A 57671-nucleotide genomic window follows, 5' to 3' on the forward strand; every position below is an offset into this window, starting at 1 on the left:
CGCTACGAGGGCAGCGAGTTCGGGTACGGCGGCGAGACCGCCAACTACCCGCGCCTCGTCCTGACCTTCGGCCGTCAGGGCGTCGACCTCTCCGCCCCGACCACCATCCACGACACCGGCGCCGAGCTGAACTGGTCCGCCTACCAGGACAAGGACACGGTCGGCACCGGCGACGACATCGTCGAGTACCAGGTCCACCGCTCCGTCAGCCAGACCTTCACCCCCTCCGCCGCCACGCTCGTGGCACCGGTCGCGCCCGGTACGACGTCGTTCACGGACACCTCCGCGACGCCGACGAAGGCCGACGACGCCGATCCGTTCGGCCGCGCGTACTACTACATGGTCGCGGTCAGGACGAAGGACGGGCAGGTCGTCGCCGCGCCCACCCAGCTCGTACGCCTGCCGAAGGCCGGCCGCACGACGAAGGTGTTCGCCGCGACGCAGGACACCACCCTCTCCTCGGCCCGTACGACGCTCACGCACGACACCATCGACGACAGCGGCCCGAAGAACTGGCTGTCCGTCGGCAACAACTCCGCGACGTACGGCGACACCCGCGCCCTGCTGAAGTTCCCGGCCCTCGGCATTCCCCCCACGGCCCGGGTCCTGGACGCGAACGTCCGCCTCTGGTCCACCCAGACCGCCCAGGACACCACGGGTGCCGTCTACGAGCTCCGGCCGCTGACGCGTGACTTCGACGAGTCCACCGCCACCTGGGTCAAGGCCGACGCGAGCACGAACTGGACGACGGCGGGCGGCGACTTCGGCGCCGTGACCGCCGACACCGGGGCGATGACCAACGACCCCGCGCGCCACGACTGGAACGTCACCTCTCTGGCGCAGTCCTGGGTGACCACCCCGGCCTCCCAGAAGGGCGTCGTCCTCAGGATGGCCGACGAGGCCGCTTCGCAGGAGCGCACCCTGTTCCTGTCGTCCGAAGGCACCGAGTCGAGGCTCGCGCCCAGGATCGTGGTCACGTACATCGACTCCACCACGGACTCGACGTACTACGCGCCGCAGACCCCCGCGCGCATGACCCCGAACTCCGACTACACGGTCGACTTCACCCTGACCAACACCACGGCGTCCACCTGGAACTCGGCGGACCACGTCCTCACGTACAAGTGGACCCTGCCCGACGGCACCGACGTCACCACGGGCGGCAACCAGGTCCAGACGGCGCTGCCGGCGGACGTCGCCCCGGGCGGCTCGGTCGGCCTGCAGGCGCAGGTGAAGACCCCGATCAACTCGGACAACGGCAACAAGCGCACCGACTACGTGCTCACCTGGGACGTCTACAACAAGACGGCCGGCACCTGGACCTCGGGCACTTCCGGCATCCCCGGTCTGCAGCAGAACGTGGCGGTGGAGGACCCCACGTCCAACACCCTGGGCCTGGAGAAGTTCTACGGCTACACCGGCAAGAACACCGGCGCCGGCGCCAGCCTGATGAACAACCTCGCCTCCGGCAACGCGGTGTGGTCGTACAACGCGTTCAACAACCCCGGCCGGGGTCTGAACACGTTCTTCCGGGTGGCCTACAACAGCCTGGACACCTCCGACACGGTCTCCGGCGCGGGCTGGTCCATGCAGGCGTCGGGGCCGGTCCGGCTCGGTGCGCCGCTGGCGTTCCACCCCAAGCCCAACCCCACGGAGGTGCGCCTGCCCGACGGCGACGGCACCACCCACGTGTTCCGCTGGGACTCGGCCACGAGCGCGTGGAAGGCGCCGGCCGGTGTGCACTACAAGCTGACCGCCAAGGCGGGTCTGGACTGCACCCCGCTGAAGGACCCGGTCCCGGACGCCTGGACGATGATCCGTCCCGACGGGAGTCGCTTCCTGTTCGGCTGTGACGGCTACCTGACCTCCACGGTGGACAAGAACGGCAACACGATGCTGTTCACCTACGAGGAGCGGAAGTCCAACAACAAGCCGACCAAGTTCCTGAAGTACATCACCGACCCCGCGTCGCGGCAGACGCTCACGGTGGACTACTTCACGAAGGGCGACAACTCCTACGAGTACGTCTCGGGCACCGGCACCATCGTCACGGGCTCGAACCTGACCAACTCCAAGATCTACGACCACATCAAGTCGGTCACCGACGTCTCCGGCCGTAAGATCAACTTCTGGTACACCGACAAGGGTCTGCTCGGCCAGTTCACCGACGGCGTGGGCTCCTCGCAGCCGAAGGTGTTCAAGTTCGCCTACGACGCCACGCAGGGCAACAAGAACGTCAAGCTGGTGACGGCCACCGACCCCCGGGGCAACGCCACCAAGCTCGACTACTACGCCCCGAAGACCGGCGACGACCCGAAGTACCACTGGTGGACCAAGACCATCTCGGACCGGCTGAACAACAACACGTCGTTCGCCTACCAGGCGGACACGGCGAACCCCAAGTTCACCGACACCAAGGTCACGGACGCCGAGTCGCACTCCACGGACTACGTCCTGGACGACTTCGGCCGCCAGGTGAAGTCCACCAACGCCAAGTCCGAGCCCATGGAGATGTCCTGGGACGCGGACAACAACGTCATCCTCATGAAGGAGGCGAACGGCTCCCAGACCACCTGAACGTACGACCAGAAGACCGGCAACCCGCTGACGATGAAGGACGCGGAGGCCAACAAGAACGGCACCGCGGCGACGGTCTACACGTACCAGACCCGTGCGGACGGCTTCTCGGCCGATCTGGCCACCAAGACCTCTCCGGAGGGCCGCAAGTGGCAGTTCGGCTATGACGCCTTCGGCAACCTGAAGACGGTCACCGACCCCCTGGGCGCCTCCACCACCTCGGTGCCGGACGACTACACCACCACGTACGCCTACGACGCCTACGGGCAGTTGACCAAGGCCACCGACGCCAACGGCAACGCCACCGTCAACTCCGACTTCGACGTCATGGGCTACCCCCGGACGATCACCGACGCGGAGAGCCACGCCACCTCGTTCGTCTACGACGAGCGCGGTCAGGTCACCTCGGTGACCGACGCACTGGGCACCACCACCACCCAGACCTACGACGCCTTCAAGCGTCCGCTGGTCAACAAGCTGCCCAAGCAGCAGGCGCAGGGGGTGTTCATCACCACTCCGGCCCCGGTGTACGACGCCAACGACAACGTCACCACCAGCACCGCCGCGGACGGCGTGGTGTCCACCGCGGTCTATGACTCCGCGGACCAGGTGACCCAGGCGACCGGCCCGGACAACAACCTGAGCGGTCGCACGACGCGCTACACGTACGACAAGGTCGGCAACCTCAAGACCACGACCGAGCCCAAGGGCGTGGCGACGACCTCCGTCCCGGACGACTACACCACCACCAACACCTACAACGAGATCTACCAGCTCATGGCGGTGGTGAACGCCCAGGGCGACAAGGTCTCCTACGAGTACGACAACGTCGGCAACGCGGTCACGGTCATCGACCCGAAGAAGAACGCCACCGCCGACACCACCGACTACACCAGCAAGAGCTCCTTCGACCTCAACCACCGCGTCACCAAGGTCACCGACGCGGCGGGCAAGTTCACCACGCGCGAGTACGACAAGGACTCGCTGGTGGTCCGGAGCACCGACAAGGAGGGCAACACCAGCGAGATCGTCTACGACCAGCGCGGCAAGACGATCGAGCAGCGGGTCCCCTACTCGGGCAGCACCCTTCGCACCACGAAGTACGAGTACGACCAGATGGGCAACCCCACCAAGGTGATCAGCCCGCGGGGCACCGCCACCGCGGCCGTGGACGACTTCACCAGCCGCACCGAGTACGACAAGCTCAACCGCCCGGTCAAGCAGTTCCAGCCCTACGACCCGGCGGACGCGCGCTACAACGACCCCAACGTCTACACCCAGACGACGTACGACGTGGTCGGCCGCGTCTCGCGGGTCTCCGCGCCGCCGTCGGCGGGTCAGACGGTCCGCAGCGACACCGACTACACGTACTTCGACAACGGTTGGACCAGGACGTCCACCGACCCGTGGGACATCGTCACCTCCTACGGCTACAACCAGACCGGCCAGCAGGTCTCGCGCACCCTCACCTCCGCCGGGGGCTCGACCTCGCGGACCCAGGGCTGGGCGTACTACCCCGACGGCAGCCTCCAGGCCCGCTCCGACGACGGCGTCCCGGTCGGCGCCCACGTGGTGGTGGCCGACAACTCCGACACCCAGACCACCGCCGCGACCGGTACCTGGGCCACGGCATCGGCCACCGGCCAGCAGGGCTACGACCACCGCACGCACGCGGCCGGGGTGTCGACGGACACGTTCACCTGGACTCTGAACGTCCCGCAGGACGGCAGCTACACCGCCTACGCGAAGTACCCGACGACCTCGGGCGCCTCCACGGCGGCGAAGTACACCGTCACCCACGACGCCGGCACCACCGTCAAGACGGTCAACCAGACCACCGGCGGCGGCACCTGGGTCTCCTTGGGCTCGTTCACCTTCAAGCAGGGGATCGCGTCCAAGATCACCCTGGGGACCGACGCCTCCGGCAAGGTCGTCGCCGACGCCGTGAAGATCGTCCGCACCGCCACCGAGACGGACAACGAGAAGAAGAACTTCACCTACGCGTACGACCTCAACGGCAACCTCACCTCGATCGCGGACACCTCCTCGGGTGCCAAGATCGACACGTACGCGATGACCTACACCGGGCTGAACCAGGTCCAGAAGGTCAGCGAGTCGCTGTCCGGCGTCGAGAAGAAGGCCACGTCGTTCACGTACGACGCCAACGGCCAGAAGCAGACGACGACGCACCCGGACCAGTACGCGCAGTACATCTACGACCTGCGTGAGCTGGTCAAGACGGTGAAGGTCGGCAAGTCCCCCTCGGACGCCTCGCCGAAGACCACCGACTACACGTACACCGACCGCGGCCTGCGGCTGAAGGAGACGAAGGCCAACGGCAACACGGTCGACTACACCTACTACCTGAACGCGGCGCTGAAGACCCAGAACGAGAAGAAGCCCAACGGCACCCTGGTCTCCTCGCACACCTACGCCTACGACGCCAACGGCAACCAGGCGCAGGACGTCGCGTCCAAGATGAACGCCGACAACCACGGCGCGTACCTGAACTCCACCACGGACTACACCTACGACCCGGTCAACCGGCTCGCCCAGTCCGTGAAGACGGGAACCGGCGCGGGCACCGAGACCTACGTCCACGACGCCAACGCCAACGTCGTCACCCAGACGATCAAGAACGTCACGACCACCTACACCTACGACCGCAACCGGCTCCTCAGCTCGAGCATCGGTGCCGCGAGCAACAGCTACAACTACGACCCGTACGGGCGACTGGACACGGTCGTCGCGGGCGGCAAGGTCGTCGAGGACCGGGACTACGACGGCTTCGACCACGTGGTCAAGAACGCCAAGCTGCAGACCGACGGGGTCACGACGAAGACCACCACCTACGTCTTCGACCCGCTGGACCGCACGGCATCCAAGACGGAGGCCGGCAAGACCACCGACTTCAACTACCTCGGTACCTCCAGCGAGGTTCTCAACGAGGCCGTCGCCGGCGAGGTCACCAAGTCGTACCAGTACAGCCCGTGGGGCGAACGCCTGACGCAGCTGAAGAAGAACACCGACGGCTCCGAGGAGCTCGGCGTCTACGGCTACAACGGCCACACCGACGTCGAGACCCTCACCGACACCAGCGGTGACACCAAGTCCACCTACGGCTACACCGCCTACGGCAGCAACAACGACGCCGAGTTCACCGGCATCGACAAGCCCGACACGGCCCAGCCGGACAAGGAGGCGTACAACCCCTACCGCTTCAACGCGAAGCGCTGGGACGCCGCGAGCGGCACCTACGACATGGGCTTCCGTGACTACAGCCCCGGCCTGAACCGCTTCACCAGCCGGGACATGTACAACGGCGCCCTGTCCGACATGCGGCTGGGATCGGATCCCTTCACGGGGAACCGTTACGCCTTCACCGGCGGCAACCCGATCAGCGGCGTCGAGATCGACGGTCACGATTGGTGCGAAGGAGGCTCCTTCTGCCCCTGGGACGACAACTTCGCCTCGGCTTGGGTCGGCACCGTCACGACGGTCGCGGACACGCTCGCCAGCCCCGTGATCGCCGCGGAGCCGATCCTTCGGGAGCACTGCCCCAGCTGCTTCGGGACGCCCGGCAACCCCAATGGCGTGGACCTGGGATTCGAGTGGGTCGCGGGCACCGGCCCCAAGAAGCGGGACTTCGGCGGAAACGACGCCTTCACGCAGTCGCTGATGGACCACTACCACGTCCAGCGCGTGCGGGAGATCGCGGCCGACAACATCAACGGCGGCAACTACAATCTGGGTGCGCCGGTCAAGCAGCGCTACAACAAAGACACGAAGATGACGGAGAACAATGGTCTGAATCACTCGCTGAACTCCAAGACCGTCTTCATGGACTTCACGTCGAACATGTCCGCGGCGTTCCTCGGTTCCTACACCATGGACTACACGGTCCAGTCGGTCGACAAGGAGGCGGGGACGGCGACCGTTCAGTTCCATGTGAAGAACAACAGCGACATGAACTCCGGAACGCATATCGCTCCCGAGCTCGGCGGGTACAGCCCGTGGTGGGACAAGAACATCGCCGGCCCCCTCAACACGTACTACCAGTCCGGGCGTTTCAGCGAGAAGGAGCAGAACATCACGTGGACGGAGACGTTGGACCTCGCCGACCCCAAGGCCCCGTCGCAGTCCTCGTCCTCCTCGTCGTCTGAGGGATCGAGCAGCCTGCTGGACACCGTGACAAGTTTCCTGGGCAGCCTCTTCTGACGGCAGGCCGAATCGCTCGTTCCCGCCGGCCGACCGGTCGGGACGTGCTGTGAGAAACGGCGGGGCTGCCTCCCCGGGGATCCCCGGGGAGGCAGCCCCGCCGCCCGGAGCGACAGGAAGTAGATGGAGTGAAGCACAACATACTTCGCATCGGTGCAGTCCTTGCGACTGCCACGTTGACGGCAATCGCCTCGACCGCCTGCAAGGCAGGCGAACCCGCCCCTGTCTTCCCGAAGGCCGTACAGCATTCCGAATTGGTCGGCCGCTGGGACGGGGACAAAGAATGCGGCTCTCCGGTCGTTCGACTACGTGACGATTACACCTTCACCGCCAAGGATTTTCCGGTCGCATGGGACGGCCCCGGGCCGGACTCGAAGGTGACGCGCCGTTCAGCCGACGGGAAATGGCATGCGGTCAACGACGATCCCGGCCTGGCACCCTATCTGATCCTTCGCTTCGAGAATCGGAAGGACCATGAGTTCCTGCCGTTCACACTGGAGCAGGGAAAGCTGCAGATGAACGGGAGTGTCGTGGCGGACGGCGGGGATCCCTATGCCTACCCGTGTCATTTCAGGCGCACTTCCGCCGACCCCGACTTCGGCCGATAGCGAGCCTGCCCGAAGGCACGCACTGGGGTGACGGCGGCCGTTGACGGGCGAGGTCGGGTCCCGGCACACGGGCTCAGGTCGTCGGGGCCCAGAGCCCCTCGGCCTCGCCGCGGGCGAGGTGCTCGGCGTACACGGCGACCTTCCAGGTGATGACGGAGCGGCACTCCTCCAGCGCCTGGATCTGGGCGTCGACGCGCTGCCGGTGGGCATCGAGGAGTCGCAGACGCTCCGCCTCGTTGCCCGGGCCGTGCCGCACGAGCTCCGCGAACCGCTTGAGGTCGGCCAACGGCATTCCGGACTCCCGTAGCTTGACGCAGATCAGGAGCCAGTCGACATCCGAGGTGGTGTACCGCCGCCGCCCGCCGGAGGTGCGTCGGACCGGTCCGACCAGCAGGCCTTCGCGCTCGTAGAAACGCAGCGCGTGCACGCTCAGTCCGGTCCGCTCGGCCACCTCGCCGATGCTCAGTGGTTCCGCAGGGGTCTCGGTGGTCGCCATGCGTGCCAGCTTAGGACTTGATCTAGACCTCACTCCAGCTCGTAGCGTCGTCGGCATGACCACCAATGAACAGCAGCCGCTCGGCTCGCCCTTCTCCGCCACCAGCCCCGTCCAGGACATCACCGCCGGCCTCGATCTCTCCGGCACGAGCGCCGTCGTCACCGGGGGCTACTCCGGACTCGGCCTGGAGACCACCCGTGCCCTGGCAGCCGCCGGAGCCCAGGTCCTCGTCCCCGCACGGCGCCCGGACATCGCCCGCGCCGCGCTCGCGGACGTGGAGGGATGCGAGGTCATCCCCATGGACCTGGCCGATCTCGACAGTGTGCGCGCCGGCGCGGCACGGATCAGCAGCTCCCTGACCAGGATCGACCTGCTCATGGCCGTCGCCGGAGTCATGGCCACCCCCGAACGGCATGTGGGGCCCGGCTGGGAGAGCCAGCTCGCCGCCAACCACTTCGGACACTTCACCCTCGCCTGTGAGCTCTACCCGCTCCTGGCCGCCGGCCGTGCCCGCGTCGTGGTCAACAGCTCCGCCGGCCACACCCTGACCGACATCCGCTGGCACGACCCGCACTTCCGTACCGGCTACGACAAGTGGCTGGCCTACGGTCAGGCCAAGACCGCCAACGCCCTCTTCGCCGTCCACCTCGACGCCCTCGGCCGCGGCGACGGCGTCCGCGCGTTCGCGCTCCACCCGGGCAAGATCATCACGGGGCTGCAGCGGGAGATGGCACTCCAGGAGCAGATCGACCGCGGGTGGGTGGACGAGCACGGCAACGTGATCGGCACCGGCTTCAAGACCCCGGCCCAGGGCGCCGCCACCGGCCTGTGGGCCGCCACGTCCCCCCTCCTCGACGGCCGCGGCGGCCTCTACCTGGAGGACTGCGACATCGCCGGCGTGTCCGCTCCCGACGCTCCCATGGACGACGGCGGCGTCCGCGCCTACGCCATCGACCCGGATGCGGCCGCGCGGCTGTGGGACCTGTCCCTGGCCGCGACCGGTGCCACGCCGATCGCCCGCTGACCCCCGGCGCACCACACTGCGGCCCTCACGGTCGAGAGCCGGCCTCGCTCGGTCCCGCTACGAGGTGGCGTCCTCGTCCTGCAGGATGCGGGTGATCTCGTCCAGCTTGTCGAGCCCGGCCTGGACGGCTTCGAGTTCGTCCCCCAGAGCCGTGAGATCGAGCGGACGGGTGCCCGCGTCGTCGGCGGCCCGGAGGGAAACGAGCATGGAGCCGCGCTCCGCGGCCGCTTCCAGACGCAGGGCCGTCGCTTCGATGGTGGCCGTCATGAGGTCCCTGAGGTCCGCGAGGCGTGTCAGGGAGGCCAGTCGTTCGGCGACCGCACGGACGGAGGCACGCTTGGCCTCGCGGACCGGACCGGGGGTGGCGGCCGCCGCCTCCTTCGCCAGTCGGCGCTCGTCTCGGCGCAGTGCCTCCCGGTCCGTACCCGCCGTGGTGGCGTCGATGACGCCCACCACGTCCGCGCGCGTGCGCAGTTGGTCCGCCGCGGCACGGATCCGGGTGGAGGCGTTGGCGAGTGCCTGGGTGAGGGTGGGATCGGTGCTGCCGCGGCGGTGGCGGTCCAGTTTGGCCGCGGCCTCGGACGCCCGGGTCAGCCAGTGGCGCGTGTCGGCGGGGATGGTCCGGTCCCGGGCGGACGACGGCTCGTCCGGGGCGGAGCGCGGTGCCGGTGTGCGGCCGAGACGGTCCGCCGCCGCGTGAGTAGCCCAGGTGAGGGCGCCGATCACGGCGCCGAACGCCGGAGCGGCCCAGGAGGCGGCCCCGGCCAGGGCTGCCACTCCGGCGCCGGCCATGCCGAGCGCGACGCCCGCGCCGGCGCCGACGGCCCGGGAACGCCGGCCGTGTCCGGCCATGGGGATCACTCCTCTCGGGTCAGAAGTTGCTGATGACGGAGAGCATCACCTTGTCGATGAGTGCGGGGTCACGTGCGTCGTAGGCATCGGCCTTGGACGCCTTGGCGATCTTCTCCAGGGTGGCGAAGTCCGCCTGCTCGCTGAAGGCGACGGTGAAGACGCGGACGGAGCGTTCCAGGTTCTTGGCGTCGATGTCGCGCAGGAGGGAGGCGAGGTCGTTGTCGGCCGGGTATTCGTTCCTGCCGTCGGTGAGGAGGACGACAGCGTTGATCCGGTCGGTGTCGAGGTCGGCGAGCACGGCGCGCTGCGCGGCGCGGACGGTCGAGTACAGCGCCGTGCCTCCCTCCGCGTGCAGCCCGTTGACGGCTCCGACGAGTTGCGCCTTGCCGTCGGCGATGCGGCGCGGCGGAAGGATCCGCAGATACGGTTCGGTCCGGCCGTCCCTCTCGGTGGAGAACGCCCACAGGCCGACCTCGTCGTCGGGGTGGTACAGGTCAAGTGCCCTCACCGCGGCGGCCTTCGCCGCTTCCAGGCGGCTGCGGCCGTATCCGGCGGGCTGGTTCATGGACCCGGAGACGTCCATGATCATGACCACCCGGGCCTTCCTGCGCAGGTCGTCCCAGCTGTCGAGGATCCGCCCGAGGACCGCGGGCGCGGGCGGGTCGATCAGGGACAGCTTCTCGGTGGAGGAGAGTCCGACCGACGCCGCCAGCTCCTTGCCCGCCACACCCTCGTGGTCGCGGAAGCCGAGCTGCTGGAAGCGGCGCTGCTGGTCCTTCTCCAGCAGGAAGCGCTGGAAGTCGGCGGCCGCGGCCTTCTGCTGCGCCGTGGCGGAGGGCAGGACGATGAACGGGTGGTCCATCATGAGCGTGCCGTCGGACGGATGCACGGCCACCAGCGGAACGCTCGGCTTCCTCCCCTTGCCGATCTGCCGTGTGTCACCCGTGGGACTGCCCTGGTTGTAGAGGTGGATCAGCTGCTCCTGGACCGGGACGGCGCTCGTGTACGACAGCGCTCGGCCGGCGGCGTCGGCTTCCGCGAGATTGGCCATGTAGACGGTCGCGTCCGACGCGTAGTGCAGGACACCGCCCTCGACGGCGGCCACGAACGCGCGCGCCTTCGGGTTCTGGACGTCCTTCTCGGTCAGGTCGCCGGAGCGGCCTGTCGCGGCGTAGAACGCGGCCACGGTGGAGGCCAGTCCGGAGGTGGAGGTGTGCGGGTTGTCCTTGCCCAGGTGGAAGGGGCCCCACTCGGGGTGACCGAACGCGCCCCAGCCCTTCTCGGTGAGGGTCAGCACGTCCTTCCAGCCGACCCGCTTCTCCGGCCAGCCGAGCGCCTCGGCCATCGGACGCGGCATGCCGATGGCCAACGGGCTGGTGGCCAGGGACTCGGGCTTGGCAACGGTCAGGGCGCGGTCGGCCGCTGTGGTCCTCCGTGTGAGCAGCGTCAGCCAGAGGGAGGAACTCGGGGTCCACACCTGCGGCTCGGCCATCCCGTCCCGCTTCTCGTCCCAGCCGGCCGCGAGCGCCTCCATCGCCGCACCGGACGCCAGCTCCCGGACCTTCACCTCGGCGCACTCGCCGTCGCCGAACTCGCGCCCCGCCGCTCCGTAGTCCTTGGCCAGGTCGGAGAGCAGCTCCGCCTTCTCCGTGGACGACGTCACCATGAGCCGTACGGAGCAGTCCCGGCCCCCTCCCCCTGTCACCGCCCGGACGACGAGGAAGGTGGCCAGGATCGACGTGAGGCCCACTCCGACCGTGACCCACAGGGTCCAGCGTCGCGATCTGTACGGGTACTGGCTCATGTCCGTTCCCCCATCTTCGGTACGCCGATCCCGCCGGCTTCCCTCGACGCGCCCTCGCGGCACCACGGGCTCGCCGAGCTTGAAGCTTCGCAACTCGCCTGCTGTGTAGGATTGTTGAACGATTCTCCTAGAGACGCAACCCCGTGGAGAGGCTTGTGCTTCTCCGTCGGCCAGGCCCGCGAAACCGCAGGGTCCTCGTTGCGGGAACCCGCAGGGCGAAGGCTGCGGAAAGCCGGGCCGCCCGGGTGGTTTACCTCGTGTCCCCTCCCTTTTCCCGTGACTAGCGTTCCACTCGCCGCAGAACGGCAGCCGCTCCGGCGGTCTCCGCAGCAGGGGAAGGGAACCAGGACGTGCGAAGGAAACCAGCAACTGTACGGATCGCGCGATGGAGCGCCACGCATCCGTGGTCCGCCATCGGTCTCTGGGTGGTCTTCGTCGTGCTCTGTCTCTTCCTGGGCGGAGCCGCCGGCACGAACCAGATCAGTGACGAGGAGTCGGGCGTCGGCGAGTCCGGCCGCGCCGGCCGGATCACCGCCTCGGGGCACTTCACCGAGAAGCCCGAGGAGAACGTCCTCATCACCGCGTCGAACGGCGGGAAGCTGGACCCCGCCACCGCACGGCAGGCGGCCGAGGAGCTCACCGGGAAGATGAGGGCCCTGCCCGAGGTGGAGGGCGTCGGCACCTCCTTACCCTCCCCCGACGGCAAGGCCCTGCTGCTCCCCGTGACCATGAAGGGCGACACGGAGAACGCCGACACCCGGGTCCAGCCGCTGCTCGACGCGAGCGCCGCGACCGAGAAGGCCCACGAGGGCATCAGGATCGACCAGATCGGCACCGGCTCCACCGCCAAGGGACTCGGCGAGACCCTCGGCGCGGACTTCGAGAAGGCCGAGCTGATCAGCCTTCCGCTGACCCTGCTGATCCTGCTCGTCGTGTTCGGCGCGATCATCGCCGCCGGTGTTCCGGTGCTGCTCGCCCTGTCCTGCGTCGGTGCCGCGATCGGCCTGTCGACCCTGGCCTCGCACGTCCTGCCCGAGACCAGCGCGGTCGGCAACGTCATCCTGCTCATGGGCATGGCCGTCGGCGTCGACTACTCGCTCTTCCACCTGAAGCGGGAGCGGGAGGAACGCCGGAAGGGCGCCTCGCACCTCGACGCCATCGAGATCGCCGCCGAGACCTCCGGGCACACCGTCGTCGTCTCCGGCACCACCGTCATCGTGTCGATGGCCGGTCTCTACCTGGCCCAGGAGGCCACCTTCGCCTCCCTGGCCACCGGGTCGATCATCGTCGTGGCCGTCGCCGTCCTGGCCTCGCTGACCGTGCTCCCCGCGCTCCTCGCCAAGCTCGGCCGCTGGGTCGACCGGCCGAAGGTGCCACTCCTGTGGCGGCTCACCATGCGCTCCCACGAGTCCCGCGTCTGGCCCGTACTCCTGCGCCCCGCCCTCGTACGGCCCGCTCTCACCCTCGCGGTCTCCGTCGGCGCGCTGCTCGTCCTCGCCCTGCCCGCCCTCGACATGAAGCTGAAGCAGCCCGGCTCCGACGACCTGTCACGCGACATCCCGGTCGTGCAGGCCATGGACCGGCTGACCTCCGCGTTTCCCAGCAAGGGCACCGTGCACCAGGTGGCCGTCAGGGCCCCCGCCGCCCGGGCCGGCGAGGTCGAGACCGCGCTCAAGATCCTGCTCCGCCGCACCGAGGGACAGGAGCTGTTCGCCCACGACCGGACGCCCGCCATCCGCGCGTCCGCCGACCAGCGCGTGCACACCGTCGCCGTCGGCACACCGCACTCACCGAAGAGCGACGGGGCACGCGAATCCCTCGCACTGCTGCGGGACTGGGTGCCCCAGGCGCTCGCACCCGTCCAGGACGCCGAGGCGGCGGTCGGCGGCAAGGTCGCCCAGGGGGTCGACTTCACCGGCCACCTGGAGGACCGGATGCCATGGGTGGTGGGCTTCGTCCTGCTCCTGACCTTCGCCACCATGGCCGTCATCTTCCGCTCCCTGGCCGTGGCGCTCTCCGCGATCCTCCTCAACCTGCTGTCGGCGGCGGCCTCCTTCGGTGTCCTGGTCGCGGTCTTCCAGCACACCTGGGCGGAGGGAGCGCTCGACTTCCACAGCTCCGGGGCGGTCGTCTCCTGGCTCCCGCTCTTCCTCTTCGTGGTGCTGTTCGGACTCTCGATGGACTACCACGTGTTCGTCGTCAGCCGGATCCGGGAGGCCGCCCTCGACGGGGCGGAGGTCCGCGACGCCGTCCGCGACGGCATCACCCGCTCCGCCGGCGTCGTGACCAGCGCGGCGATCGTCATGGTGGCCGTGTTCGCGATCTTCGGAACGCTCAGCATGGTGGAGTTCAAGCAACTGGGCGTAGGCCTGGCGGCGGCGATCCTGCTCGACGCCGTGGTGATCCGCGTCTACGTCCTGCCCGCCCTGATGACGGCCCTCGGCCGGTGGAACTGGTGGCCGGGCAGGATCGACCCCGCCCACCGGGGCAAGCACGCGGCCGGCTCCGACGACACCAGGCAGCCGCGCCTGCCGCAGCCGGTCCGGGCGGGTGCCCGCCCGCAGGGCTCGTACGGCCCGCCGCACGGCTGGACACAGCCCGGGCAGCCGGGCCACGACGGCCGGCCCGACCCCTACCAGCCGTAGGCGGGTCCCTCCGACGAGGAGGAGGGGAGGTACCCGCCATCCCCCTCGGGGATCTCCCCCTCCTTCTTCCTCTCTCCTCTCCGTCCGGGCCCTCAGGTCGCGTTGAGCGCCGTGGTCGGGTCGAGGCGGGAGGCGCGGACGGCTGGGTAGAGGCCCGCCAGGGCGCCGATGGCCAGGGTGGCCGCGAGACCGCCGCCCAGCGACCACGGCGGGACGACCGGTGTCCAGCCCTGCACCAGGGCGAAGCCGTGGGTCGCCGCCGCCCCCAGGACCGCGCCCGCCAGTCCGCCGAGGGCGGACAGCAGGAGCGACTCGGTGAGGAACTGCAGCCGGACGGCGCCCCGGGTGGCCCCGAGGGCGCGGCGCAGCCCGATCTCCTGACGCCGTTCCAGTACCGACACCACCATCGTGTTCGCGACACCGACACCGCCCACGAGCAGGGCCACGGCCCCGAGGCCCAGCATCAACGCGGTGAGGCCCTTGTCGGTGGCGGCCTTCGCGGCGAGGGCGTCGGAGGGCCGTGAGACCTTGACCCCGACCGGGTTGCCGGGGCTGACGGTCCGGGCGAGCACGGCGCGCACGTCCTCGACGGTGGAGTCCGGTGAGCGCTCGAAGACCGTCGACGGGTGCCCGTCGAAGGCGAAGTAGCGTTCGGCGGCCGGGAATCCGACGAGCGCCACCCGGTCCAGGTTCGGGACCAGCTCGATCGGTTCGAGGATTCCGACCACGACGACGTACTCGTCGTTCATCATGATCTTCTCGCCCGGCTCGGTCACACCGAGCCGCCGCGCCGCGACCGCTCCGAGGACGGTCACCGGGAGGCGTTCGTTCGCCCGGTTGAGCCACACCCCACGGCTCACCTTCGCGCCGAGCGCGGTCAGCAGGTCGGGACGGGCGGCCTGCGCGGTGACGCCCGCCGTCCGCTCCTCGGGCACGACGTCGCTGCGGCGGATCCGCGCGTCCACGTCGCCGGTGGCCGTCGCGTGCTGGACCGGGCCGATGCGCTGGACCATCGCGACCGCGTTCTTGGGCAGGGTGACCTCCTGGCCGTAGGGGTCCCGGCCGGCCTCGGCCGTCAGCAGGTTGGTGCCGAGGCGGTCGAGGCGGCTCATCAGGTCGGCGCGGCTGGAGGTCGACAGACCGACGACGGCGATCATGGTCGCGATGCCGATGGCGATGCCGAGCGCGGACAGGACCACCCGGGTACGGCGGGTCCGCAGGCCGATGGCTCCGGTGCGCAGGACGTCACGGGCGGACAGGCGCGCGGGCCGCAGGGGTACGGGGCTCTTCACGCTCCCACCTCCGGCAGACGCGAGCCGGCCCGTCCGGAGTCGTCCACGACCTCGCCGTCGCGGAAGCGCACCCGCCGGGGCAGCGAGTCGGCGATGTCGTGGTCATGGGTGATGACGCACACGGCCGTACCGGCGGCGTTCAGCTCGTGCAGGAGCTCCATCACGATCTTCCCGGACGCGGTGTCGAGGGCCCCCGTCGGTTCGTCGGCGAGCAGCAGGTCCGGCGCTCCCACGAGCGCCCGGGCGATGGCGACGCGTTGCTTCTCGCCGCCGGAGAGCTCGGTGGGCCTGTGACCGAGGCGGTGCCCGAGCCCGACCCTTTCCAGCGCGGTACGGGCCCGTGCGCGGCGTTCCCGCAGGCCGACGCCCGCGTAGAGCAGCCCGTCGCAGACGTTGTCGACGGCGTCGCGCCCGGCGGACAGGTGGAAGTGCTGGAACACGAAGCCGATGTGCCGGGCCCGCAGCGCGGACAACCGGGCGTCCGACAGCGCCCCGACGTCCCACCCGGCGACGTGGACCGTGCCGGTCGTGGGCCGGTCCAGGGTGCCCATGATGTTCAGCATGGTCGACTTGCCGGAGCCCGAGGGGCCGACGATGGCGAGGAGTTCGCCCGCCTCGACGGTCAGGTCCACCGCGCGCAGGGCGTGCACCGGTCCGGGGTGGGTCTTCGAGGCACCCCGGAGTTCGACGACCGGAGGCACGGAGGCGGCGCCGGCCACCGCGCCGCGAGGGGCGACCCCGCCGGCGGCGTGCGGGGCGGCGGACGGGACCCGGCCCGGGACCGCACCCGGAGTAACGGCCGGGATCGTGTCAGAGGCCGCGGCCGGGATCGCGTCAGCGGCTCCGTCCGGGACCGCGGAACGACGGCGTGCGATCACGGAGCCGCCACCCCCACCCGCATCCCTTCACGCAGCTGGGCGCCCTTGACCTCGATCTTCCCGTCGGCCGTCATGCCCGTCTCCACCCGCACCATGCGGGTGGCAGCGCCCTCGACGACCTCCAGCCCGTAGCCGCCGTTCGCGCCGCGCAGCGCCACCACCGCCTCGACGGGCACCACGAGCACGCCCTTCCTGCTCTCGCTCACGAACTTCACGCTCGCGGTGGCCCGGGTGTCCTCGCCCGGAGGCGTCCCGTCGTCGAGGGTCACCTCGACGGTGATCCCCTCGCGGCCGCCCCCGGCCGCCTCCCCGCCCCCGGACCCGTCGTCGCCGGGCCGTACGGTGCCGGTCACCTTCCCCCGTACCGTCGTCCCGCTGGGCAGCGTCACCTCGACGCGGGTGCCCGGCGCGGTCAGCGGCGCGTCCGACTGGTCGAGGGCGGCCCGTACGACGGGCCGGGGCGAGGCGACCGTGAGCACCGCCTTGTCGGGACCGACCTGGTCGGCCAGAGCGGCATCCGCCGAGACGACCCTGACGCCGCCCGGCTGGAAGACCACGTGTCCCTTGCCGACCCGCCCGGTCGGCTCCCGGTTCAAGGACTTCTGCCACCGCTTGACGGCGGCCTCCGTCGCCGCGTCGTACCGCGGGTCCACGTACATGCCGCGGCCGAACCCGAGGTCGCGCAGGTTGCGTTCGAGCTGGAGGACGTCGGTGCCCCGGTCGCCGGTCCGCATCTCGCGGAACATCGGCACCGGCCCGTACAGCAGGGTGACGGGCTTGTCGTCCAGCTCGTACAGCGCCTGCCCCTGGCGTACGGTCGTGCCCTCCTCGGCCGCGACGGTGACCGTGCCCGCGACCGCCGCCTTCACCGGCCGCCGGCCCGCGTAGTCGAGCCGTCCGTCGACGGTCTTGCTGCTCACCAGGTCGGTCCGTACGACGGTGGTGGTGGCGGGCGGCAGTCCCGCCCCGCCGCCCGCGGGCTCGGCCTCCGGCCCGGTGGCGAGGACGAAGGCCCCGGCACCGCCCGCGAGGGCCACGGTCAGCGCACCGCCGACGAGAAGTGTCCGGCGCCGCGTCACTGCATACCGTCCAGGCCGTCGAGAAGCTTGTCCTTGCAGGCCGCGACGGCCTGCTTGTACGCCGGGGAGTCACGGTCGAAGGACGGGCTCGCCGGGTTCGGATCGCCGCCCGGGATCACGTTGCCACCGGACATCGTCGGGTTCTGGAACCGCGACACGCCGTGTGAGCGCATGCACTGGGCGTGCGCGAGCATCGACTCGTACTCCGTCTGCGTGTCGCGCTCGGGCTCCTGCTGCGACGCCGCGGTCATCTCGGCCACGCAGACGCCGTTCTTGCCGCCCTTGGACACCTCGGGGTACGTGGGGCTCAGCTCGTCGATCTTCGTCCAGTCCAGGTAGCCGCTCAGCTTGGGGTCGGGGAACTCCTTGACGCCGCCCTTGCCGCGCATGCACCGCACGTACGTCATCTGCGCGTCGTAGAAGGCACCCTTGCCGCCGGCCGCCGACGAGCCGCCGTCGCCGGAGCCGCTCGGGGTGGCGGCAGAGGCCGTCGGCTCGTCGGGGACGGTGGCCACGCCGGCGTCCTTGACCCCGGCGTCGGTGCCGCAGGCGACAGCGAGCGAGAGAACCGGAAGGGCGAGCAACGAGGCGAGAACGGCACGGGACCGGCGGCGGGTACGGAGTCGCACGCGGGCGTCGCGGTCGGTGGCGCTCGAGGGGTTCGAGGCGTTCATGGTGTTCGAGGTCATGCGGACGACCCTCAGGCCCGCACATGATGGTCTCTCCCCCGCCGTTCCATGAACACGTAACACCACATGATGAGAACGTAACAATGCCGCTGGCCTGCGTATCCGAGCCTTGATCCGGGGCTTCGAAACGGAATCCTCGCCCATAATCGGACGCATGCCCCATGTGCTTCTCATCGAGGACGACGCCGCCGTGCGCGACGGCATGGAACTCGTCCTGCGCCGACACGGCTACGACGTCGACACCGCGGCCACCGGTGAGGAAGCCCTCGACCTGCTCGACAGCACCGCCGGGAAGGCGGTGGAGCTCGCCGTGCTCGACCTCATGCTGCCCGGCATCGACGGCTTCGAGGTCTGCCGCCGCCTCCGCGCCCGTTCCACCCTGCCCGTGATCATGCTCACGGCCCGCGGCGACGACTCCGACATCGTCCGCGGCCTGGAGGCCGGCGCCGACGACTACGTCGTCAAGCCCGTCACCGCCCCCGTCCTGGAAGCCCGCATCAAGGCCGCACTGCGCCGGGCCGAGCCGCAGCCCGCGCACCCCGAGCGATCCGAGTACACCGGACTCGTCCTCGACCGCGCCGGACTGACCGTCACCAAGAACGGCGACCCCGTCCCCCTGCCGCCCATCGAGCTGCGGCTGCTCCTGGAGCTCTCCGCGTCGCCCGGCCGGGTCCTCAGCCGGGAGCAGCTCCTCGAACGGGTCTGGGACCATGACTTCCTCGGGGACTCGCGCCTCGTCGACGCGGCCGTGGGGCGACTGCGCGCCAAGATCGAGGACGAGGCGGCGCGCCCGCGCTACATCCAGACCGTCCGCGGCTTCGGCTACCGCTTCGGCCCGATATGAACCCGCCCCGCCGCACGCCGCCCGGCCGCGAGTCCCGGGGCGGGCGCCGCCCCCGCGGACCGTGGCTGGGGAGCCTGCGCACCCGCCTGGTCGTCACGTTCGTCCTCGTCACCCTGACCGGCTCCGCCACCGCCACCGCGCTCGCCTACCGCGAGGCGCGCACCGCCATCCTCAAGCGCGCCCAGGACTCCTTCCAGCACAACCTCCACGACCGCGTCACCACCCTCGCGCCCGACATCGACCTGCCGCCGACCGAACGCGGCCTCACCGAACTCTCCGAGCGCGTCTCGCAGAGCCTCGACGGCGCCCCGCTCGTCATCAGCCGCTACCGCGAGCTCCAGGGCGTCTCCGACACGCTCGCCGACCAGAGCAGGATCACCCCGCAGCTGCGCGAGGCGGTCCGCACGCGCGGCACGATGAGCTTCCAGCGCGTCACCCGCCACGACATCCCGTATCTGGCCGTCGGCACACCCGTCACCTTCGCCGACGACGGCCGGGCCTCGGGCCTGGAGATCTACGCCGTCGCCTCGCTGCGGCCCGAGCAGGACGACACGGCGGCACTGCTCACGGCGGTACGGGACGGCGTCGCCCCCGTCGTCCTGCTCTCCGCCCTTCTCGCCCTGCTCTCCGCACGAGCCGTCCTGCGCCCGGTGCGCGACCTGGGGCGGGCGACCCGGAAGCTGGCCGAGGGGGACCTCTCGATCCGGGTGACCGTGAAGGGCCGCGACGAACTCGGCAATCTGGCCCAGGACTTCAACGAGACGGCCGACGAACTCCAGTCCTCGGTCACCCACCTGCGCGACCAGGAGGAGCGTGCCCGGCGCTTCGTCGCCGACGTCTCCCACGAACTGCGCACCCCGCTCGCGGCGATGACCATGGTGGCCACCGTCCTGGAGGAGGACGCCGACCAGCTCCCGCCCGACACGGCCCGTGCCGCCCGCACGGTCAGCGCCGAGACGGCGAAGCTCTCCCGCCTGGTCGACGACCTGATGGAGATGTCCCGCTTCGACTCCGGTGCGGCCCGCCTGACCCTCACCGACACCGACCTGGCCGAGGCGATCCGGGCGAGCCTGGCCCTGCGGGGCTGGACGGACGAGGCGCAGGTCGACCTCCCCGACGGCGTACGCGCCCCGCTGGACCGCCGCCGCCTCGACGTGATCATCGCCAACCTGGTGGGCAACGCGCTCCGGCACGGCGCACCCCCGGTGACCCTCGCGCTCACGACCACCGGGCACACGGCGGTCGTCACCGTCGCGGACCGGGGCCCCGGCCTCTCGGCCGACGCACTCACCCACGTCTTCGACCGCTTCTACAAGGCGGACGCGGCACGCACCCGCTCCGAAGGCAGCGGCCTCGGCACCGCCATATCCCTGGAGAACGCCCGCCTGCACGGCGGCACCATCGAGGCCGCGAACCGCCGGGACGGCGGCGCCGTCTTCACCCTCCGCCTGCCCCTGCCCGCGACCGAAGCGGAGGCCCGCACCCCATGACCCGCAGACCTGCCGCCCTGATGCTGCCGGCGGCCGCGCTGGCGGCCGTACTGACGTCCTGCGGAGTGCAGCCGAGCGGAGTGATCGGCGCGGGCGAACCGCCGACCGGCCTCACCAAGGGCCTCCGCCTCTACTTCGTCTCGCCGGCGGGTCACCTCGAAGGCGTCTCGCGCCCCGACGCGCAGATCACCGGCCTGGACGCGGCGCTCAAACTCCTGGTCTCGGGCCCCACCGAGCCCGAGCAGAAGCGGGGCCTGACGACCCTGGTCAGCAGGATCTCCTACGACACCACGGCGGAGGCCACCCGCGTGACCCTGCGCTCTCCGGGTACCACCTTCTCCGGCAACCGCCGGGACGACCTGATCAACGGCCAGCTCGTCTGCACCCTTGCTCGCGCCCAGTCCACCCTCCACCCCGCGATCCGCCCGGACGACGTCCAGGTCACCCTGATCGGCGACGGCCGGCCGGTGGGCCCGTACCGGTGCTCCCAGTTCATGGGCGGCTAGGGCGCTGCGGCATACGATCCGTCGATGAACGCTTCTGTCACGCTCCATGCCGCCGCGACGCCGACCGCTCCCGCTCTCACCCTTCGCCCCTGGTGCGCGCAGGACGTCGCCGCGCTGGTCGACGTGTACCGGGACCCCGATCTGCGGCGTTGGGCGAGTGCTCCGATCGAGAGTGCGGACGATGGGCTGCAGTGGGTGCGGGCCCAGGAGCGGGGCTGGGCGACGGGCGCCCGGTTCGGCTTCGCCGTCGTCGAGGAGCCCCTGGATGCGGCACCGCCGCGGTTGGTGGGCAACGTGGTGCTCAAGGGAGCCGGAACCGGCAAGCCTTCCGCCGAGGTCGGCTACTGGACGGCGGCACAGGCGCGGGGGCGGGGCGTGGCCCCTCGGGCCCTGGGGGCGCTCACCGACTGGGCCTTCGACGCCTTCCAGGCGGACGGTCTGGAAGGCCTTGAACTTCTCCACCAGGTCGACAACCTGGCATCCTGCCGCGTCGCCGAGAAGAGCGGCTTCGCGTGGGACAGGATCCTTCCGTCGGCTCCGCCCGCCTACCCGCTCGACGGACATCTGCACATACGGCGGCTGCCCCGGTGACGAGGTCTACCGCCACTCCTCTCTCGCGGCGAGGGGTGCGCCTGTGCTCGCCGCACGCGACTGCATCCTTCGGCCTACCGTGTTCTCGGCCCTGGGGAGGATGATCTTGCGGCACCGCCGCGAGAGGGTTGATCCGTGCGAACAACCATCGGATACACCGTCGAAAGCATCGGCTACGTCATAGGAGCCCAGGGGCTTGTCAGCTTCGCTTCGCAGACCTTCGTCGGCACGGAGTGGGGCTGGTTGCACAAGGTCGTCGACCTTCCGTCCGCGGCCTACCTGGGCATCCTCGCCGTGGGGCTCGCGCTCATCGCCGTGGGGGTGAGGACGCGGAAGCAGCCGCGTCGGCCTTCTCTGCAGGGATGAGCCCGGACACATGGGACCTGGCCCGGCACCCGGCTCAGGTTCCGGGGAGGATACGGCGCGTCTCGTAGGCCCACATCGCGATCTCGACCCGGTTGCGGGCGCCGAGTTTGGCCATCAGGCTGGCCAGATGCGTCTTCACCGTGCTGAGGCTGATGTGCAGTGCATCGGCGATCTCGGTGTTGGTCAGCCCGCGGGCGACGGCGAGGAGCACCTGCTCCTCGCGGGCGGTGACCGGGGAGACCGGCTGGGCCACGGGCCGGCCGGCGGGCAGGTCCGCGAATGTCTGGAGCAGACGGACGGTGACGCTGGGCGCGATGAGCGCCTCACCGTCGGACGCCGACCGTACGGCCTGGGCCAGAAGGTCCGGTCCCGTGTCCTTGAGGAGGAATCCGCGGGCGCCGGCACGCAGTGAGCCGTAGACGTACTCGTCGAGGTCGAACGTGGTGATGACGACCACGGCCAGCGGGTCGGCGACGCCCGGGCCGGCGACCATCCGGGTGGCCTCGAGACCGTCGATCACGGGCATGCGGATGTCGAACAGGCAGACGTCGGGGCGCAGCTCGCGGGCCAGACGTACCGCTTCCTGTCCGTCGGCGGCCTCGCCGACCACCTCGATGCCGGGCTGGGCGTTCAGCATGATCCGCAGCCCGGTGCGGATGATGGTCTGGTCGTCAGCGACGAGGACGCGGATGGGCACCGCTCTCGGTCCTCCCTCTCGGCAGTTCGGCTTCGACGTGCCAGCCCTGGTCGGCGCCGGGGCCGGCTTGTAGTGTGCCGCCGAGCAGCGTCGCGCGCTCGCGCAGTCCGGTGAGTCCGTATCCGGCACGGCCTCGGCCGGTGCGGTGGCCGTTGTCGCGCACGCTCACCCGTACCGTGTGCCGTTCCGCGGTGACCCGGACGACGACCTCGGTCGCGTTGACCGCATGGCGCATGGCGTTGGTCACCGACTCCTGCACGATGCGGTAGACGGCCGCGTCCACGGCCGGGGGCAGCGTGTCCAGGTCGCCGTCGAGACCCAGGTCGACCCTGAGGCGACCACCCGGGGTGCGCACCAGGCGCTCCAGATCCGCGACGCCGGCAGGCGGCGCCAGCTCGGCGCCGGCCCCGCGGTCGCGCAGCGCGGCGACCATGGCTCGCATCTCCTCCAGCGTGCGCGCCCCTTCCTCCTCGACCCCCTCCAGCGCCTCGACGGCGGCGGACGGGTCGGTGCCCGCGAGCACCCGGCCCGCCTGGGCGCTGATCACCATGGCCGACACGTGGTGGGCCACCGTGTCGTGCAGTTCCCGGGCGAGCTGCTCACGCTCGCGGGAGCGTACCTGCTCCAACTGCCGCTCGCGAGCGGTCCCCCAGAACCGCACGGCGGCCCCGATCAAGCCGGGCAGCGACAGGAAGACGAAGCCCCCGACCTGCTCGGCGGCCGGGGTGTCGTCCGCGACGACACCCAGCGCGAAGGCCGTGAGGATCACCGCGCTGCCCAGCACGATCTCCCGTCCCGATCCCCACCGGGGCAGCGCGTACACCAGTACGAGCACGACCATGCTGGTGTCCAGGCCGACGTGCTCGCGCGGTGCGCCGACCAGCGAGGCCAGCTGGAGCAGGATCACCGAGCCGAACCCCAGCGTGACCATGGCCAGTGGGCGGGTCCGGCGCCACAGGGGCAGCAGGCACAGCCATACGGCGAACACCACCGCCACCGGCCGCCACACGACGTTCTCGCGCAGGGTGGCCTCCAGCACCACAGCGCCCAGGCTCACGGCGAGCAGCGCCCAGTCCCGCCACACCCGGGCGGGCGCGTCGGGCGGCCGGGGTTCGGTCCACAGGGTTCGCAGGTCGTCTCGCAGCACGGTTCTCAGCTTAGGGGCCGCGCCGTGCCGCGCATCGGCCGAAAGGACGGGGTGCCACTCAGCCCCGGGGCCGACGGATCCGCGGCCCGCAAGCCGATGCCGCGGAGCGCCGCGGCGACGAACCTCGGCATCGGCGGCCGTACAAGGACGGCCGACGAGGTGGTTGGAGGACCCGATGCTCTCGAAAGCCCTGTTGCGCCTGGGCACAAGCGCCGCCCGCCATCCCTGGCGGGTGATCGCGGCATGGCTGATCGCCGCCACGCTTGCCGTCCTCGCCGCGATCGCCATCGGTGGGCGGACCGCGGACTCGATGACCGCTCCGGGACTGGACTCCCAACGGGCCGCGCAACTGATCGAGCGGGCCGGCACCGGCCAGGAGGGCATGACCGCCCAGGTGGTCGTCACGCCTCTCGACGACGGTGCGACGTTCTTCGACGACGACGGCGCGCGCACCGCTCTCACGCGGCTGCAGACCGAGGTGCAGCGGCTGCCGCACGTGCTCGGCACGAGCGACCCGGCGAGGGCGCTCGACGCGGGCCGGGACACCGCCGTGCGCGGCGGCCTCGTCTCGGCCGACGGGCGGATCGCGGTCGTCCGGGTGCAGTACCCCGACCAGAGCCGGCTGTCGGCCGACGACCTCGACGCCCTCGTCGAGCTCGGCGACCGGCTGCGCGCCGAGCTGCCCCTGCGTATCGAGATGGGCGGGAGCCTCTTCTACGCCTTCTCCGACCCCGACGGCGGCGTGAGCGAGCTGATCGGCCTCCTCGCCGCGGCCACGATCCTGTTCCTGGCGTTCGGTTCGCTCGTCGCCGCCGCGCTTCCGATCGGCATGGCGGTCTTCGGACTGACCGTCGGGGTCGCCACGATGACGGTACTGGCGGGGGTCACGGACGTCCCCGCCTTCGCACCGGTCCTGGGCAGCATGGTCGGGCTCGGAGTGGGCATCGACTACGCGCTGTTCGTGCTCGCCAGGCACCGGGAGTACCTCGCGCGCGGGCTCGACCCCCGCGAGGCGGCGGGGCGAGCGGTGGCCACGGCGGGGAGGCCCGTGGTCTTCGCCGGCGGCACCGTCGTCGTGTCGATCCTCGGCCTGGCGGTCGCGAACGTGCCCTTCATGACGGTGGGCGGGCTCGCCGTCTCGATCGTCGTCCTGATCATGGTGCTCGCCTCGGTGACGCTGCTGCCGGCCTTCCTCGGCGCGGCGGGCCCGCGCCTGGCCCGGGCCGGCCGGATCGGCCGGGCTCTGCAGAGCAGGAAGCCGGGCCGACTCGCACGGCGGCGGGACCCGGCGGCAGGCGCGGCCCACGCCGCCGGGTGGCGTCGCTGGATCGGGCACGTCAGCCGGCACCCGGTGCCGTACGCGGTCGGCGCGGCGGGGCTGCTGCTGACCGCGACGCTGCCCGTGCTCGGCCTGCGCGTCGGCCTGCCCGACGACGGCTCGCTGCCCCACAGCCGTACCGAGCGCCGGGCCTACGACCTCGTCGCCGAGGGGTTCGGCCCGGGCACCAACGGTCCCCTCGTCATCGCCGCGGACCCCGCCGGTGATCCGGGAGTGCTGGACCGACTGGTGACAACGGTCGCGGCGGATCCGGGCATCGCATCCGTCGCGCCGACGCAGATCGATCGAGCCACCGGCATCGCGACCCTCGTGGTGTTCCCGACCACCAGCCCTCAGGACAAGGCCACGACCGACACCATCGCCCGGCTGCGCACCGACGTGCTGCCCACGGCGATCGGGAACGGCCCGGCCAGGGCCCACGTCGGCGGCGCCGCCGCGAGCCTGTCCGATGTGGGCCAACGCACCAGCGAGCGCCTGCCGTTGTTCGTCGCCGCCGTGCTGGCGATGTCGTTCCTGCTGCTGATGCTGGTCTTCCGCTCGATCCTCGTACCGCTCAAGGCGGTACTGCTGAATCTGCTGAGCATCGGCGCGGCCTACGGCATCATGGTCGCGGTCTTCCAGTGGGGCTGGGGAGGCGCACTCATCGGGCTGGAAGCGACGGTTCCGATCGTGTCGTTCATCCCGATGTTCCTCTTCGCCATCCTGTTCGGCCTGTCGATGGACTACGAGGTGTTCCTCCTCTCCCGCGTACGCGAGGAGTACCTGCGCACCGGCGACAACCGCACGGCGATCGTCGAGGGCGTCTCGCGCACCGCCCGGATCATCACCTCGGCGGCCCTCATCATGGTGGCGGTCTTCCTGTCCTTCGCCGTCGCCGAGGACCCCTCCACCAAGATGTTCGGGCTCGGCCTGGCCACCGCGATCTTCATCGACGCCACGGTCGTACGCATGGTGCTGGTACCGGCGACCATGACACTCCTCGGCCGGACCAACTGGTGGCTGCCGAAGTGGCTGGACCGGATGCTTCCCCGCGGCCCGGTCGGCACCGACGCGGAATCCACGGGTGAGGCCCCGCGTCCACGGCTGGTCGACCGTTGACTCAAGTCCTGCGCGCCCTGGGCGTCCGGCACCTCAGCGCGTCACCTCGACCATGCGCTCGGTCGTTCCCGCGGCGGCCTGAATCGGTGGGCGAGGCGCTCGATCTCCCCGAGACGGGCTCCAGCCCTGGTGCCGCCCCGGCGGCCGGGGCTCAGGAAGGACGTGCGAGCATCGCGAGTCGGCTCGTCGTGCGGTCCAGGTCGCGTGTCAGGGCCTGGCCCTCGGGGAGGGTAGCCAGCGGGTCGGCACCGATGAGGACCAGACGGACGTCGCGGTCGCAGGCGACGTCCACGAGGTTCGCGAAACGCTGCCGTCCGTCCGCCGAGGCCTCGGCCAGCGGGGGGACGCAGTCCAGGACCAGGGTGTCGAACCGTTCGGCGAGGGCCAGGTAGTCGGGCACCGCCGTCGCGGTCTCGCACAGCGCGTCGAAGCCGAACCACGCGAGTTCACCGCGGACGGCGCGCGCCGGGAGCTCTCGCAGATGAGCCGGGGCGGTCGTGGCCTCCGCGGGGGCCGGGACGATGAGGCCCAGCGCCTCCAGGGCGGTGTCCCCCGGGGCCACGCACAGGCCCGTCGCGAACCGGCGGCCGCCTGCCTCCGGCCGGGGCGCCTCCAGTCGGCGGAAGTCCACCGGCCCCGAGACGTCCAGGACGTCCATCCGTTCCTCTATGAGCTTGATGGTGGGCTCGAACAGGTGGTGGTAGAGCGGGTCCGGCATCAGCCCGGCGGGCGGGTAGTTGGAGGTGGTCACCAGGGTGATCCGGCGGTCGAGAAGCGTCCTGAAGAGGCGTGCGATCAGCATCGCGTCGCCCACGTCGTGCGCGTGGAACTCGTCGAAGACCAGGACCCGGCTGTCCCCGATCAGCTCGTCCAGAGCGCTGTCGACCGCGCTCTGCCCGTCGTGGCGGGCGCCCGGTCGGGTCACTCCGTCGTGCAGCCGCCGGAAGAAGTCGTGGAAGTGCAGGCGGCGTTTGCGCCCGCCCGGCAGCCCTTCGTAGAAGGTGTCCACCAGCCAGCTCTTCCCCCGGCCCACCGGGCCCCAGACGTACAGGTCACGGGGCGGCCTGGGGAACGTCCAGGCCGGCCGGGCGAGTTCGGCCGCCAGGCGGGCCAGACGCTCGACGGCGGCCTCCTGCGCGGGGGCGATCGAGAATCCGCGCCGCGCCGCGGCCTGGTGGAAGTGACGGCGCATGGCCTGCTCGTGCTGGGGCAACGGTCTGCTCATCCGTTCGTACGCTGGAATTCGGGTGGGGCCACGGCCGAGGGGCCACAGCGGGTCGGGGCGCGGCCGAGGGGCAGGCGGGTACGGGGCACAGCCGAGAGGTCAGGCGGGTCCGGGGGTCGCGGTGGCCGGTTCCAGGACGTCCACCGTCCCGCGGCCGCCGTCCACACGGATCCTGTCTCCCGTCCGGATCCGGGTCGTGGCGTTGCCGCAGCCGACCACCGCGGGGATGCCGAGCTCCCGCGCCACGATCGAGGCGTGCGATAGGTTCGCGCCGACGTCGGTCACGATCGCCGAGATCCGTGTGAACAGGGGCGTCCAGCCGATGTTCGTCACGGTGGTCACCAGGATCTCGCCCGGCCTGATGACCTCGCCCTCCTCCACGGTGGCGACGACCCGGGCGACGCCCTCCACCACGCCGCCGGACGCGGGCGAGCCCGCGACCGTGTCCGTGGCGGGGGTCGTGTCCTGCGCGTCGAACACGTCGGCCCGCCGGTTCGGGTCGGCGGCCCAGGTCTGCGGGTCGAACTCGCCCCGGATCAGGGTCGGATAGGTGGGAAGCGCGCGGTAGCCCTCGTACGCGGCACGCCGGGCCGGCACGGCGGCGAGCGGGGTCCGGTCACCGCCGAGCACGGTGAGGATCTCCTCGCGGGACAGGAAGAACAGCTCGTCCCCCGCCCCGCTGACCTCGCCGGCGCGCAGGACGAACGTGCGCAGCAGCCAGAAGACGCGGGCGACCTCGGTACGGGCGGCCTCCCGCAGGCGCGCCGAGGCCGCCCAGCCGTCCACCTCGGCGCGTAGGCCCGCCACCCGCCGGGGGTGTGCAGCGGCCAGGCGGTCCCATGCCGCCGCGCGGGCCGTGGCCTGCCGTGCGAGCCGCAGTGCCGCGTCCTCCTCGACCGTGCCGAGCGCGGCGAGCTGCCGGTCGATCCACTCCGGGTCGTCGGCGGGCCGCGGGAGGGACACCTCGAACTCGTGCGGGCCGCGGTGACCGTACGTACGGCTGTAGGTGTCGCGGTCGGTCTCACCGCGGGCGAGGCGTTCCAGGGCCAGCAGCGGTCCCATGCTGGCCAGCTGGCCGTCGTCGCCGAGGCCGGTGGTCATCAGGTCGGCGTCCTGTTCACCCACCAGGGACTCCAGGCTGCCGCGTACCTTGACGAGCGTGTCGCCGCCTTGGCGGGTGGCGGCCTGGAGCATGTGGCAGCAGCGGCGGAAGTACGGCGCGATCTCCGCCTCCCACAGGGCCGACAGGTCTCCCGCGTTCGCCGCGGCGGCGACACGGGCGCGCAGTTCCCCGCAGCGCTCGGGCGCCTCCTCCAGGAACGCCGGCAGCTGCTTTCCGTTCGCGCGAATGCGGCTCATCACCGCGAACGCCTCACCGAGGGTGTCCCGCCAGACCCGCAGCCTGGACGCGGGCAGCAGCGGAATGGTCATGCCGTCCGGAAGGCGCCCGAAGACCAGCTCGTTGGCCCGGGCGAACTTCCGGCCCTGCCCGAACGCGGCCGCGAGGGTGGCCGTGACGCTGAGGTTCATGTAGAAGCGGCCGCCGATGTTCCCGTACATCGGACGTCCTTCGAGGCCGGCCCCGACCATGACGTCGCCCATGAACGCCTTGACGAACGACCAGGTCGCGGGTGTCATCACGTCCGGGACGGCCTCGCCCAGGTTGGCGCTCGTCCAGAGGGAGTCGGTGCCGGTGCTGTCGTTCCACACCTCGGGCCGGGGTGCGGCGACCGTGGTGATCGGGCGGGCCTGGAGGATGCGGAAGGAGCCGGCCTCGCGCGCCCACTCGACGTCGCGCGGCTCCCCGTACAGCTCCTCGATGGCGAGTCCGAGCCGGGCCAGTTCCCCGGCCTCCGCGGTGGTGAGGACCGGGGCTTCGCGCAGGTCTGCGGGGACGGGCTGTTCAGTGGTGCCGTCGGCGGTCGGAACGGTCATCACCTCCTTCGCGGCGATACGTTCCTCCACGACGGCAAGGGTCGCCCGGTCGACGACCAGGGTGTCCGGGGTGACCAGCCCGCTGACGACGGCTTCACCCAGCCCCCAGGCCGCGTTGACCACGAGCCGGTCGGCACGCCCGCCGAGCGGGTCGACGGTGAACATCACCCCGGCGGCGTCCGCGGCCACCAGCTCCTGCACCACCACGGCGAGCGAGACGTCCTCGTGCGCGATGCCCGCCCTGGCGCGGTACGCGAGGGCGCGGTCGGTCCAGAGCGACGCCCAGCAGCGCCGGACTGCTTCCAGCAGGGCGCTCTGGCCGGTGATGTTCAGGTAGGTGTCCTGCTGGCCGGCGAAGGACAGGTCGGGCAGGTCCTCCGCCGTGGCCGACGACCGTACGGCGACCGTGCGCGCGCCGTCGCCGAGTTCCGCGTACGCCTTCGAGATGGCCTGCTCCAGGGCGGAGGGCAGCGGGCCCTCCTCGAAGAGTGCCCGGATGCGGGCTCCCGCATCGGCGCCGGTGTCCGGGGTGCTGTCGGGCCCGGATGCGGCGGTGAGCTCCGCACGGATGCGATCGGCCACGCCTGTCGAGGTGACGAACTCCCGGTACGCGGCGGTCGTGACATGGAACCCGCCCGGTACCGGCAGTCCTGCGCGCGCGAGCTCGGAGAGGGCCGCCCCCTTGCCGCCCGCCGTCTCCAGCGTCGCGGTCGCAGCGTCCAACGACAGCACATGGCCCATGACCTGATCCCCCGACTCGGCCTCGCAGAAAGGATCATGATGGCACCGGGACGGGCCTCATGAACAGGCCTGACTGCGAAGCAGCGCCTCTATGAGCGCCCCTCGCGCCCCGCTCGGGAAACTGCCCTGCGGGGGTGGTCGTTGTCTCTCCGTACGAACCGACCGCGACTCACTCGCATTGCCCGATGCTTTCGCAGTTCGTGCAGGTGTCGTTCCCTGCTCCGCCCAGAGCTGTGTCCACGTCGCCGCCGCCATCGAGGTGGTCGTCTCCGTCACCGCCGTTGAGGTCGTCACTGCCTCCGCCGCCGTTGAGGCGGTCGTTGCCGGAATCACCGTAGAGGTGGTCCACGTGGTTGGAGCCGTTGAGGATGTCGTCTCCGTCTCCTCCGTGAAGAGCAGCACTGAGCCCGGTGAAGTGGGAGACCCTGTCGTTGCCGTCTCCGGCGTACACCGCGATCCGCTTGACTCCGTTCGGGCCCTCGGTGGAGAACGTGTCGGGCTGGGTGACGTTGTCCGCGAAGTCGTAGACCTTGACCGCGCCGAACGCATCGCCGCCGTGGATCACGATCTCGTTGTCCACGCCCGGCGCCGCGGTGACGATCAGGTAGTTGCCGAAGAGTTCGTACCGGATGCTCGTATCGGCGGGCAACGCGCCCACCGCTGCTGGGGCTTGCGTCGCGAAGACCGGCGCGACCGCCGTGACGGCGACGACCGCGAGGACGCGCGCGCACGTGAGGTGCCAACGCATGGGAACCACCGCTGGAGTGAATGCGAGACGAGGTGAATGCGCACCTCGGCCATCGACGGATCAAGGCCCGGGCATTCGGTAGGGCGATATCAGCCCGCAGAATCAGCGTCTCACCATGACCGGTCGGGCGCACGCGCAGGAATCAAGCGATCGGGAACCCGATGGTCAGCGTCCTCGCGGCTTTCCTCCCGGGAGTGCGGAGGGTGGTGGCCGTGCGGTCGACCCGTTCCGGGCCGACCGCACTCTCACCGGTGTGCCGGGGCGGCTGGAGTCACTCGGCAGGGTGGAGGGGGATGTCGAGGTAGGACTCGGCGCCCGTCGGTGAGGTGATGTCGATGGTGAACACCGGGGTGGTGGCGTTGTCGTAGGTGAAGAAGGGGTCGTGGGTGTCGATCACCAGCTGGAGCTGGCGCCCCCTCTGCACGGGGTAGTGGGCGGGCTGGAGCGGGAAGGTCACCGTGGTGGCCCTGCCGGCCTGCTCGGCGGTGAAGGTGTACGGGGCGGAGGTGATGATGTTCGCCCTGTTGGTGACCGGGTTGTTCTCCAGCAGGTAGGCGACGATCGTGGCGTCCGCCTGCTGGGGCGTCACTGTCAGCCGCAGTTCCAGGTCGCCCTGGATGAGCCAGGACTGCGCCAGCGGCGCGGTGGTGAAGACCGCCGCGAGGCCACGGTCGATCTCGGCTGTCTTGTAGGTGTGGGGCAGTCCCAGGCGCTCGGACAGGCCCGTCTGGACGAGCTGGGGCGCGACGACGATGTCGGTGCCCGTGCCGGTGGCCTTGACCGAGCGGGTCCAGCCCGCCGCCGCGTCGCCCTCGACCAGCCGCCCGTCGCTCTGCCCGGCGGCGGCGTCGGCGAGGTGGAACCGCTTCTTCGGCAGAGCGAAGTCGTCCCAGGCGGCGTGACGGAAGTCGGAGAGGGGCTGGAACATCTGCTCCGAGCGGACGTCGAACCGCGGAGACTCTCCGTCGCCGGCGGTGCCGCCGAGGTGATGGTCCATCCACCGGTACGCCATGGCCGTGGGCTTGGCGATGAGGCCGGCCAGGCCCGGGAGTTCGGGGTTGCCGTGGTCGCCGACCTGGACGAGGAGTGTCTTGGGGCTGGTCAGGTTGTTGTGGAAGTCGATGACGGCGGGCACGGAGAAGATGGTCTCGTGCCAGGTGGTGGTCAGCAGGATGGCCGTATTGCTGTCGTTGTACTGCGACAGGTAGGTCCTGGGCGAGCGGACCCGGGCGAATTCCCTGACCTCGTCGTCGATGGTGTTGGCCCGGATCTTCTGGATGATCTCGCGGAACTCCGGCGAGCACCGGTCCTCGCCGAACAGCTTCACGAGCGCCTCGAAGGCCGCGACGTGGCGGGTGCCGTTCTCGTACAGCGAGGCGAAGAGGTCGGCCCAGGCACTGGTGCCCGCGACGGCCTTGATCCGCCGATCCTGCGCGGCCGCCAGCAGGCTCGTGCCGGCGCCGTACGAGGCGCCGAAGAACCCGATCCGGTCCGGGTCGACACCGTCCTGCGCCACCAGCCAGTTGATCACCTCGGTGGCGTCCGCGACATCTTGGGGTCCGGCGACGTGGATCTCGCCCGTGGACTTGGCCAGACCGCGCTGGCTGTAGGCCAGGACGACGTAGCCGCCCTGCGTCCAGCGGGTGATCATGCCGAGGTAGGCCCGGTGCCCGATGCCGATCAGCGGGGCCGGCAGCACGACGGCGGGGCAGGCCTGTCCGGGGGCGAGGTTCTTCGGGACGCTCAGCGAGGCGTCCAGGACCGTGCCGTCCGCCATGGTGAGCGAGACCTCCGAGTACTGGCCGATCTCCGCGTAGATCTCGTACTCGTCGGCCAGGCCCCACTGGTCCAGCCGGCCGATCCGGCGCGGCGACGGGTCGAGGAGCGCCTCACGGATCGCGTCCAGCCTCGCGAGATCTTCAGCCGAGAGGGCGAACAAGGCATCCGTGGTTCCGTCAGCAGACATGGCTGTACTCGCATTCTATGAAAGGGATGGTGACGAGGTGTCGGACACATACTCACCTCCCCCAAGATCACCCCAAGGCAGAGTTCCGCTCCGGCCACTCGAATGAATGAACGGCGCTGCACAAACCCCGAAAAGCACAACAGGCCAGAGGTTGACCGAGAAGGGCCAGGCACGGCCGAAGACGTCGGTCAGCGGGGCTCGGATGACGCGCCATGTGCTGCGGCGGGACGCCGCACGGTCAGGGCGGCTACCTGGCGAGCGACCATCTCGGAGGAGTTCAGCTCACACAGCTGATCCCACGGGGCCGTCTTGACGATCTTTCTTCGAACGGGCGCAACCGGCGCCCCGTCGAAGCGCGTCGGCAGTGGGAGGAGCTCACCCGATGACGACGATGACAGGGAACGAGAACAGCGTGAATCAGGACCGAGTACTCGAAGCCTTTCGCCAGGAATGCGGGGCCCTGACCGATGCCGTGTCAGGACTCTCCCCGGCCGAGTGGAGCCTTCCGACACGCTGCACTCCCTGGAGCGTGCTCGACCTGCTCGGGCACGTGTGCGTCGTGATCGACTGGCTTCCGGCCATGCTGGACGCTGCGGCGCCCGACAGGCCGGAGATCTCGGCGGCGGAGTACTACCGCCCGGACGACCGCTTCTCGCCCCAGACCAACGAAACCCGCATCACGCTGGCCCAGGGCCGTGCGGGACGGTCGGCCGACGGCGCCGCCTTCGCCGAGGACTTCGCCGCGACCTGGCAGCGGGTCGACCGGCTGTGCCGGGTCCAGCCTGTCGGCCGGACCGTACGAACGCGTCACGGCGACGCCATGCTCCTGTCGGAGTTCCTCCTCACCCGCGTGGTGGAGGTCGCCGTCCACGGTCTCGACCTGTCCGACGCGCTCGGTCGCAAGCCCTGGCTGACCTCACCCGCCGCCGACGCCGTGACGGAACTGCTCCTCGGCACGGACGCTAGGGCGGCCACCGAGGAGCTGGGGTGGAGCCGGACGCGCTTCCTGCGCAAGGCCACCGGCCGGGAGCCGCTGGCTGCGAAGGAGGCCCGGCAGATCGAACAGCTGGGCCTCCGATGGCTCGCCCTGGGCTGACGGGCCGACCCGCTCTTGATCTCGGGGTGTGCTGGTCCGATGGTTCGGCACAGGTGGGTCGGCCGGTTATTCGTACCGGTACTTCAGCGAATCCGCCTCCGCCTGCTCGATGTCGGCGATCGTCAGCTCCGGCATCCTCAGCTGGGCCAGTGTCACCTCGGCCGAGGTCGGCTGGGCGTCCGTCGGCAGCCACTGCTCCGGCTTCCAGGCCCCGCTGCGCAGGAGCGACTTGGGGCAGTGCGGGTAGACCTCCTCGATGCCCACGACCAGCGCACTGGCCGGCGGCTTGCCCACGGCGGTGAGCTGCGACAGCAGCTCGGGGCGGGTGGAGACGCAGGCCCGGCCGTTCACCCTGAGCGTCGTGGTGCGCCCGGGAATGACGAACAGCAGCCCGGCCCGCCCGGTGGCGATGACGTTCTGCAGGGTGTCCAGACGCTTGTTGCCGGTCGCGTCCGGTATCGCCACCGTCCGTGCGTCCAGGACGGCGACGAACCCGGCGGGGCCGCCGCGCGGGGACACGTCACAGTTGCCCTCGGCGTCCGCGCTGGCGACGAAGACCAGCGATGAGCAGCCGATCAGCCGCCGGGTCTGTTCGGTGAGTTCGGTCATCTGCTTGCGCACGGCCGTGTCCTTGGGCCGTTCGTAGACCCGGCGCAGCGCGTCTTGGTCGGGAACGGCGTCGAGGCGGAGCTCGTCGAAGGCGCTGCCGGCAAAGGGTGTTGTCATGCTCTGGACCCTAGTGGGCCCGGCCTTCGATTGATCTTGTGCAGCACGAGAACTGCCGGCGCTGTCAGAGGGCGGGGCTACGGTACGTCGTCGTGGACATGGGTGATCTTGACCATCGCGTCCGGACGCAGTCCGGCTGCATCCCGCCGGATCTGGTCTCCCGGCTTCTCGAACTCGGGCATGTCGAGGAGGTGGAGTTGTGGGCCGCGCGTGGGGAGTGGTTCTGCGCGCAGGGGTGGGCGCGGCTGCTGGGCGGTCAGGGCCTGGAGGAGCGGGCGCTGGAGGTGCTCGCCCCGTATGTCGACACGGGCTGGTGGACGGCTGTGAGTGCCACGGTGGAGCTGCTGGAGAGCTGGGGGCGGGCCGGCGAGGCGATCGCGCTGTCCCGGTCACGTATGGAGGCCGGGCATCCGCTGGCGCTGGAGTTCCACGCCCGGCTGCTCGCACGCCACGGCCAGGCCGACGAGGCGTTCGACTTGCTGCGGCCGCACATTCAGGACTGGTCGGTCGCCACGGCCCTGGTCGACGTCGCGGACACGGCAGGCCGGGACGAGGAGGCCGCGGAGCTGCTCGCGGAGCACATCCCGGACGACCACAGGTGCGCGGACCCGTGGTGCTGCCGCGGCCTCGACCCCGACATGGCGATCGGACTGCTCGCCACGATCCGTGAACGCCAGGGACGCGTCGACGACGCCGTCACCCTGCTGCGGACCCGGGACAAGACCGCGCTCAACAACCGGGACCAGCTGGCCGACCTGCTGGCCCGGCAGGACCGGATCGAAGAGCTGCGTGCGTACGCGGCGACCGAGCCTCTCGGAATCGCCGCGCGGCGTCTGGCGGAGCTGCTGGAAGAGCGCGACGACGTGGAGGGCGCGATCGCCGTGTACCGGCAGGCCGGTGATGCGTCCTGCCAACCGACGAACGTGGCCGTGGATCTCGCCCAGCTCCTGGCGCGCCACGGCCGGGGCGCGGAGGCGGTCGCGGTGATGCGTGCCCAGGCCGATGCTCCCGGCGGAGCCGAGGACTGGGTCGTCCACATGCTCTGCACCCTCTGTGCCGACCAGGGCCGCCCCCAGGAGGGCCTGGCCTACCTCGACGCCCTCAAGGCACGTCGCCACGGTGAGGAGGAACGGGAGCTCTTCTGGATCCGGCTTCCGCTGATGGCCGCCTGCGACCGTGTCGACGAAGCCGTCGCACAAGCCGGAGCCCACCCCGAAGGCGACGATCCGTACGCGGTGTCGCACGTCGCCCGCCTGCTGGCCGGCGCCGGACGTCTCGAGGAGGCGGTGGCCGCCCTCGAACCCCACTCGCCGGCCAACAGCCACGCCCTGGCCGGGTACCTCATCGAGCTCGGTCGTGTGGAGCAAGCCATAGCTGTCCTTCAGCAGGACCGACCCGAGCCCCCCGCACCCACACCCGGCCCCTGGCACGACACACCGCCATTCTGAGGAGTCCGCCGGGGCTGCGCACGTCGCCGACCTCTGCGCGAGACTGCCCCTCGCCCTGCGCGTCTCGGCCGCACGACTGGCGACCCCCCGGACCCTCACCGTGGAGGCGCTGGCCGAGCGACTCGTCGCTCACGGTGCCCGGCTCGACCACCTCGCCCTGCGGGCGCTCGACGGGACCGACGCCCTGGTTCTGCCGGAGTTCCACCGCCTGGTCGGCCCCCGGCCCACGCCCGGGGGAAGCCACCACCCCGCACCGGGGCACCGCAGCCCGTACGAGGCACCGGGGGCCCGCGACCACCGGGACTTCTAGGCCGTCTAGCAGCCGCGCCGGGCGAGCCGCCGGCCAGGCCGTCGCGCCCGTTCCCCAGGCGCCGCCCCGTCCCACCCCGGCCTGTCGCTGACCCGGATCTCCGGCCCATCGCCCCCGTCACCGACCTGGATCTCCGGCCCGGCCACCGCCCTCGACCTGGGTCTTCGGCAGGCCCGCAGCCTCCCGCCACGGGCGCCCGCGAGCCGCTCGGTGGTTGGGTCGTCCCCGAAGTGGGACTCTGAAGAGAGGGTCCGTGCCGACGAGTCTCGGGAGGCCCGAATGGGACGCGACGTCCCGGCGCTGGAGTTCACCCGTGACGACCGTCGCCGGTTCCGGAACAAGATGCACACCTGCCTCGACGTGTTCGCTCAGATGCTGAGGGAGTCACGGTTCGATTTCGAGCGGCCGCAGGTCGGGCTGGAGATCGAACTGAACCTCGTGGACGAGACCGGGGAGCCCGCCATGCGCAGCTCCGACGTCCTCGAAGCGATCGCGGACCCGGCCTGGTCGACCGAGCTGGGGCGGTTCAACCTGGAGATCAACATCCCGCCGAGGCAGCTCATGGCGGGCGGCCCGGGATCCTGGGAGCAGGAGATCCGGGACGCGCTCAACCACGCCGAGGAGAGGGCCGCGGCGATCGGGGCGCACCTGGTGATGATCGGGATCCTGCCGACGCTGGAACTGAAGGACGTGGGTCCGGCATCGCTGTCCGAGAACCCTCGGTACCACCTGCTCAATGAGCAGGTCTTCGCCGCCCGGGGCGAGGATCTGCTGATCTCGGTGGACGGGGTGGAGAGGCTGCGTACCTACGCGGAGACGATCACGCCGGAGGCGGCGTGCACCAGCACGCAGTTCCACCTGCAGGTGTCGCCGGACGAATTCGCGGACTACTGGAACGCCGCGCAGGCCATCGCCGGGGTGCAGGTCGCCCTGGCCGCGAACTCTCCGTTCCTCTTCGCCAAGGAGCTGTGGCGCGAGACGCGTATTCCGCTGTTCGAGCAGACCACCGACACCCGGCCGGAGGAGATCAAGGTGCAGGGAGTCCGCCCCCGGGTGTGGTTCGGCGAGAGGTGGATCACCAGCGTCTTCGATCTCTTCGAGGAGAACGTGCAGTACTTCCCGGCGTTGCTGCCCGTCTGCGAGGACGAGGACCCTCAGCAGACGCTCGACCACGGCGGGATCCCCGAACTCGCCGAGCTCACCCTGCACAACGGGACGGTCTACCGGTGGAACCGTCCCGTCTATGCCGTCGTCGACGGCGTACCGCACCTGCGGGTGGAGAACCGCGTGCTGCCCGCGGGTCCCACGGTGGCCGACGTCCTGTCCAACGGCGCCTTCTACTACGGCCTGATCCGCGCCCTGGTCGACGAGGACCGGCCCGTCTGGTCGCGGATGTCGTTCTCGGCGGCCGAGGACAATCTGAACGCCGCGGCACGCTATGGGATCGACGCGCAGCTGTACTGGCCCGGGATGGGCGAGGTCCCCGCGACCGAACTGGTTCTCCGCCGCCTGCTGCCGCTGGCGGACCGCGGGCTGGAGCGGGTGGGTATGGACGCGGCCTGGCGCGAGCCGCTGCTGGGGATCATCGAGCAGCGGTGCGTCAGCGGCCGGAACGGCGCGGTGTGGCAGTCGGAGATGTTCCACCACATCCACGACATCGGCCATGTGAACCGGCATCAGGCGCTGCGGCGGATGACGCAGCAGTACCTCGACTACATGCACATGAACGCTCCTGCGCACACCTGGCCGGTCGATTGAGGCGCGAGCGGACGAAACGGCGCTCCTGCCCGGACATTCGGGCAGGGGCGCCGTCGTCTCCTCAAGGTGCGACCGCGTCAACCCGGTCCGGGCGGTCGTCCGGTGCCGGGCAGGTGCCGCTCCTTCCGCGCCGGGTCAGGTACGGGGTACGCAGGGGGCGCAGCAGGCCGGTGCGGGTTCGACGCAGAGGGTGACGGAGTCGGTGTTGTCGGAGGGGTCGGGGTCCTTCTCGACGGCCGTGACGGTGGCCGTGTTGGTGAGGCGTGCGGGCCTGGTGGCCTTCGCCCGCAGGGTGAGGGTCGCGCGGGCGCCGACAGCCAGTTCGCCGACCGACCACTGCCCCGTCTCCGGGGCGTAGGCGCCGACGTCGGCGTCGGCGGACAGGAAGGCGAGTCCGCTCGGGAGCCGGTCGGCGACCACCACGCCGGTCGCCGGGCTGGGACCGGCGTTGTGGACGGTCAGACGGTAGGTGACGGTCTGTCCGACGGTCACGGTGGTCGCGTCGGCCGCCTTCGTCACGTCGAGATCAGCGGCCGGCCTGACCTCGGTCACGGCTTCGTCGGAGGTGGACGTCAGCGGTTCCGGGGTGGGCCCGAGCCGGTTCTCGTAGGTGGCGACGGCGGTGTTGGTCACCCGGGTGCCCGCCGTCTCCAGCCCCAGGGCGACCCGGTACTCGACGGTGGTGCCTTCGGGCAGGGCGGCGGTGTTGGCCAGACTGCCGCCCTGGGAGGCGGAGGCTCCGGTGCCCAGCCGGAAGACCACCGTGTCGCTCCCGGAGTCGTACGCGGCCTGGTCATCACCCGCCTGATCGGTCTTCACGCCCGCGTTCGGACCGTCGATGACCCGCAGGGAGCCGGGCACGTACGTCGTCCCCGGCGGCAGGACGTCGGTGAGGGTGAGCCGCTCGGCGGCCCCGCCGCCCTCGTTCCTGACGGTGATCCGGTAGGTGACGACATCGCCGACGTCCAACGGACCGGCGGGTACGGCGGTCTTGGTGAGCACCACGTGCGGAGCGGTACCGAAGAAGACGCCGTCGAGGAAGTTGCCGATGCCGCGGTTGCCGCCGGCCGCCGAGACGGAACGGAAGGCGAAGCGGGTGGTGGTCTGCCCGGCCGGGACGGTGTAGGTGCCGGTGTAGTAGCCCCACGCCGTGTTGCCGTCGGTGAAGGTGCGCTGCTCGACCACGCTGCCGGGGACGCCGATGTCCAGGGCCATGGTGTCCTGGCCCTGCCGGCCGCGGTGGTGGAGCCGCCAGTACAGCTTGGTGCCGGGGGTGGTCGGCAGGTCCTGGTAGAGGGTGGAGACCTGGTTCGCGTTGAGTTCGGCGAACTGCTCGCCCTCCGCCGAGGGGACGCCGTTGAAGCCGGAGTGCCACACCTCGACCATGTGGTCGGTGGCGGTGGTGAGCCAGCCCGGGACGTGTCGCGGAGCCTGGGTCTGGGAGGCGTCCGGCAGGAAGGCCATGTCGGTGACGGACGGCTGCTCGAAGCTTCCGTTGACGAGGGCGACGCGGAGCGGGACGGAAGGAGGTGTGCTCATGGGTGACATCTCCGATCGTTCGACGGTGCGCGATGGGGCCCCCGCGCCCCGGAGTCCGCGTTGCGGTCAGGACGGGGTGTGAGAGCCCGGAACGATCGGTAGCTCAGCGTCCCCGCGGCGCCGCGTACAGCCGGGGTGGGAGGGGTCCCGGCCAGCGCCGACGGGCGGGTTTACCCCCATGGACATCGCGCGCCACGGCGCTGCCGCCCCTCACCGGTCCCTCCCAGTGACCCCTCCGGCCCTTCCTGAATCACAGCTAGCGCACGTACCTCTCGTACTGACCGGATGCCACCGCCCTCTGGCACTCACACGCCACTGGAAGGAATGAATTACAGGCCCTCGAATTGACGAACGCGCGTTCCAGGCGGGTCGTGGCGACCGTCTGGGTCGGTCCGGAGGGAGAGAAGGCGGCCGCGTCCCGGCGCCCTCAGGGAGAGACCCGGTCCTGGAGGGCCGACTGCCAGGCGGGGGCGGGGGTGGTGGGCTTGGTCTCGGGGCGTCGGCCGCCCTGGGCGAAGAAGTCGACCAGCGGGAGCAGGGCGGCGCCGACGGTGACCGCCTCCGGGCCGAGGGTGCCGAGACCGATGCCGGTGCGGCTGGCCGGGTAGCGGAGCGCGTACTCCCGTGCGTAACCGTCCACCGTCTCCAGGAAGCGGGTGCCGAGCTGGAGGCCCGCCCAGCCGCCGACGAGGATGCGCTCGGGCTGGAAGAGGTTGATGAGGTCGGCGAAGCCGGCGCCCAGGTACTCGGCGGTCTCCTCCAGGACCGCGAGCGCCGTGGCGTCCGGCTGCGCACCCGGGTCCGCCGGGTACGCCGCCGCCAGCATCGCCGTGAGGGCCGTCTCCTCGTCCGCGCCCGCCGGCGGCTCCCCGCCGGCCTCGCGCCACCGGTCCAGGAGGGCCTCGGCTCCGGCGTAGGCCTCCAGGCAGCCCTGGGCACCGCAGCGGCAGCGGCGCCCCCGGACCCGTACCGTCAGATGTCCCCACTCGATCGCCCGGCCGGGCCCCATCGGGTCCGTGAGCACACAGGCGCCGACGCCCGAGCCGAAGAGCACGACCACGGCGCTGCGCGCACCCCGCCCGGCACCGAACCACATCTCCGCCTGGCCCAGGGTCTTGGCGCCGTTGTCGATCCAGTAGGGGACGTCCTCGGGCAGGTCGACGGCGGCGCGGAGGAGACGCTCGAAGGGGACGGCGTCCCAGCCGACGGTCTGGCCGTGCACGACGTCGCCGTCCTCGGCGTCGCGGGCGACGATGCCGGGGACGCCGACCCCGACGCCGATGAGGCGGTCGGCGGGCACGTCCGCGGTGCGCAGCACCTCGGCGATGCCCTCGCGGAGATGGGCGACGACGAGGTCCACGTCGTAGCGGGCCGTGCGGGGTCCGGAGCTGGCCAACGCGCGTTCGGTGCGGGCGAGTTCGGTGAGGGTGAGGTCGAACAGCTCGATCCTGACCCTTGTCTCCCCGATGTCGACGCCGATCATGAAGCCGCTGCCGGGGGTGATCCGCACGAGGGTGCGGGGCCGCCCGCCGGCGGAGTCGACGCTGCCGGCCTCCTCGACGAGGCCTTCGGCGACGAGTTCGGCGACCACGTTGCTGACCGATCCGGAGCTGAGGCCGGTCGCCGGACCGAGCATGAGCCGGCTCATCGGTCCGTCGAAGTACAGCCTGCGCAGAACGGCGGTGCGGTTCTCGCGCCGCAGGTCACGCACTGTACGGCCAGTTCTCGCGTGCACGTTGGTCCCCGTCTCTGAAGTGGTTGCTTGCAACATACCCGCAGTACAAGCCTTGACGCGACCTTCTCATGGGGTTTAACTCACATCCTAAATTAAGCCGGTGTTACGGCGAGGCCTCCAGTCGCTCACCCCATCGGCACTCCCCTCGTCCCCGAAAGGGCCCAGGAGCCATGCGCAGAATCAGAGCCGCTGTCACCGGTGCCGTCACGCTCTCCCTCGCCTTCACCGCCACCGCCTGCGGGGGCGGTGAAGGGAGCGAGGCGTCGCCGAAGACCCTCACCTACTGGGCCTCCAACCAGGGCTCCAGCATCGAGGTCGACAAGAAGGTCCTGCAGCCCGAGCTCGACCAGTTCGAGAAGGAGACCGGGATCAAGGTCAAGCTGGAGGTGGTCCCCTGGTCCGACCTGCTCAACCGGATCCTCACCGCGACCACGTCCGGCCAGGGCCCCGACATCCTCAACATCGGGAACACCTGGAGCGCCTCCCTGCAGTCCACCGGCGCCCTGCTGCCCTGGGACGCGAAGAACCTCCAGGCCATCGGCGGCAAGGACCGCTTCGTCGACTCCGCGCTCGGCTCCACCGGCGTCACCGGCCAGGACCCGGCCGCCGTCCCGCTGTACTCCATGGCGTACGCGCTCTACTACAACAAGCAGATGTTCAAGGACGCCGGCATAGCGAAGCCGCCGACCACCTGGGACGAGGTGATCGCGGCCGGCAAGAAGCTCAGCAAGAACGGCAAGTCCGGCATCGGCGTCGAGGGCTCCAACCTCTCCAACAACATCCACCAGGTCTTCGTCCTCGGCAAGCAGCACGGCGCCGACTTCTTCACCGCCGACGGGAAGCCGGACTTCACCTCCGACGGGGCCGTCGCCGCCGTCAAGCAGTACGTCGACCTGATGGCGGCGCAGAAGGTCGTCGCCCCCGGCAACGCCGAGTACGCCCAGAACCAGTCCCTCAGCGACTTCGCCAAGAACAAGACCGGCATGGTCCTGTGGCAGACGCCGCAGCAGACCTTCGCCTCCCAGGGCATGGCCCCCGACGACTGGGGCGTCGCTCCCGCCCCGGTTCCCTCGGGCAAGCCCGGCCAGGGCACCCAGACCAACTCGATGGTCGCCGGCATCAACATGGCCGTCTTCAAGAACACCAAGAACCTCGACGGCGCGCTGAAGTTCGTGAAGTTCATGACCAGCGACGAGGAGCAGATCCTCCTCAACAAGGCCTACGGCTCTGTTCCGCCGGTGAAGAGCGCCCAGAAGGACCCCGTCTTCGCCGACCCGTCGCTCACCGTCATCCGGGAGACCCTCGCCGCCAGCGCCGCGGCCCTGCCGCAGGTTCCCGAGGAGTCGCAGTTCGAGACCGTCGTCGGCACCGCGGTCAAGGAGCTCTTCGCCGACGCGGCCGCGGGCCGTCCGGTCACCACGGAGTCCGTGAAGGCCAAGCTCGAAAAGGCCCAGCAGCAGATGCCCAAGAAGTAGGCCGCCCCACCATGACCGAAACCGCCGTCACTCCCCCGAGTGAGCGGGCGGTGCGCAAGGCCGCACCCGGAGAGGCACGCGCACCACGCCGCTCCGGGCGTCGCCGCATCGCACTGCCGTACCTTCTGCTCCTGCCCGCTCTGCTCCTCGAACTCCTCGTCCACCTCGTCCCGATGCTCATGGGCATCACCATGAGCTTCAGGGAGCTCACCCAGTTCTACATCCGGAACTGGTCGGAGGCCCCCTGGTCGGGTCTGGACAACTACACCGTCGCGATCGACTTCGACGCCCCCGTCGGCCAGGCCCTCCTCAAGTCCTTCGTGACGACCTGCGGCTTCACCGTCCTCTCCGTGGGGCTGTGCTGGCTCCTCGGGACGGCCGCCGCGATCTTCCTCCAGGAGAACTTCCGGGGCCGCGGCATCCTCCGGACCCTGTTCCTCGTCCCGTACGCCCTGCCGGTCTACGCCGCCGTCATCACCTGGGCCTTCATGTTCCAGCGCGACAACGGCCTCATCAACCACGTCCTCCACGACCAGCTCGGCATCGGCGACAGCCCCGCCTTCTGGCTCATCGGGGACAACAGCTTCTGGGCCCTGCTCGTCGTCTCCGTGTGGAAGGGCTGGCCCTTCGCCTTCCTCACCGTCATGGCCGGGCTGCAGAACATCCCCCGGGACATGTACGAGGCGGCGGCCCTCGACGGGGCCGGCGTGTGGAAGCAGATCCGGCACATCACGCTGCCGTCGCTGCGCTCCGTCAACCAGGTCCTCGTGCTCGTCCTCTTCCTCTGGACGTTCAACGACTTCAACACGCCGTTCGTGCTCTTCGGCAAGGCGGCGCCCGAAGCGGCCGACCTGATCTCCCTCCACATCTACCAGTCGTCCTTCCAGACGTGGAACTTCGGCACCGGCTCGGCCATGTCCGTCCTGCTGCTGCTGTTCCTCCTCGTCGTCACGGGCGTCTACCTCCTGCTCACCACCCGCGGAAGGAAGACCTCCGATGTCTGAGCACGCCTCCCGGCGCACGGTGCACCGCTCCCCCATGGCGGCACCCCGCTCGTTCCTGTGGACCCGGCGGATCTTCCTCACCCTGCTCACCACCTTCGTGGTGCTGCCGGTGTACGTCATGGTCTCCAGCTCCCTCAAGCCGCTGGAGGACGTCTCGGGGAAGTTCGAGTGGATCCCCTCCGGGCTCACGCTCCGCCCGTACGTCGACATCTGGGAGACCGTCCCGCTCGCCGACTACTTCGTGAACTCGATCGTCGTCGCCGGCGCGGCCACCGTATTCTCCGTCGCCGTCGCGATCTTCGCCGCGTACGCCGTCAGCCGCTACACCTTCCGCGGCAAGCGGGTCTTCACCGTGACGGTCCTCTCCACGCAGATGTTCCCCGGCATCCTCTTCCTGCTCCCGCTCTTCCTCATCTACGTCAACATCGGCAACGCCACCGGCATCGCCCTCTTCGGCTCCCGCGAAGGCCTGATCCTCACCTATCTGACCTTCTCGCTGCCGTTCTCCATCTGGATGCTGACCGGCTACTTCGACTCGATCCCGCGCGAACTCGACGAAGCCGCCAAGGTCGACGGCTGCGGTCCGATCAGCGCGCTGTTCCGCGTCATCGTCCCGGCCGCGTCCCCCGGCATCATCGCCGTCGCCGTCTACGCCTTCATGACGGCCTGGGGCGAGGTCCTCTTCGCCTCCGTCATGACGAACGACACCACCCGCACCCTCGCCGTCGGTCTCCAGGGGTACGCCACCCAGAACGACGTCTACTGGAACCAGGTGATGGCCGCCTCCCTCGTGGTCAGCGTCCCCGTCGTCGTCGGGTTCCTGCTCCTCCAGCGCTATCTCGTCGCCGGCCTCACCGCAGGTGCGGTCAAGTGACGCCCCTCTCCACACCCATCACGAAGAGGTTTCCCGTGTCCGATTCCACCGACTCCCGCACCACGCTCGACCTGGAGGCCTTCCCGCCGGACTTCGCCTGGGGCACGGCGACCTCCGCCTACCAGATCGAGGGCGCCGTCGCCGAGGACGGCCGCGCCCCCTCCATCTGGGACACCTTCTCCCGCGTCCCCGGCGCGATCGACAACGGCGACCACGGCGACACCGCCTGCGACCACTACCACCGCTGGCCCGAGGACATCGCCCTGATGAAGGGCCTCGGCACCGACGCCTACCGGCTCTCCGTCGCCTGGCCGCGGGTCCTCCCCGGCGGCGACGGACCCGTCAACGGCGCCGGGCTCGACTTCTACGACCGGCTCGTCGACGGACTCCTCGACGCCGGCATCACCCCCTCCGTCACCCTCTACCACTGGGACCTGCCGCAGGCCCTCCAGGACCGGGTGACGGACAGCCACGGCGGCTGGACCGAGCGCGCCACCGCCGAACACCTCGCCGCCTACGCCTCCGTCGTCGCGGAACGCCTCGGCGACCGGGTCACCCAGTGGGCGACGCTCAACGAACCGCTCTGCTCGGGCTGGATCGGCCACCTGGAAGGACGGATGGCCCCGGGCCTGACCGACCTCACCGCCGCCGTCCGCGCCTCGTACCACCTCCTCCTCGGCCACGGCCTGGCCACCCAGGCCATCCGCGCCGCAGCGCCCGGCTCCCGGATCGGCCTGGTCACCAACCACTCCACCGTCACGCCCGCCTCCAGCCGGCCCGAGGACATCGCCGCAGCGGCCCGTGCGGACGGCCACACCAACCGCTGGTGGCTCGACCCGGTGTACGGCCGCGGCTTCCCCGCCGACATGCGCGAGCTGTACGGCGTCGAACTCCCGGAGAAGGCGGGCGACCTGGAGGTCATCGCCGCCCCGCTCGACTGGCACGGCCTCAACTACTACTTCCCGGCCACCGTCGCCGACGACCCGGCCGGGCCCGCCCCGTACGCCCGCGAGGTGCGCCTTCCCGACGTCCCCCGCACCGGCATGGACTGGCAGATCGACGCCGGCGGCCTGGAGGCCTTCCTGCTGCGGCTCACCGACGACTACGGTGTGCGGAAGCTGTACGTCACCGAGAACGGCTCGGCCTTCCCCGACTCCGTGGGCCCCGACGGCGAGGTCCACGACCCGGAGCGCACCCTCTACCTGGAGGAGCACCTCGCCGCCTGCGCCCGCGCGCTGCGCAAGGGCGCCCCGCTCGCCGGGTACTACGCCTGGTCCCTGCTCGACAACTTCGAGTGGGCCTACGGCTACGACAAGCGCTTCGGCCTCGTCCACGTCGACTACGCCACCCAGCGCAGGACCGTGAAGACGAGCGGACGCCGGTACGCGGACATCGTGCGCGCCCACCGGGAGACGACCGCGGGCTGACCGGGTAGCCTTCGCGATCCGCCCGAAGGCGAACCGGTAGGCGACACCGAGCGCCCGGAGGGCCGCCCCGACACCACCGGGGCGGCCCTCCGGAGTCCGGTGGTACGGCATCACCGGTCCTCTCTCCTCTGTTCACGCCTTCCCTTCCACGGCTTCCCCGCAGGAGTGCTCATGGCCGACAGCGCCGTCCCGTCCCCTCCCCCAGGGCCCGGCGACGCCGACGAGGGCGTCGCCGAACGGCTGCGTCACCTCCTCGGCCCGGCGACGGTCGTCCGGGACACCGCCCTGACCGGGGGTCTCTACAACTCCGCCCGGCTGCTCGAAATCGACGACGGACGGCGCCTGGTGCTCAAGACCGCGCCCCCGGCGAACGCCCCGGCCCTCACCCACGAGCAGGGTCTCCTCGGCACGGAGGCACTGTTCCACCGGCTCGCCGCCGGAACGGGCGCCCGGGTACCCACCGTCCTTCACCACGAGCCCGCCGGCCCCGGCGCCCCCTCCGAGTGGCTGCTCCTCACCCACCTCGACGGCACCACCTGGGACGCGGCCCGCGACCGGCTCGCACCGGCCGATCACGCGGCACTGCGCCGTCGCCTCGGCGCGAGCCTGGCCCGGATCGCCACGGTCACCGGTGCGGCGTACGGATACCCCCAGGCCGCCGCCGGACTCTCCGCCCCCGACTGGCCCGCCGCGTTCACCGCCATGCTGCGCGCCGTCCTCGCGGACGCGAACCGGTTCGACGTCGCCCTGCCCGCCCCGCCGGGGCTCCTCGCCGAGCTGCCCGTACGGTTCGGCCATCGGCTCGCCGAGGTGCGCCGTCCCGCGCTCGTCCACTTCGACGCCTGGCAGGGGAACGTCGTCATCGCCGGGACCGGGGACGGACCGTGGCGTCTGAGCGGCCTGATCGACGGCGAACGCGCCTTCTTCGGCGACCCGTTGGCCGACCTCGTCGGACTCGATCCGCTCGGCGCGGCCGAGGACGACGCCGACCTCCTGGCCGGCTACCGCTCCGTCACCCCCACCCCCACCCTCGACACCGGGGCGCGCGTCCGCCTCGCCCTCTACCGTGTCTATCTCGCCCTGGTGATGCGCGTGGAATCCGTACCCCGTGCCTACGGCGGAGACTTCGCGACCTGGCTCGACAGCTGGTCGGCGGAGCGCGTCGGGGAACAGCTCGGCCTGCTCGACGCCCTGGAGCCCTGAGCGTCGGGATTCTCTGCTCTTGCGGATCAGGTGGACTCGCGTACGACGAGTACCGGCTCGAACACCTTCGCACCCGGTTCGGAGCGGGCCCCGTCGAGCTGCTCGACCAGGAGACCGGCCATCGCGGCCGCCATCCGTTCGACCGGCTGGCGGACGGTGGTCAGCTGCGGCCGTGCCTTGCGCGCGGCCACCGAGTCGTCGAACCCCACAACGGCCACCGTGCCGGGGACGGCCACACCCTGCTCGCGCAGGTACTGGCAGGCGCCCTGGGCCATCAGGTCGTTGGCGGCGAACACCGCGTCGATCCGGGGGTGGTCCTTCAGGAGCCTGGCCATGGCGCGCCTGCCGCTGTCCACGGTGAACCGGCCCCGGACGACGGGAACCGCCGTGACCCCGTGCGCGGCCAGGGCCTCCATGAAGCCGTCGAGGCGTTCGCCCGCCGTGGGGGCGGTGACCGGCGCGGCGATGAGGGCCGGGCGCCGTCGGCCGGTTGCCCACAGGTGCTCGGCCGCCAGACGCGCGCCGGCGGCGTTGTCGAGGTCGACGAAGCCGCACTGCTCCCCGTCGCGGGGGCGGCCGAACAGCACCGTGGGCAGACCTGCCGCCATCAGCATCGCCGGGAGCGGGTCGTTCTCGTCCAGCGGTACGACCAGGGCTCCGTCGGCGCCACCCTGCCGGAGGTACTCGACGAGCTGGGTCCTGGCCTGTTCGGACTCGGCGACGAGGAGCACCGGCTGGATCGCGCGCCGGCGCAGGACGGGCAGAACGCCGTCCACCACCCGCCCGAAGAACGGGTCGGAGAACACCCGGGCGGTGAAGGACCTGCCCGTGGCGGAGAGCACGAGCGCGACCGTTCCGGTGCGGCGGGTCACCAGGGAGCGGGCGGCCTGGTTGGGCGTGTAGCCGATGCGGGCGATGGCGTCGCGCACGCTCCGCTGGATGTCGGGGGCCACGTTGCGCACGCCGTTGACGACGCGGGACACCGTCGCGCGCGACACCCCCGCCTCACGTGCGACGTCTTCCAGAGTCGGTGCTCGATTCCCCACCCACGCACCTTAACGGTGTCGCGTGTCCGGTGGGAGGACGGTCCACGGCCGGACCGGACCCTTCGATGTCGACCCTTAATGAAAGCCAAAAGAAAAGGCATGTCGTATGCCTTGACCGTCAACTCGCCCTGCGGGCAAGGTTTCGGGAGAGCGCTCTCCCACATTTCCCCCATGTATCCAGAGGAGACCCCATGTCTTCCGTCGGGTCCCCGCCGGTCTTCCGGCGCCCCGCCTCAGCCGTCCGACGGGCCACCGTCGGCGCACTCGTCTCGTCGCTGGCCGGCGGCCTGCTCGCCCTGGCCCCCGCGACGACGGCACACGCCGCCCCCGCCCTGCTCTCGCAGGGCAGGCCGGCCACCGCCTCCTCCACGGAAGGGGCCTCCTTCTCCGCGGGCGCCGCCGTCGACGGCGACCTCACCGGAACCCGCTGGGCCAGCTCCTGGCAGGACGCCCAGTGGATCCAGGTCGACCTCGGCAGCAGCGCCACGCTCAGCCACGCCGTCCTCACCTGGGAAGCCGCCTACGGCAAGAGCTACGACATCCAGGCCTCCGAGAACGGCACCGACTGGCGGACCGTCACCTCCGTCACCGCGGGCGACGGAGGCACCGACAACATCACGCTCTCCGGAACCGGCCGCTACATCCGTATGAACGGCCTCACCCGGGCCACCGGATACGGCTTCTCCCTCTGGGAGTTCCAGGTCTACGGCACCACCGGCGGCACCGTCCCGACCCTGCCCGGCGGCGGCGACCTCGGCCCCAACGTGCACGTCGTCGACCCGTCCACCCCCGGCATCCAGGCCAAGCTGGACCAGGTCTTCCAGGAGCAGGAGTCGGCCCAGTTCGGCAGCGGCCGGCACGCCTTCCTCTTCAAGCCCGGCACGTACAACGGCCTCAACGCCCAGATCGGCTTCTACACCCAGATCGCCGGCCTCGGTCTGCGCCCCGACGACACCACCATCAACGGTGACGTGACCGTCGACGCGGGCTGGTTCAACGGCAACGCCACCCAGAACTTCTGGCGCGGCGCCGAGAACCTGGCCGTCGCCCCGGTCAACGGCACCGACCGCTGGGCCGTCTCGCAGGCCTCCTCCTTCCGCCGCATGCACGTCAAGGGCGGACTCAACCTCGCGCCGGACGGCTACGGCTGGGCCAGCGGCGGCTACATCGCCGACTCCAAGATCGACGGCCAGATCGGCAACTACTCCCAGCAGCAGTGGTACACCCGGGACAGCTCCATCGGCGGCTGGTCCAACAGCGTCTGGAACCAGGTCTTCTCGGGTGTCGAGGGCGCTCCGGCCACCTCCTTCCCGGAGCCCCGCTACACCACCCTCGACACCACCCCCGTCTCCCGCGAGAAGCCCTTCCTCTACCTGGACGGCAACGAGTACAAGGTGTTCGCGCCCGCCAAGCGCGTGAACGCCCGCGGCACCAGCTGGGCGAACGGCACCCCGCAGGGCGAGTCCATCCCCCTGAGCCAGTTCTACGTGGTCAAGCCGGGCGCCACCGCCGCCACGATCAACCAGGCGCTCGCCCAGGGCCTGCACCTGCTCTTCACCCCGGGCGTCTACCACGTCGACCAGACCATCAACGTGAACCGCGCGAACACCATCGTGCTCGGCCTCGGCCTCGCCACGATCATCCCGGACAACGGCGTCACCGCGATGAAGGTCGCCGACGTCGACGGCGTCCGGCTCGCCGGCTTCCTGATCGACGCGGGACCGGTCAACTCCCCGGTCCTGCTGGAGATCGGCCCGCAGAACGCCGCGGCGGACCACGCCGCCAACCCCACCACCGTTCAGGACGTGTACGTCCGCATCGGCGGGGCCGGCGCGGGCAAGGCGACCACCAGCATCGTCGTGAACAGCGACGACACGATCGTCGACCACACCTGGGTCTGGCGCGCCGACCACGGCGAGGGCGTCGGCTGGGAGACCAACCGGGCCGACTACGGCGTCCGCGTCAACGGTGACGACGTGCTCGCCACCGGCCTGTTCGTCGAGCACTTCAACAAGTACGACGTCGAGTGGTACGGCGAGCGCGGCCGCACCGTCTTCTTCCAGAACGAGAAGGCGTACGACGCCCCCAACCAGGCCGCCATCCAGAACGGCTCGACGAAGGGCTACGCCGCCTACCGGGTGGACGACTCGGTGAACACCCACGAGGGCTGGGGCCTCGGCAGCTACTGCTACTACAACGTGGACCCGACGATCCGCCAGGACCACGGCTTCAAGGCGCCCGCCAAGCCCGGCGTGAAGTTCCACAGCCTGCTCACCGTCTCACTCGGCGGCAACGGTCACTTCGACCACGTCATCAACGGCATCGGAGCACCCACCGAAGGCACCTCCACGGTGCCCTCGACCGTCGTCAACTTCCCCTGACGGACCGCCGGGACGCGCCTTCGCACCGGTGCGTCCCGGCCCTCCCCACCCCTTCCGGGCGACGCCCAGTCCCCGCCGCGCCGCCCGGAAGGCGATCCCCTCCCCCCTCCCGTTCTCCGTCCAGGAGCCGCCATGACCGCGACCACCACCCCGCCGACACGAAGGCGCGCCGGCGCCCGCACGACGACCTCGCTCGTCTCCGTCGGGGCCCTGCTCGCCACCGCCCTCTCCTCCGCCACCCTGCTGACCGCGGCACCCGCCACCGCCGCCGAGACCCTCCTCTCCCAGGGGAAGACCGCCACCGCCTCCTCGACGGAGGGCGCCGCCTGGGCGGCGTCGGCCGCGTTCGACGGCGACCTCACCGGAACCCGCTGGGCGAGCCAGTGGAGCGACGCCCAGTGGATCCAGGTCGACCTGGGCAGCAGCGCGAACATCAGCCGCGTCGTCCTGAACTGGGAGGGCGCCTACGGCAAGGCGTACGACATCCAGCTGTCCGACAACGGCAGCGACTGGCGCACCGTCAAGTCCGTGACCGCGGGCGACGGGGGCACCGACGAGCTCGCGGTCTCCGGGACCGGCCGCTACGTCCGCCTCCAGGGCGTCACCCGCGGCACCGGCTACGGCTACTCCCTGTGGGAGTTCCAGGTGTACGGCGGCGGATCCACCCCGCCCGAACCCGGCGGCGCCGTCCGCGTGAGCGGCACCCAGGGCAACTGGCAGCTGACGGTGGGAGGGCAGCCGTACACCGTCAAGGGCGTCACCTGGGGTCCCGCGATGGCCGACGCCCCCCGCTACATGCCGGACGTGAAGTCCATGGGCGTCAACACCGTCCGCACCTGGGGGACCGACGCCGGCACGAAGCCGCTGCTCGACGCGGCGGCCGCCAACGGCGTCAAGGTGATCAACGGCTTCTGGCTGCAGCCGGGCGGCGGCCCGGGCTCCGGCGGCTGCGTCAACTACGTGACGGACACCGCGTACAAGGACAACGCCCTCAACGAGTTCGCGAAGTGGGTCGACACCTACAGGTCGCATCCGGCCACGCTCCTGTGGAACGTCGGCAACGAGTCCGTCCTCGGTCTGCAGAACTGCTACAGCGGCACCGAGCTGGAGGCCCAGCGCAACGCGTACACGACCTTCGTCAACGACGTCGCCAAGAAGATCCACTCGATCGACCCGAACCACCCCGTCACCTCCACGGACGCCTGGACCGGCGCCTGGCCCTACTACAAGCGCAACGCACCGGACCTGGACCTGTACTCGATGAACGCGTACGGCGACATCTGCGGGGTCCGTGAGGACTGGGTGGAGGGCGGCTACACCAAGCCGTACATCATCACGGAGACCGGACCCGCCGGCGAGTGGGAGACCCCCAAGGACGCCAACGGCGTCCCCGACGAGCCCACCGACGTCCAGAAGGCCGACGGGTACACCAAGGCCTGGAACTGCGTCACCGGGCACCAGGGCGTCGCCCTCGGCGCGACGGTCTTCCACTACGGCATCGAGCACGACTTCGGCGGCGTCTGGTTCAACCTCCTCCCCGACGGCCTGAAGCGCCTCTCGTACTACGCCCTCAAGAAGGCGTACACGGGCTCCGTCGCGGGCGACAACACCCCGCCGGTCATCAGCGGCATGACGGTCACGCCCGCCGGCTCCGCACCGGCCGGCGGCGAGTTCACGGTCCGCGCCGACGTCCGCGACCCCGACGGCGACCCCGTCACCACCAAGATCTACCTGAGCGGCAACTACGCCAACGGCGACAAGCGACTGATCGACGCGCAGTACCGCTCCCTCGGCAACGGCACCTTCGCCGTCACCGCACCCGAGAAGCTCGGCGTGTGGAAGGTGTACGTGCAGGCCGAGGACGGCCGCGGCAACGCGGGCATCGAGACGAAGTCCGTCAAGGTCGTCGCCCCGCCCGTCGCCGGGACGAACATCGCTCTCGGAAGGCCCACCACCGCCTCCTCCTTCCAGGCCTCCTACGGCGACTGCCCCTGCCCCGCCGCCAACGCCACCGACGGCAACACCACCACGCGCTGGGCCAGCGACTGGAGCGACCCGCAGTGGATCCGGGTCGACCTCGGCTCGGTCCGCTCGTTCAACCGGCTCCAGCTGGTCTGGGACCCGGCCTACGCCCGCGCCTACGAGGTCCAGGTCTCCGACGACGGCAACTCCTGGCGGACCCTCCACGCCACCGCCGCCGGCAACGGCGACGTCGACACCATCGAGACCGGTGCCACCGCACGGTACGTCAGGCTCCAGCTCACCGCGCGCGGCACCGGCTGGGGCTACTCGCTCCACGAGTTCGGCATCTACAGCTGACCCCTCCCTCAGGAGAACGAGGAGATCACGATGAGAATCCGCGGCAGAACCCTGTCCGCCTTACTGCTCGCCGCCGCCCTGGGCGTCTCCGCCCTGACCGTCGACGCCTACACCGCCGTCGCCGACGGCGCGGCCCCGGCGCCGGCCTCCGCCCACGCCGGACACGCGGCGGGCGCCTCCACCGGCGCGCACGTCATGGGCGCCTCTGCCCTCCCGTCGGCCGACGACGCCGACGGAGACGGGTACATCCCGGCCGTCCCGCAGGTCACCGGCGTGACGCCGTCCGACAGGACACCGGCCCCCGCGTACCACCACGAGTTCCAGGCCAACTGCTCGGTCACGCACACCGCGCCGGACGACCCGATCGTCTACCCGGGCCAGCCGGGCGCGTCGCACGACCACACGTTCATGGGCAACACCTCCACGAACGCCCACTCCACCACCGCCTCCCTGACCGGCGGGGCCACCACCTGCAACGCGCCCGCCGACTCCTCCGCGTACTGGATGCCCTCGCTGTTCAAGGGCGACCAGAAGATCCTCCCCGTCGGGCCCCAGGTCATCTACTACAAGTCGGGCGTCACCGACTACACGAGCGTCCGTCCCTTCCCCAAGGGACTGCGGTTCGTCGTCGGCAGCCCGATGCAGAGCGCCCAGGAGTTCCGCGGCCACAAGGGCTTCGTCGAGGGCTGGGAATGCGGTGACAGCTTCTTCAACGTCGACTTCCCGGCGAGCTGTCCGAGCCGGCCCGACGTGCAGCTCAACATCCGCTTCCAGGCCCCCAGCTGCTGGAACGGCCTGTACCTCGACACCCCCGACCACAAGAGCCACATGGCCTACCCGGTGGTCAAGCCCGGCACCAACGACAACATGTGCCCGGCCTCCCACCCGGTCGCCCTGCCGATGATCGAGTTCAAGATGGCCTTCCCGGTCAACGGCGACATGTCACAGGTCCGGCTCTCCAGCGGCCGCGGCTACTCCTTCCACTACGACTTCTTCAACGCGTGGGAGGAGCGCACCCTCAAGGCTCTGGTGGACCACTGCATCGTCGGCGGCCTGCAGTGCGACACGCGCGGCTACGACCTGTACCACCCCGAGCGCGGCGCGGTGCTGAACGCCGACCACCGCCTGCCCTGACCCGCCTTCCCGTACACGGCCCGGACGCCCGCGAGGGCGCCCGGGCCTCTTTCCCGTCCGCCTTCCGCCTTCCGCCTTCCGCCTTCCGCCTTCCGCCTTCCGCCTTCCGCCTTCCGCCTTCCGCCTTCCGCCAACAGGAGCACCCCATGTCCGCGCCCGCCCCCTCCGCCACCGCCCACCACGACGCGCTCATCGACCGGCTGCCCCCGCACTTCCGCTTCGGCGCCGCCACCTCCGCCTTCCAGATCGAGGGGGCCTCCGACGAGGACGGCCGCACACCGTCCATCTGGGACACCTTCTCCCGCGTCCCCGGAGCCGTCGACAACGGCGACACCGGCGACGTCGCGTGCGACCACTACCACCGCATGCCCGAGGACGTCGCGCTGCTCGCCGATCTCGGCCTCGACACCTACCGGTTCTCCGTCTCCTGGCCCCGCGTCCAGCCGCACGGACGCGGCGCGGCCAACCCGGCCGGCATCGGGTTCTACGACCGTCTGGTCGACGAGCTCCTCGCGCGCGACATCACCCCCTGGCTCACCCTGTACCACTGGGACCTGCCCCAGGAGCTCCAGGACGCCGGCGGCTGGCCCGCCCGCGACACCGCCCACCGCTTCGCCGACTACGCGGACCTCGTCCACGAGCGCCTCGGCGACCGCGTCGCCCACTGGACCACCCTCAACGAGCCCTTCTGCTCGGCCGTGCTCGGCCATGTCGAAGGCATCCACGCCCCCGGGGGCCGCTCCTTCGCCGACGGGGTGCGTGCCGTGCACCACCTGCACCTCGCCCACGGTCTCGCGGTCCAGCGCCTGCGCTCCGCCGCGCGGCGCCCGCTCGACCTGGCCGTCACCCACCTGCTCGGCACCAGCGGGCCCGCGACCGACTCGGAGGCCGACCGCGAGGCCGCCCGCCGGGCCGACGCCCTCGGATTCCGCTTCTACCTCGACCCGATCCTGTGCGGCCGGTACCCGGAGGACCTCGTCGACGACCTCGCCGTACGGGGCATCGAGATCCCGGTCCATGACGGGGACCTGGAGATCATCTCCAGTCCCATCGACACCCTGGGCGTCAACTACTACCGCTCCATGCGCACCTCGGGGGCGGACGAACGGGGCGCCACCGCCGACGCCCACGGCGTCCCCGTCACCCGGAACCTGCCGCACGGCGGTCTCCCGGTCACCGGCCTCGGCTGGGAGGTGATGCCGCACGACCTCACCGCTCTGCTGCTGCGCATCGCACAGGACTACCCGGGTACACCGATGGTGGTCACCGAGAACGGCGCGGCGTACGACGACGTTCCCGACGCGCACGGCTTCGTCGACGACGCCGAACGCACCGCCTATCTCGCGGCCCACCTCGCCGCCGTGGCCGAGGCGCGCACCCGCGGGGCCGACGTCCGCGGCTACTTCGCCTGGTCGCTCCTCGACAACTTCGAATGGGCGTACGGCTACGACAAGCGTTTCGGTCTCGTCCGCGTCGACTACCCCACCCAGGCCCGTACGCCCAAGCGCAGTGCTCTGTGGCTGCGCGACACGGCCCGGCGCGTTCGCGGGGACGCCCTGCACGGGTGATGCGGTCAGGGCCGCACACATGTCGTCAAGACTTCACAGCAGCATGCCTCGAAGCCCAACTACAGGCGCATTCAGGTGCGTTGTGCGTTCAAGCTCTGAATGCGCGGAGTCTTGACGCGCCTGGTTCAGACCTTTACATTCGCCGATCAGAAAGTGGGATGACGTTCACATCCTTGAACTTCGCTCTGGCTCCCCGGTACCCGGACACGTCCCACCGACGAACCGCCCCCCACCCGAGAGGACCTCCCATGCACCGGACCCGCCTGCCACTCACCGTGGCGACACTCGCTCTCGCCGCCGGTGGTGTCACCGTCGCCACCGACGCCCCCGCCGAAGCCGCAGCCGGTCGCATCACCGGGATCGGCGGCAAGTGCGTCGACGTGGCCGGCGGCACCACGGCGAACGGCACCGCCGTCCAGATCTACGACTGCAACGCCACCGCCGCCCAGAACTGGGACGTGGGCGCCGACGGCACCATCAAAGCCCTCGGCAAGTGTCTGGACGTGACCTCGGGCGGAACGGCCAACGGGTCGACGGTGCAGCTCTGGGAGTGCAACGGCTCCGCCGCCCAGCGATGGACGGTGACCGCGGCCCGCGACATCGTCAACCCGCAGGCGGACAAGTGTCTGGACGCCACCGGCAACAGCTCCGCCAACAGCACCCGGCTGCAGATCTGGACGTGCACCGGAGCGGCCAACCAGAAGTGGTCGGCTCCCCCGGCCGGCGGAACCGACCCGGCTCCCGGCGGGAACATGGCCGTCGCTCCGTACCTCTACAACGGCTGGGGGAACCCACCGAGCCCGACGACGGTCATGAACGCCACCGGCGTCAAGTGGTTCACGCTCGCCTTCGTCCTCAGCAACGGCTACTGCAACCCCCAGTGGGACGGCGGCCGTCCCCTCGTCGGCGGCGTCGACCAGCAGACGGTCAACACCGTCCGGGCGGCCGGCGGCGACGTCATACCCTCCTTCGGCGGGTGGAGCGGCAACAAGCTGGAGAGCTCCTGCTCCAGCTCCGGTGAGCTCGCCGCCGCCTACCAGAAGGTCATCGACGCGTACGGCCTGAAGGCCATCGACATCGACATCGAGGCCGCGGCCTACGACAGCCCCACCGTCCAGCAGCGCACCGTGGACGCCCTGAAGAAGGTCCGGGCCGACAACCCCGGCCTCAAGGTGTACATCACCTTCGGCACCGGCCAGAACGGCCCCGACACCAGCCTCATCAACCGCGCGGCCACGTCCGGCCTGACCGTCGACAGCTGGACCATCATGCCGTTCAACTTCGGCGGCAACGGACAGAACATGGGCACCCTGACGGTCCGCGCGGCCGAGGGGCTCAAGACCGCGGTGAAGAACGCGTACGGCTACAGCGACGACCAGGCCTACCGCCACACCGGCATCTCCTCGATGAACGGCGTCACGGACGTGGGCGAGACCATCACCCAGGCCGACTTCCGCACCATCCTCGCGTACGCGCAGCAGCGCCACCTGGCCCGGCTCACCTTCTGGTCCGTCAACCGCGACCGGCCCTGCACCGGCGGCGGCGCCGACACCTGCTCCGGCATCGGCCAGCAGGCGTGGGAGTTCACCAGGATCCTCGCGGCCTACAACGGCTGACCGCCGGCCAGGCCACGGCACTTTCGGTACGACTCCTCCCGACCCCTCACCCCCCACCTAGGAGCCCCATGCCTCCCGTCCGAGGGGACGCCGGACCCCGGCGCCCCGCCCGTACCCGCCCTCGCCCCCACCCTCTCGGAGCGGCCCTGGCCGCCGG

At 70.7% G+C, this 57671-nt stretch carries 41 protein-coding genes and 1 pseudogene (1 of these 42 running past the window's edge); 25 read left to right on the top strand and 17 right to left on the bottom strand.

Features of this window, described 5'->3' with window-relative positions; all coding sequences use genetic code 11:
• Positions 1-6018, top strand: a pseudogene (locus tag IE237_RS41820) (golvesin C-terminal-like domain-containing protein); the annotation flags it as partial.
• Positions 6019-6923: 905 nt separating this feature from the next.
• The gene (locus tag IE237_RS36175; RefSeq protein ID WP_189806428.1) at positions 6924-7403 is read left to right on the top strand and encodes a hypothetical protein; all 480 of its coding nucleotides are present in this window, start codon (positions 6924-6926) and stop codon (positions 7401-7403) included.
• A gap of 73 nt (positions 7404-7476) precedes the next feature.
• Here the strand turns inward: IE237_RS36175 and IE237_RS36180 are convergent, their stop codons facing one another.
• Positions 7477-7899 carry a MerR family transcriptional regulator gene (locus tag IE237_RS36180; protein WP_189806429.1) on the bottom strand — a complete coding sequence of 141 codons (423 nt, stop codon included), beginning with the start codon at positions 7897-7899 and terminating at the stop codon, positions 7477-7479.
• Between the two features lie 55 nt (positions 7900-7954).
• On the opposite strand from IE237_RS36180, the gene IE237_RS36185 reads away from it, so the two are divergent.
• The gene (locus IE237_RS36185; RefSeq protein WP_189806430.1) at positions 7955-8923 is read left to right on the top strand and encodes an SDR family NAD(P)-dependent oxidoreductase; all 969 of its coding nucleotides are present in this window, start codon (positions 7955-7957) and stop codon (positions 8921-8923) included.
• Between the two features lie 57 nt (positions 8924-8980).
• On the opposite strand, the gene IE237_RS36190 is transcribed toward IE237_RS36185, so the two are convergent.
• Complete coding sequence (locus tag IE237_RS36190; RefSeq protein WP_189806431.1) at positions 8981-9775, bottom strand: hypothetical protein; 795 nt, start codon at positions 9773-9775, stop codon at positions 8981-8983.
• Between the two features lie 19 nt (positions 9776-9794).
• Positions 9795-11579, bottom strand: a complete 1785-nt coding sequence (locus IE237_RS36195) for a vWA domain-containing protein (protein WP_189806432.1) — start codon at positions 11577-11579, stop codon at positions 9795-9797.
• Positions 11580-11929: 350 nt separating this feature from the next.
• Between IE237_RS36195 and IE237_RS36200 the strand changes: the two genes are divergently transcribed.
• Entirely contained in the window at positions 11930-14224 is a 2295-nt protein-coding gene (locus IE237_RS36200) for an MMPL family transporter (protein WP_189806433.1), read from the top strand.
• Between the two features lie 92 nt (positions 14225-14316).
• On the opposite strand, the gene IE237_RS36205 is transcribed toward IE237_RS36200, so the two are convergent.
• The 4 genes from IE237_RS36205 to IE237_RS36220 all read right to left on the bottom strand — a co-directional run bounded on the left by IE237_RS36205 (position 14317) and on the right by IE237_RS36220 (position 18162).
• Positions 14317-15516 (bottom strand): ABC transporter permease, encoded by a 1200-nt coding sequence (locus tag IE237_RS36205; protein WP_189806434.1) that lies wholly within the window; start codon positions 15514-15516, stop codon positions 14317-14319.
• Positions 15513-16235: an ABC transporter ATP-binding protein gene (locus IE237_RS36210; RefSeq protein WP_189806532.1), complete on the bottom strand. Its 723-nt coding sequence runs from the start codon at positions 16233-16235 to the stop codon at positions 15513-15515. Before IE237_RS36210 ends, IE237_RS36205 begins: the two co-directional genes overlap by 4 nt.
• A 155-nt stretch (positions 16236-16390) precedes the next feature.
• On the bottom strand, positions 16391-17473 hold the full coding sequence (locus IE237_RS36215) for a peptidoglycan-binding protein (protein ID WP_189806435.1): 1083 nt from the start codon (positions 17471-17473) through the stop codon (positions 16391-16393).
• Positions 17470-18162, bottom strand: a complete 693-nt coding sequence (locus IE237_RS36220; protein WP_229843889.1) for a hypothetical protein — start codon at positions 18160-18162, stop codon at positions 17470-17472. Before IE237_RS36220 ends, IE237_RS36215 begins: the two co-directional genes overlap by 4 nt.
• A gap of 154 nt (positions 18163-18316) precedes the next feature.
• Between IE237_RS36220 and IE237_RS36225 the strand changes: the two genes are divergently transcribed.
• From IE237_RS36225 to IE237_RS36245, 5 genes are all read left to right on the top strand, one after another.
• On the top strand, positions 18317-19006 hold the full coding sequence (locus tag IE237_RS36225; protein ID WP_189806436.1) for a response regulator: 690 nt from the start codon (positions 18317-18319) through the stop codon (positions 19004-19006).
• Positions 19003-20496 (top strand): ATP-binding protein, encoded by a 1494-nt coding sequence (locus IE237_RS36230; protein WP_189806437.1) that lies wholly within the window; start codon positions 19003-19005, stop codon positions 20494-20496. The genes IE237_RS36225 and IE237_RS36230 overlap by 4 nt, the downstream gene beginning before the upstream one ends.
• A complete protein-coding gene (locus IE237_RS36235; protein ID WP_229843890.1) occupies positions 20493-21002 on the top strand; it encodes a hypothetical protein in 510 nt (169 codons plus the stop codon). Before IE237_RS36230 ends, IE237_RS36235 begins: the two co-directional genes overlap by 4 nt.
• Positions 21003-21026: 24 nt before the next feature.
• Positions 21027-21593, top strand: a complete 567-nt coding sequence (locus tag IE237_RS36240) for a GNAT family N-acetyltransferase (protein WP_189806438.1) — start codon at positions 21027-21029, stop codon at positions 21591-21593.
• Positions 21594-21728: 135 nt separating this feature from the next.
• Positions 21729-21959: a hypothetical protein gene (locus IE237_RS36245; RefSeq protein ID WP_189806439.1), complete on the top strand. Its 231-nt coding sequence runs from the start codon at positions 21729-21731 to the stop codon at positions 21957-21959.
• 34 nt (positions 21960-21993) lie between these two features.
• Here the strand turns inward: IE237_RS36245 and IE237_RS36250 are convergent, their stop codons facing one another.
• Positions 21994-22656: a response regulator gene (locus tag IE237_RS36250; RefSeq protein ID WP_189806440.1), complete on the bottom strand. Its 663-nt coding sequence runs from the start codon at positions 22654-22656 to the stop codon at positions 21994-21996.
• Positions 22631-23803 (bottom strand): sensor histidine kinase, encoded by a 1173-nt coding sequence (locus IE237_RS36255; RefSeq protein WP_189806441.1) that lies wholly within the window; start codon positions 23801-23803, stop codon positions 22631-22633. Before IE237_RS36255 ends, IE237_RS36250 begins: the two co-directional genes overlap by 26 nt.
• Before the next feature lie 175 nt (positions 23804-23978).
• Here IE237_RS36255 and IE237_RS36260 point away from each other — a divergent pair, with 175 nt between their 5' ends.
• A complete protein-coding gene (locus IE237_RS36260) occupies positions 23979-26240 on the top strand; it encodes an MMPL family transporter (protein ID WP_189806442.1) in 2262 nt (753 codons plus the stop codon).
• A gap of 151 nt (positions 26241-26391) precedes the next feature.
• On the opposite strand, the gene zapE is transcribed toward IE237_RS36260, so the two are convergent.
• The 4 genes from zapE to IE237_RS36280 form a co-directional block, all read right to left on the bottom strand.
• Positions 26392-27465 (bottom strand): cell division protein ZapE, encoded by a 1074-nt coding sequence (gene zapE, locus IE237_RS36265; protein ID WP_189806443.1) that lies wholly within the window; start codon positions 27463-27465, stop codon positions 26392-26394.
• Between the two features lie 99 nt (positions 27466-27564).
• Positions 27565-30141 carry a PEP/pyruvate-binding domain-containing protein gene (locus IE237_RS36270; RefSeq protein WP_189806444.1) on the bottom strand — a complete coding sequence of 859 codons (2577 nt, stop codon included), beginning with the start codon at positions 30139-30141 and terminating at the stop codon, positions 27565-27567.
• A gap of 169 nt (positions 30142-30310) precedes the next feature.
• Positions 30311-30889, bottom strand: a complete 579-nt coding sequence (locus tag IE237_RS36275) for a hypothetical protein (RefSeq protein WP_189806445.1) — start codon at positions 30887-30889, stop codon at positions 30311-30313.
• A gap of 271 nt (positions 30890-31160) precedes the next feature.
• Positions 31161-32855 carry a CocE/NonD family hydrolase gene (locus IE237_RS36280; protein WP_189806446.1) on the bottom strand — a complete coding sequence of 565 codons (1695 nt, stop codon included), beginning with the start codon at positions 32853-32855 and terminating at the stop codon, positions 31161-31163.
• 382 nt (positions 32856-33237) lie between these two features.
• On the opposite strand from IE237_RS36280, the gene IE237_RS36285 reads away from it, so the two are divergent.
• Positions 33238-33951 carry a maleylpyruvate isomerase N-terminal domain-containing protein gene (locus IE237_RS36285; protein WP_229843891.1) on the top strand — a complete coding sequence of 238 codons (714 nt, stop codon included), beginning with the start codon at positions 33238-33240 and terminating at the stop codon, positions 33949-33951.
• 66 nt (positions 33952-34017) lie between these two features.
• On the opposite strand, the gene IE237_RS36290 is transcribed toward IE237_RS36285, so the two are convergent.
• The gene (locus tag IE237_RS36290; RefSeq protein WP_189806447.1) at positions 34018-34677 is read right to left on the bottom strand and encodes an MSMEG_1061 family FMN-dependent PPOX-type flavoprotein; all 660 of its coding nucleotides are present in this window, start codon (positions 34675-34677) and stop codon (positions 34018-34020) included.
• A gap of 98 nt (positions 34678-34775) precedes the next feature.
• Here IE237_RS36290 and IE237_RS36295 point away from each other — a divergent pair, with 98 nt between their 5' ends.
• The 3 genes from IE237_RS36295 to IE237_RS36305 all read left to right on the top strand — a co-directional run bounded on the left by IE237_RS36295 (position 34776) and on the right by IE237_RS36305 (position 38193).
• Positions 34776-36125, top strand: a complete 1350-nt coding sequence (locus IE237_RS36295; RefSeq protein ID WP_229843892.1) for a tetratricopeptide repeat protein — start codon at positions 34776-34778, stop codon at positions 36123-36125.
• Positions 36126-36225: 100 nt separating this feature from the next.
• Positions 36226-36435 carry a hypothetical protein gene (locus IE237_RS36300; protein ID WP_189806449.1) on the top strand — a complete coding sequence of 70 codons (210 nt, stop codon included), beginning with the start codon at positions 36226-36228 and terminating at the stop codon, positions 36433-36435.
• 279 nt (positions 36436-36714) lie between these two features.
• Positions 36715-38193 (top strand): glutamate-cysteine ligase family protein, encoded by a 1479-nt coding sequence (locus IE237_RS36305; protein ID WP_189806450.1) that lies wholly within the window; start codon positions 36715-36717, stop codon positions 38191-38193.
• Positions 38194-38328: 135 nt separating this feature from the next.
• On the opposite strand, the gene IE237_RS36310 is transcribed toward IE237_RS36305, so the two are convergent.
• Both IE237_RS36310 and IE237_RS36315 read right to left on the bottom strand, forming a co-directional pair.
• Positions 38329-39732, bottom strand: a complete 1404-nt coding sequence (locus tag IE237_RS36310) for a CLIPPER-2 domain-containing protein (protein WP_189806451.1) — start codon at positions 39730-39732, stop codon at positions 38329-38331.
• Positions 39733-40159: 427 nt separating this feature from the next.
• Positions 40160-41467, bottom strand: a complete 1308-nt coding sequence (locus IE237_RS36315) for an ROK family transcriptional regulator (RefSeq protein WP_189806452.1) — start codon at positions 41465-41467, stop codon at positions 40160-40162.
• A gap of 170 nt (positions 41468-41637) precedes the next feature.
• On the opposite strand from IE237_RS36315, the gene IE237_RS36320 reads away from it, so the two are divergent.
• The 5 genes from IE237_RS36320 to IE237_RS36340 all read left to right on the top strand — a co-directional run bounded on the left by IE237_RS36320 (position 41638) and on the right by IE237_RS36340 (position 47450).
• Positions 41638-42942, top strand: a complete 1305-nt coding sequence (locus tag IE237_RS36320) for an ABC transporter substrate-binding protein (RefSeq protein WP_189806453.1) — start codon at positions 41638-41640, stop codon at positions 42940-42942.
• Positions 42943-42953: 11 nt separating this feature from the next.
• Positions 42954-43946, top strand: a complete 993-nt coding sequence (locus IE237_RS36325; RefSeq protein WP_189806454.1) for a carbohydrate ABC transporter permease — start codon at positions 42954-42956, stop codon at positions 43944-43946.
• Between the two features lie 34 nt (positions 43947-43980).
• Positions 43981-44820 carry a carbohydrate ABC transporter permease gene (locus IE237_RS36330; protein ID WP_189806536.1) on the top strand — a complete coding sequence of 280 codons (840 nt, stop codon included), beginning with the start codon at positions 43981-43983 and terminating at the stop codon, positions 44818-44820.
• Positions 44821-44855: 35 nt separating this feature from the next.
• Positions 44856-46247, top strand: coding sequence for a GH1 family beta-glucosidase (locus IE237_RS36335; protein ID WP_189806455.1), 1392 nt, complete (start codon positions 44856-44858; stop codon positions 46245-46247).
• A gap of 171 nt (positions 46248-46418) precedes the next feature.
• Positions 46419-47450, top strand: coding sequence for a phosphotransferase family protein (locus IE237_RS36340; RefSeq protein ID WP_189806456.1), 1032 nt, complete (start codon positions 46419-46421; stop codon positions 47448-47450).
• A gap of 26 nt (positions 47451-47476) precedes the next feature.
• Here IE237_RS36340 and IE237_RS36345 read toward each other — a convergent pair whose 3' ends face one another.
• The gene (locus tag IE237_RS36345; protein ID WP_189806457.1) at positions 47477-48496 is read right to left on the bottom strand and encodes a LacI family DNA-binding transcriptional regulator; all 1020 of its coding nucleotides are present in this window, start codon (positions 48494-48496) and stop codon (positions 47477-47479) included.
• A 191-nt stretch (positions 48497-48687) separates the two neighbouring features.
• On the opposite strand from IE237_RS36345, the gene IE237_RS36350 reads away from it, so the two are divergent.
• From IE237_RS36350 to IE237_RS36375, 6 genes are all read left to right on the top strand, one after another.
• Positions 48688-50877 (top strand): discoidin domain-containing protein, encoded by a 2190-nt coding sequence (locus IE237_RS36350; protein ID WP_189806458.1) that lies wholly within the window; start codon positions 48688-48690, stop codon positions 50875-50877.
• A 132-nt stretch (positions 50878-51009) separates the two neighbouring features.
• Entirely contained in the window at positions 51010-53196 is a 2187-nt protein-coding gene (locus IE237_RS36355; protein ID WP_189806459.1) for a discoidin domain-containing protein, read from the top strand.
• 30 nt (positions 53197-53226) lie between these two features.
• Positions 53227-54330: a DUF1996 domain-containing protein gene (locus IE237_RS36360; protein ID WP_189806460.1), complete on the top strand. Its 1104-nt coding sequence runs from the start codon at positions 53227-53229 to the stop codon at positions 54328-54330.
• 146 nt (positions 54331-54476) lie between these two features.
• On the top strand, positions 54477-55898 hold the full coding sequence (locus tag IE237_RS36365) for a GH1 family beta-glucosidase (protein WP_189806461.1): 1422 nt from the start codon (positions 54477-54479) through the stop codon (positions 55896-55898).
• Positions 55899-56146: 248 nt separating this feature from the next.
• The gene (locus IE237_RS36370) at positions 56147-57514 is read left to right on the top strand and encodes a chitinase (RefSeq protein WP_189806462.1); all 1368 of its coding nucleotides are present in this window, start codon (positions 56147-56149) and stop codon (positions 57512-57514) included.
• A 68-nt stretch (positions 57515-57582) separates the two neighbouring features.
• On the top strand, positions 57583-57671 hold the beginning of the coding sequence (locus tag IE237_RS36375) for an RICIN domain-containing protein (RefSeq protein ID WP_189806463.1). 2161 nt of this gene lie beyond the right edge of the window; the window shows 89 of its 2250 coding nt (coding positions 1-89); it begins with the start codon at positions 57583-57585; its stop codon lies off the right edge, out of view.

The organism is Streptomyces tanashiensis, assembly GCF_014648895.1.
Lineage (GTDB): Bacteria > Actinomycetota > Actinomycetes > Streptomycetales > Streptomycetaceae > Streptomyces > Streptomyces tanashiensis.

What these genes read in the sequence shown, in the direction of transcription:
- IE237_RS36180 (WP_189806429.1), bottom strand. Translation starts at nt 7,899, where the DNA reads ATGGCGACCACCGAGACCCCTGCGGAACCACTGAGCATCGGCGAGGTG.
- IE237_RS36185 (WP_189806430.1), top strand. Translation starts at nt 7,955, where the DNA reads ATGACCACCAATGAACAGCAGCCGCTCGGCTCGCCCTTCTCCGCCACC.
- IE237_RS36190 (WP_189806431.1), bottom strand. Translation starts at nt 9,775, where the DNA reads ATGGCCGGACACGGCCGGCGTTCCCGGGCCGTCGGCGCCGGCGCGGGC.
- IE237_RS36195 (WP_189806432.1), bottom strand. Translation starts at nt 11,579, where the DNA reads ATGAGCCAGTACCCGTACAGATCGCGACGCTGGACCCTGTGGGTCACG.
- IE237_RS36220 (WP_229843889.1), bottom strand. Translation starts at nt 18,162, where the DNA reads ATGACCTCGAACACCATGAACGCCTCGAACCCCTCGAGCGCCACCGAC.
- IE237_RS36225 (WP_189806436.1), top strand. Translation starts at nt 18,317, where the DNA reads ATGCCCCATGTGCTTCTCATCGAGGACGACGCCGCCGTGCGCGACGGC.
- IE237_RS36230 (WP_189806437.1), top strand. Translation starts at nt 19,003, where the DNA reads ATGAACCCGCCCCGCCGCACGCCGCCCGGCCGCGAGTCCCGGGGCGGG.
- IE237_RS36235 (WP_229843890.1), top strand. Translation starts at nt 20,493, where the DNA reads ATGACCCGCAGACCTGCCGCCCTGATGCTGCCGGCGGCCGCGCTGGCG.
- IE237_RS36240 (WP_189806438.1), top strand. Translation starts at nt 21,027, where the DNA reads ATGAACGCTTCTGTCACGCTCCATGCCGCCGCGACGCCGACCGCTCCC.
- IE237_RS36260 (WP_189806442.1), top strand. Translation starts at nt 23,979, where the DNA reads ATGCTCTCGAAAGCCCTGTTGCGCCTGGGCACAAGCGCCGCCCGCCAT.
- zapE (WP_189806443.1), bottom strand. Translation starts at nt 27,465, where the DNA reads ATGAGCAGACCGTTGCCCCAGCACGAGCAGGCCATGCGCCGTCACTTC.
- IE237_RS36270 (WP_189806444.1), bottom strand. Translation starts at nt 30,141, where the DNA reads ATGGGCCATGTGCTGTCGTTGGACGCTGCGACCGCGACGCTGGAGACG.
- IE237_RS36275 (WP_189806445.1), bottom strand. Translation starts at nt 30,889, where the DNA reads ATGCGTTGGCACCTCACGTGCGCGCGCGTCCTCGCGGTCGTCGCCGTC.
- IE237_RS36280 (WP_189806446.1), bottom strand. Translation starts at nt 32,855, where the DNA reads ATGTCTGCTGACGGAACCACGGATGCCTTGTTCGCCCTCTCGGCTGAA.
- IE237_RS36285 (WP_229843891.1), top strand. Translation starts at nt 33,238, where the DNA reads ATGACGACGATGACAGGGAACGAGAACAGCGTGAATCAGGACCGAGTA.
- IE237_RS36290 (WP_189806447.1), bottom strand. Translation starts at nt 34,677, where the DNA reads ATGACAACACCCTTTGCCGGCAGCGCCTTCGACGAGCTCCGCCTCGAC.
- IE237_RS36295 (WP_229843892.1), top strand. Translation starts at nt 34,776, where the DNA reads ATGGGTGATCTTGACCATCGCGTCCGGACGCAGTCCGGCTGCATCCCG.
- IE237_RS36305 (WP_189806450.1), top strand. Translation starts at nt 36,715, where the DNA reads ATGGGACGCGACGTCCCGGCGCTGGAGTTCACCCGTGACGACCGTCGC.
- IE237_RS36310 (WP_189806451.1), bottom strand. Translation starts at nt 39,732, where the DNA reads ATGAGCACACCTCCTTCCGTCCCGCTCCGCGTCGCCCTCGTCAACGGA.
- IE237_RS36320 (WP_189806453.1), top strand. Translation starts at nt 41,638, where the DNA reads ATGCGCAGAATCAGAGCCGCTGTCACCGGTGCCGTCACGCTCTCCCTC.
- IE237_RS36325 (WP_189806454.1), top strand. Translation starts at nt 42,954, where the DNA reads ATGACCGAAACCGCCGTCACTCCCCCGAGTGAGCGGGCGGTGCGCAAG.
- IE237_RS36330 (WP_189806536.1), top strand. Translation starts at nt 43,981, where the DNA reads ATGGCGGCACCCCGCTCGTTCCTGTGGACCCGGCGGATCTTCCTCACC.
- IE237_RS36340 (WP_189806456.1), top strand. Translation starts at nt 46,419, where the DNA reads ATGGCCGACAGCGCCGTCCCGTCCCCTCCCCCAGGGCCCGGCGACGCC.
- IE237_RS36350 (WP_189806458.1), top strand. Translation starts at nt 48,688, where the DNA reads ATGTCTTCCGTCGGGTCCCCGCCGGTCTTCCGGCGCCCCGCCTCAGCC.
- IE237_RS36355 (WP_189806459.1), top strand. Translation starts at nt 51,010, where the DNA reads ATGACCGCGACCACCACCCCGCCGACACGAAGGCGCGCCGGCGCCCGC.
- IE237_RS36360 (WP_189806460.1), top strand. Translation starts at nt 53,227, where the DNA reads ATGAGAATCCGCGGCAGAACCCTGTCCGCCTTACTGCTCGCCGCCGCC.
- IE237_RS36365 (WP_189806461.1), top strand. Translation starts at nt 54,477, where the DNA reads ATGTCCGCGCCCGCCCCCTCCGCCACCGCCCACCACGACGCGCTCATC.
- IE237_RS36370 (WP_189806462.1), top strand. Translation starts at nt 56,147, where the DNA reads ATGCACCGGACCCGCCTGCCACTCACCGTGGCGACACTCGCTCTCGCC.